This window comes from Shewanella sp. SG44-2 (genome assembly GCF_014164215.1).
Lineage (GTDB): Bacteria > Pseudomonadota > Gammaproteobacteria > Enterobacterales > Shewanellaceae > Shewanella > Shewanella frigidimarina.
Genome location: NZ_JACJEU010000026.1, coordinates 1 through 57,671, shown reverse-complemented (window position 1 = coordinate 57,671; position 57,671 = coordinate 1). Strand labels below are relative to the sequence as shown.

57 protein-coding genes (1 of these 57 running past the window's edge) are annotated in these 57,671 nt (G+C 41.1%); 31 read left to right on the top strand and 26 right to left on the bottom strand.

What is annotated here, in order from left to right:
• Positions 1-765 carry the 3' portion of a hypothetical protein gene (locus H5181_RS16395; protein WP_182751537.1) on the top strand. The gene continues 255 nt to the left of window position 1, outside the view, so only the last 765 of its 1,020 coding nucleotides appear in the window; its start codon lies off the left edge, out of view; it ends in the stop codon at positions 763-765.
• Between the two features lie 94 nt (positions 766-859).
• Here the strand turns inward: H5181_RS16395 and H5181_RS16390 are convergent, their stop codons facing one another.
• From H5181_RS16390 to ubiD, 3 genes are all read right to left on the bottom strand, one after another.
• On the bottom strand, positions 860-1,438 hold the full coding sequence (locus H5181_RS16390; protein ID WP_123883984.1) for a nucleoside triphosphate pyrophosphohydrolase family protein: 579 nt from the start codon (positions 1,436-1,438) through the stop codon (positions 860-862).
• 128 nt (positions 1,439-1,566) lie between these two features.
• Positions 1,567-2,265 (bottom strand): NAD(P)H-flavin reductase, encoded by a 699-nt coding sequence (gene fre / locus H5181_RS16385; protein ID WP_011638827.1) that lies wholly within the window; start codon positions 2,263-2,265, stop codon positions 1,567-1,569.
• An 81-nt stretch (positions 2,266-2,346) separates the two neighbouring features.
• Complete coding sequence (gene ubiD, locus H5181_RS16380) at positions 2,347-3,828, bottom strand: 4-hydroxy-3-polyprenylbenzoate decarboxylase (protein ID WP_011638826.1); 1,482 nt, start codon at positions 3,826-3,828, stop codon at positions 2,347-2,349.
• Positions 3,829-4,324: 496 nt separating this feature from the next.
• On the opposite strand from ubiD, the gene H5181_RS16375 reads away from it, so the two are divergent.
• The gene (locus H5181_RS16375; protein WP_182751536.1) at positions 4,325-4,879 is read left to right on the top strand and encodes a hypothetical protein; all 555 of its coding nucleotides are present in this window, start codon (positions 4,325-4,327) and stop codon (positions 4,877-4,879) included.
• Here H5181_RS16375 and H5181_RS16370 read toward each other — a convergent pair.
• The 3 genes from H5181_RS16370 to H5181_RS16360 all read right to left on the bottom strand — a co-directional run bounded on the left by H5181_RS16370 (position 4,849) and on the right by H5181_RS16360 (position 8,055).
• Positions 4,849-6,177 (bottom strand): diguanylate cyclase domain-containing protein, encoded by a 1,329-nt coding sequence (locus tag H5181_RS16370; RefSeq protein ID WP_182751535.1) that lies wholly within the window; start codon positions 6,175-6,177, stop codon positions 4,849-4,851. The two genes, H5181_RS16375 and H5181_RS16370, sit on opposite strands and share 31 nt — an antisense overlap.
• A 3-nt stretch (positions 6,178-6,180) precedes the next feature.
• A complete protein-coding gene (locus H5181_RS16365) occupies positions 6,181-7,158 on the bottom strand; it encodes an ABC transporter substrate-binding protein (RefSeq protein ID WP_165871048.1) in 978 nt (325 codons plus the stop codon).
• Positions 7,159-7,404: 246 nt separating this feature from the next.
• Entirely contained in the window at positions 7,405-8,055 is a 651-nt protein-coding gene (locus H5181_RS16360) for a hypothetical protein (protein WP_182751534.1), read from the bottom strand.
• Between the two features lie 419 nt (positions 8,056-8,474).
• On the opposite strand from H5181_RS16360, the gene H5181_RS20600 reads away from it, so the two are divergent.
• Positions 8,475-9,242 (top strand): response regulator, encoded by a 768-nt coding sequence (locus tag H5181_RS20600; protein ID WP_220491816.1) that lies wholly within the window; start codon positions 8,475-8,477, stop codon positions 9,240-9,242.
• A 3-nt stretch (positions 9,243-9,245) separates the two neighbouring features.
• Positions 9,246-10,943 (top strand): bifunctional diguanylate cyclase/phosphodiesterase, encoded by a 1,698-nt coding sequence (locus tag H5181_RS16355; RefSeq protein WP_220491819.1) that lies wholly within the window; start codon positions 9,246-9,248, stop codon positions 10,941-10,943.
• 738 nt (positions 10,944-11,681) lie between these two features.
• On the opposite strand, the gene H5181_RS16350 is transcribed toward H5181_RS16355, so the two are convergent.
• From H5181_RS16350 to H5181_RS16285, 14 genes are all read right to left on the bottom strand, one after another.
• Complete coding sequence (locus tag H5181_RS16350) at positions 11,682-11,933, bottom strand: transposase (RefSeq protein ID WP_011638820.1); 252 nt, start codon at positions 11,931-11,933, stop codon at positions 11,682-11,684.
• 19 nt (positions 11,934-11,952) lie between these two features.
• Positions 11,953-12,105: a hypothetical protein gene (locus H5181_RS16345; RefSeq protein WP_165871047.1), complete on the bottom strand. Its 153-nt coding sequence runs from the start codon at positions 12,103-12,105 to the stop codon at positions 11,953-11,955.
• A 518-nt stretch (positions 12,106-12,623) separates the two neighbouring features.
• Positions 12,624-13,988 (bottom strand): magnesium transporter, encoded by a 1,365-nt coding sequence (gene mgtE, locus H5181_RS16340; protein WP_011638819.1) that lies wholly within the window; start codon positions 13,986-13,988, stop codon positions 12,624-12,626.
• Between the two features lie 494 nt (positions 13,989-14,482).
• Complete coding sequence (locus tag H5181_RS16335; protein ID WP_011638818.1) at positions 14,483-14,758, bottom strand: HPr family phosphocarrier protein; 276 nt, start codon at positions 14,756-14,758, stop codon at positions 14,483-14,485.
• Between the two features lie 20 nt (positions 14,759-14,778).
• Positions 14,779-15,642, bottom strand: a complete 864-nt coding sequence (gene rapZ, locus H5181_RS16330; RefSeq protein WP_011638817.1) for an RNase adapter RapZ — start codon at positions 15,640-15,642, stop codon at positions 14,779-14,781.
• Positions 15,639-16,082, bottom strand: a complete 444-nt coding sequence (gene ptsN / locus H5181_RS16325; protein WP_011638816.1) for a PTS IIA-like nitrogen regulatory protein PtsN — start codon at positions 16,080-16,082, stop codon at positions 15,639-15,641. The genes rapZ and ptsN overlap by 4 nt, the downstream gene beginning before the upstream one ends.
• A gap of 2 nt (positions 16,083-16,084) precedes the next feature.
• The gene (gene hpf / locus H5181_RS16320) at positions 16,085-16,372 is read right to left on the bottom strand and encodes a ribosome hibernation promoting factor (protein WP_011638815.1); all 288 of its coding nucleotides are present in this window, start codon (positions 16,370-16,372) and stop codon (positions 16,085-16,087) included.
• Between the two features lie 25 nt (positions 16,373-16,397).
• On the bottom strand, positions 16,398-17,882 hold the full coding sequence (locus H5181_RS16315) for an RNA polymerase factor sigma-54 (RefSeq protein ID WP_011638814.1): 1,485 nt from the start codon (positions 17,880-17,882) through the stop codon (positions 16,398-16,400).
• 142 nt (positions 17,883-18,024) lie between these two features.
• Positions 18,025-18,756, bottom strand: a complete 732-nt coding sequence (gene lptB, locus H5181_RS16310; protein ID WP_011638813.1) for an LPS export ABC transporter ATP-binding protein — start codon at positions 18,754-18,756, stop codon at positions 18,025-18,027.
• The gene (gene lptA / locus H5181_RS16305; protein ID WP_102037540.1) at positions 18,753-19,334 is read right to left on the bottom strand and encodes a lipopolysaccharide transport periplasmic protein LptA; all 582 of its coding nucleotides are present in this window, start codon (positions 19,332-19,334) and stop codon (positions 18,753-18,755) included. Before lptA ends, lptB begins: the two co-directional genes overlap by 4 nt.
• Positions 19,321-19,881: an LPS export ABC transporter periplasmic protein LptC gene (gene lptC, locus H5181_RS16300; protein ID WP_011638811.1), complete on the bottom strand. Its 561-nt coding sequence runs from the start codon at positions 19,879-19,881 to the stop codon at positions 19,321-19,323. Before lptC ends, lptA begins: the two co-directional genes overlap by 14 nt.
• Complete coding sequence (gene kdsC / locus H5181_RS16295; RefSeq protein ID WP_182751533.1) at positions 19,878-20,444, bottom strand: 3-deoxy-manno-octulosonate-8-phosphatase KdsC; 567 nt, start codon at positions 20,442-20,444, stop codon at positions 19,878-19,880. Before kdsC ends, lptC begins: the two co-directional genes overlap by 4 nt.
• A gap of 2 nt (positions 20,445-20,446) precedes the next feature.
• Positions 20,447-21,424 carry a KpsF/GutQ family sugar-phosphate isomerase gene (locus H5181_RS16290; protein ID WP_182751532.1) on the bottom strand — a complete coding sequence of 326 codons (978 nt, stop codon included), beginning with the start codon at positions 21,422-21,424 and terminating at the stop codon, positions 20,447-20,449.
• 44 nt (positions 21,425-21,468) lie between these two features.
• On the bottom strand, positions 21,469-22,431 hold the full coding sequence (locus H5181_RS16285; RefSeq protein ID WP_182751531.1) for a calcium/sodium antiporter: 963 nt from the start codon (positions 22,429-22,431) through the stop codon (positions 21,469-21,471).
• A gap of 187 nt (positions 22,432-22,618) precedes the next feature.
• Between H5181_RS16285 and H5181_RS16280 the strand changes: the two genes are divergently transcribed.
• The 10 genes from H5181_RS16280 (at position 22,619) to H5181_RS16235 (ending at position 31,317) form a co-directional block, all read left to right on the top strand.
• Positions 22,619-23,443: an ATP-binding cassette domain-containing protein gene (locus H5181_RS16280; protein ID WP_011638807.1), complete on the top strand. Its 825-nt coding sequence runs from the start codon at positions 22,619-22,621 to the stop codon at positions 23,441-23,443.
• A complete protein-coding gene (gene mlaE, locus H5181_RS16275; protein WP_011638806.1) occupies positions 23,430-24,215 on the top strand; it encodes a lipid asymmetry maintenance ABC transporter permease subunit MlaE in 786 nt (261 codons plus the stop codon). Before H5181_RS16280 ends, mlaE begins: the two co-directional genes overlap by 14 nt.
• Before the next feature lie 41 nt (positions 24,216-24,256).
• Positions 24,257-24,730: an outer membrane lipid asymmetry maintenance protein MlaD gene (gene mlaD / locus H5181_RS16270; protein WP_011638805.1), complete on the top strand. Its 474-nt coding sequence runs from the start codon at positions 24,257-24,259 to the stop codon at positions 24,728-24,730.
• A gap of 10 nt (positions 24,731-24,740) precedes the next feature.
• The gene (locus H5181_RS16265; protein WP_220491815.1) at positions 24,741-25,409 is read left to right on the top strand and encodes a phospholipid-binding protein MlaC; all 669 of its coding nucleotides are present in this window, start codon (positions 24,741-24,743) and stop codon (positions 25,407-25,409) included.
• Positions 25,406-25,729 carry a lipid asymmetry maintenance protein MlaB gene (locus H5181_RS16260; protein WP_011638803.1) on the top strand — a complete coding sequence of 108 codons (324 nt, stop codon included), beginning with the start codon at positions 25,406-25,408 and terminating at the stop codon, positions 25,727-25,729. The genes H5181_RS16265 and H5181_RS16260 overlap by 4 nt, the downstream gene beginning before the upstream one ends.
• Positions 25,730-25,733: 4 nt before the next feature.
• Positions 25,734-25,985: a BolA family protein gene (locus tag H5181_RS16255; protein ID WP_011638802.1), complete on the top strand. Its 252-nt coding sequence runs from the start codon at positions 25,734-25,736 to the stop codon at positions 25,983-25,985.
• Positions 25,986-26,000: 15 nt separating this feature from the next.
• A complete protein-coding gene (murA, locus tag H5181_RS16250) occupies positions 26,001-27,260 on the top strand; it encodes a UDP-N-acetylglucosamine 1-carboxyvinyltransferase (protein WP_182751530.1) in 1,260 nt (419 codons plus the stop codon).
• Between the two features lie 218 nt (positions 27,261-27,478).
• Complete coding sequence (locus tag H5181_RS16245) at positions 27,479-28,810, top strand: HAMP domain-containing sensor histidine kinase (RefSeq protein ID WP_310734288.1); 1,332 nt, start codon at positions 27,479-27,481, stop codon at positions 28,808-28,810.
• Positions 28,804-29,436 (top strand): response regulator, encoded by a 633-nt coding sequence (locus H5181_RS16240; protein WP_182751528.1) that lies wholly within the window; start codon positions 28,804-28,806, stop codon positions 29,434-29,436. Before H5181_RS16245 ends, H5181_RS16240 begins: the two co-directional genes overlap by 7 nt.
• 192 nt (positions 29,437-29,628) lie before the next feature.
• Positions 29,629-31,317 (top strand): Ig-like domain-containing protein, encoded by a 1,689-nt coding sequence (locus tag H5181_RS16235; RefSeq protein WP_182751527.1) that lies wholly within the window; start codon positions 29,629-29,631, stop codon positions 31,315-31,317.
• Between the two features lie 1,180 nt (positions 31,318-32,497).
• On the opposite strand, the gene degS is transcribed toward H5181_RS16235, so the two are convergent.
• Both degS and degQ read right to left on the bottom strand, forming a co-directional pair.
• Complete coding sequence (gene degS, locus H5181_RS16230) at positions 32,498-33,577, bottom strand: outer membrane-stress sensor serine endopeptidase DegS (RefSeq protein ID WP_182751526.1); 1,080 nt, start codon at positions 33,575-33,577, stop codon at positions 32,498-32,500.
• 155 nt (positions 33,578-33,732) lie between these two features.
• On the bottom strand, positions 33,733-35,082 hold the full coding sequence (degQ, locus tag H5181_RS16225) for a Do family serine endopeptidase DegQ (RefSeq protein ID WP_182751525.1): 1,350 nt from the start codon (positions 35,080-35,082) through the stop codon (positions 33,733-33,735).
• Positions 35,083-35,404: 322 nt separating this feature from the next.
• On the opposite strand from degQ, the gene zapE reads away from it, so the two are divergent.
• The 8 genes from zapE to rlmB all read left to right on the top strand — a co-directional run bounded on the left by zapE (position 35,405) and on the right by rlmB (position 43,594).
• On the top strand, positions 35,405-36,517 hold the full coding sequence (gene zapE / locus H5181_RS16220) for a cell division protein ZapE (RefSeq protein WP_011638798.1): 1,113 nt from the start codon (positions 35,405-35,407) through the stop codon (positions 36,515-36,517).
• 263 nt (positions 36,518-36,780) lie between these two features.
• A complete protein-coding gene (gene rplM, locus H5181_RS16215; protein ID WP_011638797.1) occupies positions 36,781-37,209 on the top strand; it encodes a 50S ribosomal protein L13 in 429 nt (142 codons plus the stop codon).
• A 17-nt stretch (positions 37,210-37,226) separates the two neighbouring features.
• Positions 37,227-37,619 (top strand): 30S ribosomal protein S9, encoded by a 393-nt coding sequence (gene rpsI, locus H5181_RS16210; RefSeq protein WP_011494965.1) that lies wholly within the window; start codon positions 37,227-37,229, stop codon positions 37,617-37,619.
• 379 nt (positions 37,620-37,998) lie between these two features.
• The gene (locus H5181_RS16205) at positions 37,999-38,187 is read left to right on the top strand and encodes a DUF2065 domain-containing protein (protein ID WP_011638796.1); all 189 of its coding nucleotides are present in this window, start codon (positions 37,999-38,001) and stop codon (positions 38,185-38,187) included.
• A 69-nt stretch (positions 38,188-38,256) separates the two neighbouring features.
• Positions 38,257-39,552 (top strand): adenylosuccinate synthase, encoded by a 1,296-nt coding sequence (locus H5181_RS16200; RefSeq protein ID WP_011638795.1) that lies wholly within the window; start codon positions 38,257-38,259, stop codon positions 39,550-39,552.
• Between the two features lie 122 nt (positions 39,553-39,674).
• A complete protein-coding gene (locus H5181_RS16195) occupies positions 39,675-40,292 on the top strand; it encodes an SEL1-like repeat protein (RefSeq protein WP_041413726.1) in 618 nt (205 codons plus the stop codon).
• A gap of 37 nt (positions 40,293-40,329) precedes the next feature.
• A complete protein-coding gene (gene rnr, locus H5181_RS16190; protein WP_182751524.1) occupies positions 40,330-42,849 on the top strand; it encodes a ribonuclease R in 2,520 nt (839 codons plus the stop codon).
• Positions 42,850-42,853: 4 nt separating this feature from the next.
• Positions 42,854-43,594 (top strand): 23S rRNA (guanosine(2251)-2'-O)-methyltransferase RlmB, encoded by a 741-nt coding sequence (rlmB, locus tag H5181_RS16185; protein WP_011638792.1) that lies wholly within the window; start codon positions 42,854-42,856, stop codon positions 43,592-43,594.
• A gap of 203 nt (positions 43,595-43,797) precedes the next feature.
• Here rlmB and H5181_RS16180 read toward each other — a convergent pair whose 3' ends face one another.
• Positions 43,798-45,222 (bottom strand): MFS transporter, encoded by a 1,425-nt coding sequence (locus H5181_RS16180; protein ID WP_182751523.1) that lies wholly within the window; start codon positions 45,220-45,222, stop codon positions 43,798-43,800.
• 81 nt (positions 45,223-45,303) lie between these two features.
• On the bottom strand, positions 45,304-46,056 hold the full coding sequence (locus tag H5181_RS16175) for a DUF481 domain-containing protein (protein WP_011638790.1): 753 nt from the start codon (positions 46,054-46,056) through the stop codon (positions 45,304-45,306).
• 216 nt (positions 46,057-46,272) lie between these two features.
• On the opposite strand from H5181_RS16175, the gene rpsF reads away from it, so the two are divergent.
• The 4 genes from rpsF to rplI are packed head-to-tail and all read left to right on the top strand — an operon-like array spanning position 46,273 to position 47,712.
• Positions 46,273-46,665, top strand: coding sequence for a 30S ribosomal protein S6 (gene rpsF, locus H5181_RS16170; RefSeq protein WP_011638789.1), 393 nt, complete (start codon positions 46,273-46,275; stop codon positions 46,663-46,665).
• Positions 46,666-46,686: 21 nt separating this feature from the next.
• Positions 46,687-46,974, top strand: a complete 288-nt coding sequence (gene priB, locus H5181_RS16165; protein WP_011638788.1) for a primosomal replication protein N — start codon at positions 46,687-46,689, stop codon at positions 46,972-46,974.
• 12 nt (positions 46,975-46,986) lie between these two features.
• Complete coding sequence (gene rpsR / locus H5181_RS16160; protein ID WP_011638787.1) at positions 46,987-47,214, top strand: 30S ribosomal protein S18; 228 nt, start codon at positions 46,987-46,989, stop codon at positions 47,212-47,214.
• A gap of 45 nt (positions 47,215-47,259) precedes the next feature.
• On the top strand, positions 47,260-47,712 hold the full coding sequence (gene rplI / locus H5181_RS16155) for a 50S ribosomal protein L9 (RefSeq protein WP_011638786.1): 453 nt from the start codon (positions 47,260-47,262) through the stop codon (positions 47,710-47,712).
• A 185-nt stretch (positions 47,713-47,897) separates the two neighbouring features.
• Here rplI and H5181_RS16150 read toward each other — a convergent pair whose 3' ends face one another.
• Positions 47,898-50,627 carry a S46 family peptidase gene (locus tag H5181_RS16150; RefSeq protein ID WP_182751522.1) on the bottom strand — a complete coding sequence of 910 codons (2,730 nt, stop codon included), beginning with the start codon at positions 50,625-50,627 and terminating at the stop codon, positions 47,898-47,900.
• A gap of 130 nt (positions 50,628-50,757) precedes the next feature.
• Here H5181_RS16150 and dnaB point away from each other — a divergent pair, with 130 nt between their 5' ends.
• Positions 50,758-52,164, top strand: a complete 1,407-nt coding sequence (gene dnaB, locus H5181_RS16145; protein WP_011638784.1) for a replicative DNA helicase — start codon at positions 50,758-50,760, stop codon at positions 52,162-52,164.
• Between the two features lie 146 nt (positions 52,165-52,310).
• Entirely contained in the window at positions 52,311-53,429 is a 1,119-nt protein-coding gene (gene alr / locus H5181_RS16140) for an alanine racemase (protein WP_182751521.1), read from the top strand.
• A 166-nt stretch (positions 53,430-53,595) separates the two neighbouring features.
• Here alr and H5181_RS16135 read toward each other — a convergent pair whose 3' ends face one another.
• A complete protein-coding gene (locus tag H5181_RS16135; RefSeq protein WP_011638782.1) occupies positions 53,596-54,063 on the bottom strand; it encodes a chemotaxis protein CheX in 468 nt (155 codons plus the stop codon).
• A gap of 697 nt (positions 54,064-54,760) precedes the next feature.
• Between H5181_RS16135 and H5181_RS16130 the strand changes: the two genes are divergently transcribed.
• From H5181_RS16130 to dusA, 3 genes are all read left to right on the top strand, one after another.
• A complete protein-coding gene (locus tag H5181_RS16130; protein WP_011638781.1) occupies positions 54,761-55,156 on the top strand; it encodes a cupin domain-containing protein in 396 nt (131 codons plus the stop codon).
• A 248-nt stretch (positions 55,157-55,404) separates the two neighbouring features.
• The gene (locus H5181_RS16125; protein WP_182751520.1) at positions 55,405-55,914 is read left to right on the top strand and encodes a hypothetical protein; all 510 of its coding nucleotides are present in this window, start codon (positions 55,405-55,407) and stop codon (positions 55,912-55,914) included.
• A 468-nt stretch (positions 55,915-56,382) separates the two neighbouring features.
• Positions 56,383-57,432 (top strand): tRNA dihydrouridine(20/20a) synthase DusA, encoded by a 1,050-nt coding sequence (gene dusA, locus H5181_RS16120; protein WP_182751519.1) that lies wholly within the window; start codon positions 56,383-56,385, stop codon positions 57,430-57,432.
• Positions 57,433-57,671: the final 239 nt, after the last annotated feature.

The following is a 57,671-nucleotide window of genomic DNA, read 5'->3' as shown; positions in this document are numbered from 1 at the left end:
GCCGAAGTCGCGCACTATTTTGAGTTTATTGCTTGGTTACGCTATCCGATTATTGCAGTGTTGCTGGTCATTGAATTGTATTTGGTGGTGAGTGTTGTTCGTGGCTTGATTAAGGTGCGAAAGCTTAAGGGCGATCCTAGAGTCGGGGCGGTAGAAACGTATCGAGATGGCGATGAAAAAAGCTTAACTATCGCACTTATCATGGCCAGTGAGGCGACTAACTGGTTTTATTCAATTCCTTGGTTTTCACGTCATCATCCGGCGGCCATCGCCAATATTAACCTCATTAGTGCAACGCGCTGGCATGTGTGGCTTATGCTAATGGGTTGCATCGCTGCATCTTGTGGCAGTTATTTATTACTGGTTTCATGGAGCGAGTGGGTGGCGATAATTGTCTCGAGCATTATTGCCTATACCTTAATGTCTATCGTGGCTAACCATCGGCTATCACGTTATTATTCTTTGTATTTAATCAGAGATAACTTAGTAATTAATAATTCATTATGGGGATTTATGGTAGTGAACATTGCCGATATTGCCAGTGTCGCTGATCAACAATCAACTGAATTAAATAAAGATGAGCCAGAAACCATTATTATTGGCCGTGGGCAGAGTAATGTCACTATTACCTTAAACCGTCCGGTCATTTATCATGGTGGTATGGGTCAATTGCCCGAACCGATGAAGACGGTGCATTTGAGTGTAGATGATCCGCAGCGATTAATTCAGGCGCTGAACAAAAGCAAAGTTTCGGTGGCTGCATAACTGAAAAATCCCATAAAAAAATGCGCTGATAAAAGCGCATTTTTTATGGGTAAATCAATACTACCAAGTGAAAATTCAGTAGCTGATTTACCGATTAATCTCGCACTAATGTGGTTAAGTCTGCAGGGCGATAATAAACTGATTTTAATACTTTGCCTTGGCGTACTACTTTTCCTGCCATATCGACATCTTTAGCGCACTTAGCAATAATAAACTCGCCTTTAGTGCTACCGACAATCTCAACACCTTGTTTGGCGTAAAAGGCGATGGTTTCATCCAATTCTTGCTGGTTACGGCACACTTTGCTCATGTTGCTTGAGTGCACTTCATCCCAGCATTGGATAAAGTCTATGTCGCGGTTTTTAGCCACGTTAAGCAACAAATCGATAAGATAGCTTATCTCTAGACGATCGCTTACCTGAGACGCACCTATGTGCACTAAACGGCCCATTAAAACGTAAACTGAGTCAACAATCGCATCAGCTTGTTCCATGCGAGAGTCAGCTTCTGCAAGCTCGGTCATTTCTTCAATAATTAATGAGGTGTGTAAGGTATCAGCTTTGTCGTCTAGGCTAGCATTGTCGTTAACCGGTAAATCAAAAGTACTGCGGAACTCAAAAATATCACGATATAAATGGTCATAGATAGGCTGGGTGAGTTGACTGAGTTTCATTGGAGTACCTTACGTAATAAATGTGCGCTAATTTTAAAGAAATGAGCCATGGAATACAAAGGCAATCAGTAGATCTACCTATAAAAAAAACCGGCAAAATAGCCGGTTTTAATCATTTTTGGAAAAGCTTATTTGATAAATGCGAAGGCATCACCATATAAATGGGCTTCTTCAATACCTAGCTCGCGAAACAACTCGCGTGCAGCTCCTACCATATCAAAGCGACCCGCAATATAGATGTCGTAACCGTTTAAGCTAACAAAGTCCTGCTTTATTTGTTCGAGCAGATTAGCTTTTTTACCTTCCCAATTACCGTCAGCAAGTTCTACTACTGGAATAAACTCTAACCACGAATGATCAGCATGCCATTGACGAGCGATGTCTTGATAGTACATGGCTTCTTCGTTACGGCAACCCCAATACAATTTAGTATTAATGGTTTCGCCGTTAGCAATCTGTGCTTCAACGATACTTTTTATGTATGAGAAACCCGTGCCGCCCGCAATTAAAATACGTGGTCTGTGGCTATCGCTGCGTAAAAATGCGTCGCCAGCGGGTGCTTCAATATCAATATGTGTCGCTGTTTGTAGGCGTTCAACAACTTGCATTGGATAACTTTCGCTAACCGCGGCACCAATATGCAATTCAATTAACGCTGCATTAGGCGCGGAAGCGATAGAAAAAGGACGTTTGTCTTTTTCACCCATGACCACAGTTAGGTATTGACCAGCCTTAAAATCAAAGGCTGCTTCGGGTTTAAGGAACACTTGGTATACAGCGTCATTAAACGGGGTGACTTTTTCAATCTGACAACGAATGGTTTTCATCTAACGTCCTTTAAACCCTTTTATAATTTTTTTATCAACGAGTTAATTATAGCTATTTACGTCCTGTTCGGATCACTGTAGTTACAATGTTGGCATATCCTGTATGCCGAGATCATCCCAAATTTGGTCAATTCTCTGTTTTGTCTTTTCATCCATCACGATAGGGGTTCCCCATTCTCGCGTGGTTTCACCAGGCCATTTGTTAGTGGCATCTAAACCCATCTTAGATCCTAAACCGGCAACGGGTGAGGCAAAATCAAGATAATCAATCGGAGTATTATCTACCATCATGGTATCGCGAATAGGATCCATTCGTGTAGTAATAGCCCAAATAACATCTTGCCAATCACGGCAATTGACATCGTCATCAACGACAACGATAAATTTGGTATACATAAACTGGCGCAAGAACGACCACGCCCCCATCATGACACGCTTAGCATGGCCGGGATATTGCTTACGGATTGAAATCACAGCCATGCGGTATGAACAACCTTCAGGCGGCAGGTAAAAATCAATAATTTCTGGATACTGCTTACGTAAAATAGGTACAAATACTTCGTTCAATGCCACGCCTAACATGGCCGGTTCATCAGGTGGACGCCCGGTATAGGTACTATGGTAAATGGCATCTTTACGGTGAGTAATGTGAGTCACGGTAAATACTGGGAATGAGTCGGTTTCGTTATAGTAGCCAGTATGATCGCCGTATGGACCTTCTACTGCTGTCTCTTCAGGGTCAATATAACCTTCAAGAATAATCTCGCTGGTGGCTGGCACTTCAAGATCGCAGCTAATGGCTTTACAGACTTCAGTTCGTTCGCCGCGCAGTAAACCTGCAAAGGCATATTCACTCATGGAGTCTGGCACAGGAGTGACAGCACCTAAAATGGTCACTGGATCGCTACCTAATGCCACTACGACAGGATAACGCTCTCCAGGATGGAGCTGTTTAAAGTCTTTAAAATCTAAAGCGCCGCCACGATGATCAAGCCAGCGCATAATCAGCTTGTTTTTACTTAATAACTGTTGACGATAAATACCTAAATTTTGTCTTTTCTGACGCGGCCCTTTGGTGATAGTGAGTCCCCAAGTCACTAATGGGGCGACATCTCCAGGCCAGCAATGTTGGATTGGCAACGAGGTTAAGTCGACTTCATCACCAGTTTTTACCACTTGCTGACAAGGCGGATTACGCACTGTTTTAGGCGGCATATTTAATGCTTGCTTATACATGGGGATTTTGGCGATGGCATCTTTAAAGCCTGTAGGTGGCTCGGGTTCTTTTAAAAATGCTAATAACTCACCGACTTCTCGCAAAGCCAAAGGATCGTCTTTACCCAATGCCATAGCAACACGTTTAGGCGTACCAAATAAGTTAACCAGTACTGGCATTGTATGATTGGTCGGATTTTCAAATAACAGTGCGGGGCCTCCAGATCGTAAAACACGATCGGCGATCTCTGTCATTTCTAAATGAGGGTCAACAGGGTAGCTAATGCGCTTTAACTCGCCATTTTTTTCCAAATGATCGATGAAGCTGCGTAAATCTTTAAAACTCATGTTTACCGCCTGTAAATCAAATCCAAACCAATATGGCGCGCACTATATCATTTTTCTAATATAGGGTTAATACCAATCCATATAAATTGGTATTGGTTAGCGGCTTTCAATACTGGTTAGGTTGCATAATAGTTCTTTGCATTTGAGAGTAACTATCTGAATGTCATTTAATAATTTCATCAGGTAGCTACCTACCTAAGGCTATTGTGTCACGCCATTAACTGCCACTGATTATTAACGAATGATTTTGAAAGGCTGTAAGCGTTAATACCAATATAATAATTACATCAATTCAGGAGGCATCAATTGAGAGTTTATCGAGTGAAGGAAATTCTCTAAGTTGTTTGATTATTGGAGTGAATGATGGTTATAGGTGTGAATATATAGGTGTGAATAATAATTGAGTGGGCCTATCATTTCAGAGTCATAACGGATATCGACTTTAACTAGACTTAGCGTAAACTTGTGGATGTCGATAATGTGCTGGAGATGATGTATGCCGATTAATAGATTCCCTGTGTTGCTATGCTCTTTTGGGAGTGGCGTTTGTTTATTATGCAGCTTGACGGTTTCTGTGCAGGCGAAAGTGCCATTGGATATTGCTCTAGGCAATAGAGTGTCGCATTCGGTAGGTTATCAACATGAAGGTCGACGTCATTCTTCGCATTACCGTGACCCATGGCGCTGGGGATTGGGTTGGAATAGCATATGGGGACCGAATATCGGGCTTAGTCGATATAATGGTTATGGCAGTCGATATGACAATCGCTGGGGTATAGATGAGTATCGTCGCAGTAACGATAATTTTTATCCTTATCGAACAGTTAATGTTGCACCAATCCAAAGCTATCAAGTCGTTGAACCTATAGTGATATCTGCGCCGCAGCGAACTACCACCCAAGTTCAATATGCTTCTGGGTTAAGTCGTTTACCTGAAAATGCCAAAGTGATTCAGCGCGCAAACGGTACCGTTTATGAATGGCAAGGAGTTGAATATTATTTTGACTGGAACACTCAAACCTATGAGGTTGCCAAAGTAGAGACTCCATAGCTGCCTGCATAGAAACAATACTCAATGCTATGGTCTGCTTTAGCCTGGTACATAGCTGTATCGGCTGCAGTGATGAGTTCTCGGCTATTTAAACCATGTTCTGGCAGTACACTAATTCCGATACTGGCGCCAACTTCTAAAGTATGCTTCCCAATAATGATCGGTTGCTTAATATTGGTTAATAGCTGGTTTATTTTATGTTCTATATCGATTGGCTCTGGGAGCATATCAAGCCAAACGATAAATTCATCGCCGCCGAGTCTGCCCACTATATCGGTAGCGCGTAGACTGTTAACCAAACGTTTTGCAATGGTCATGATCACTTCATCACCAATGCTATGGCCAAGAGTGTCGTTAATATTTTTAAATTTATTAAGGTCAATAAATAATAGTGCTGCTTGATTCTCTCCACGTAAATCCCTTGCTATAGCAGTATCAATTTGTTTTATAAATGCGCGACGGTTATAAATACCGGTTAATTCATCATGTTCAGCTAAGAAAATGAGTTGGTCTTGTTGTTCAATTAATTTACGGGTTTGGCTGTCTACTTCTTGCTTTAATTCATCCTTTTTAACGGTAATTTGAGCAAGTGATAGTTTCATTCTATTGAAGTTTTGGGCGAGCGCAGATAACTCATCGGTATCACTGAAATTAATTTGACTCTTTAGGTCTCCAGCAGCAAGCGCTTCCATGCCTTGGTTGAGTGAAGCTAACCCTTTCTTAAAACGAATGAGCGTCATAAAAGACCATGCGGTAACCATAATCGCTAATATTAATAGCACCACTCCCACAAGGAATAATAACGTTTGTTGTTTTTGTTTCGCTTGTTTAATCGATAATTGATGAAGATTAAACATTTCTTCGGTCATTTCTTCAATAACCATGCTGTATTTTGCTTTAAATAATCGTTCAGCAGTGAGGGTTGATGACACATCTACTTGTTTACTATGGAAGCTATTTTGAGTATTAATAAGTGCTCTAATATTGGTATTCAGTCTATTCAGGTTTCCAATAATGAGTTTTTGTTGTGTACCCCATTGAATGTCTTCTGAAAGGTTTTTAGCCAGCTCAGCTTGGCGTATATTTAACTCAGATAACCCCTGGTCATCTGTATACTCTTGGTAAAGCCACAGTTGACTACGTAAACTATCAATGTTGATTTGTAACTTCATTGAGTAATTGAGTTGGCGGTATATTTGTTGTTGATAATAGTGAACTTGTATCAATGACAAGCCGACAATTAATGTAAGCAGTGAACACAGTATAGCGGTGAGTTTTAGGCGCTTAGATAACATCATAAATTACCACCCAGCCTCTAAACTGATAAACTTTTCAAACAATTTTCGATCAAAAATCTGCCTGAAATCAACACTATTCTCTTCAGAGACTAATTTATTATCAATTGCCCATTGGCTTTGAGTTTGGATGTTAGAAAAGAGTGCATTACTGAGTGATAAACGAAAACTATAGTCATTCCAAGAATAACTAAGTTGGGACGGATCGATATCCAACACACGGCTAATTTTTGTCTGAGCAAGCTCTGGATGTGTATGAATATAATCTGTTGCGTCATTAATTGATTTGAGTAGCGCTAACTTTTCTGTAGTTGATAGCCTTGTCTCTTTAAGCTCGATTAAGTTGAACGATAAGTGGTATAGACCGCGACTGCTGATGACGTTGGTATTTGAGTGGACTTTTTGCGTTAACAAATAACTTAAGGGTTCCCAAGCTGAAATAATATCAACCTCATTATTTAATAACGCCGGAATAAGCTGCTCAGCAGGTAAATATATTCGCTCGATTGGTTGCTGAGTTTTGTTATACATGATCAATAAACTATCGAAGAAAAACTCGCTGGCACTGCCTTTTACAATGCCTATGCGTGCGTGGGCTAGATTATCCAGTTGTTGATACTTTTGTGGTGTTAAGCTAAGTAGTTTTAGATCATTATCTGATTCGACAAAACTGGCTAGTACGGAAAAGTTTGTCTGTTTAAAGCTATTAAACATGACCACAGTTTCTGATGCAGTGGCGAGGTCAACTTGTTTATTCTTAAGGGCGTCAAAGCATTTCACTCCGCTGTCGAATCTCACTAGCTCAACATTAAGCCCATTTGCTCTAAAGTAACCTTGTTGTTGTGCAATAAAAAAAGGTGCTGAAAGTGGTGTGCCAGATACCGCAATTTTAATGGGGTCTTTTAGGGCTGAAGCAGTAAGTGATTTGCTTGTGCCAAGGTCACAACTGGCAATGCCGATTAGCATGAAAGCCAAGATAAACATGTTCAACACTTTGATCATAAAGATACTTCAATAAGGAGTTAATAAGGTTAAGTGTAGCGAATGTATTTTTTTTTGATGTGAAATTTTAGCGAGTAAAAGAATTTTTTAATAATATCAATCAATAGCGTTAGTACTAAGGTATGAGTGATGACGTTAATTTATGTATAATGATCAATAAAAAAATCAAGCTTATATTTTGTTTGTTCTTTAATTTCAATATCTTATATTTTCTTTGATCAGTCTGTGTCACTTTCGAATATCCAATATGCGTGGATATATCTCTGTTAATATATTTTCTGCTTGTTGAAACCTTAATTGGTTAATCGATTGTGTTAATAATTCAATATGTTGTGGCGCTATGAGGTTAAGTGTTTTTGCTATTTGAGCAAATGTATTAATGGCATTCATATTATAGTGACTAACTTCTTCCATTAGCGTGTCATATATCATAATAAATTCGTTATTCACTGCTAATATCGGCATGTCCTTTTGGCTGTTTGATGCTTGTAAGTCCTTTTCTAGCAAGGGAATCAGCATTATCGCCAGCTCTTTATTCGTGCTTAATGTCGCCAATAATATCCCATGAAATTGGCTAAATTCTGTAGGAGAGTAGTGTGCTAGTTTAATTTCATGGTTTCGTGCGTAGCAGGCTAATTCGGTGAAACCTAAAGTAGCAGCAGAACTTTTTAGTGTATGCAACATAGGTGCAAAGTCCGCAGGAATGCTTGGCGAAGCCATGGTTTGCTGGATGTACAAGGTTAAGTCATTAATAAACAGCTGAACAGACTTGAAATAGGTGGACTTATTACCACTAAAACGATTAACAACCTGGTGATATTCAAGCTGATGCTCTGCACAAAATAGTGTGATATGTCGTTCAGTCTTACTCATTTTCATTGCAAACTCATCTAATTAGTCTACCTATTTTACCTATGAGTGTTTCAGCTGCCTCTCAATAACGATAACCCTTTTGTCTATCTGAATATTGTCGCGCTTGTGTGTAGGCAGATATTAAGATGCACGTTGGATACATGCAGTCCAAATATATTCCTTTACGCAACAGTGTACCATTTTTGTGTTTATGTCGTTTTTGCGTATTCATATCTTTTATGATCAAGTACATTTGGTATCGACTGAGTTAGCATAATGTACTTATTATGTAGTTTTTGTTTTCATTAGATTAAGGTAGTGGGTTACGTTGCTGCCTATTATTGATAGACGTAAAAAAATTAAGCTATTATAAATGTATGTTGGTTGCAGATAACCTTAAGATTAAATGGATGTTATCTAGCTGAAAATAAGGGAGTTATTTTTATATGTTGTTATCGGGTTTAACCAATACTGTTTATAAAATTCTGATTATTGACGATAATATTCAAAATATATTCATGCTGGAAGATATTTTGTCGCCTCTTGGCAATATCTTTTTTTCAGAGTCTGGCACTAATGCACTCGCGTTAGTGGATAAAATTAAGCCTGATGTCATTTTACTCGATATTGAGATGCCTGACATGGATGGATGGGAAGTGTGTCGTGCACTCAAAGCTAATCCATTATCTAGCGATATTCCAATTATTTTTATTACCGGCCACACAGAGCCTGAATTTGAAAGGTTAGCGCTAGAAAGTGGTGGAGTCGATTTTATTACTAAACCTTTTAACGCTTCTATATGTTGCTTAAGGGTTCATACACAACTTAAATTTAGACAACAAAACCAACTAATTATTAAAGCTAAAGAAGAGTTACAACAATTAGTTAATCAAGTCCCTATGCTTATTACTTATTGGGATGATTTAGGTCAGAATTTATTTAGTAATGACAACACTGGTTTATGGTTTGATAGCTTGGTCGGTGATATTAAAAACAAGCATATTTCGACTATTTTTCCTGAAGCGCTCAGCAATGCAATTTTAAATCATCACCGTCATATTACCTCAGATGCATTAAAGTACATTGTCACCGTCCCTAACCGTGACGGTATGAGCTTTTATGAAGTCTTTCAGTCCAAAATGAAATCAAGTGCTGGAGTCGATGGCTACTTGGTTACTGTTGTTGACGTCTCTGAAGTAAAGCATGCAAAGTAGGCGCTGTACTCTGAAAAGGAGCGTCTTCGAGTAACACTCAATTCTATTGGTGATGCTGTTATTGCGACTGACACAAGAGGGCTTATTACTTTTATGAACCCAATTGCGGAGCGCATGACAGGTTGGCGGTTAAAAGATGCATTACATCAAAAAATTGAAGATGTTATGCATTTGAAAGATTCTGATACTCAGCAGCCATTATTGAACCCGTTATATTTAGCTCTTCGCGAGCAGCGCATTGTGGCAATGGCGCTAAACAGCCTACTTACTTCACGTGGAGGGCATGTTTTTTATGTGGAGGATTCAGCCGCTCCAATCCGTAATGAAAATGGTGAAATGATTGGCGCCATTATGGTGTTTCATGATGTGAGTGAAGCGATGGCGATGGCGATGAAAATGAGCCATTTAGCCAACCATGATCAGTTAACTGATTTACCTAATCGGATATTACTTCAAGATAGGTTAAGCGTCGCGTGTTCTACAGCAAGATCTTATGGCACCAAAGCTGCTGCACTATTAATTGATATTGATCATTTTAAATACCTTAATGATTCCTTAGGCCACCAATATGGTGATGAGCTCATTTGTATGATGGCAAGACGAATCCGCTCGTTAATACCTGCATCGTATACATTGGCGAGATTAGGTGGTGACGAATTTGTGATTTTAATGAGCGAGACTCGCTCTGTTGAGGCTTCTTCGCAATTAGCATCTACATTAGTTGAAGCGATGCATGAACCTTTTGTTCTTGATAATCAGAAGTTTAATGTGTCGATAAGTATTGGTGTTAGTGTGTTCCCAAATGATGCTGTAGATGCCGAGGAATTAATGAGACACGCGGACGTGGCAATGTACCGTGCCAAACAGGAAGGCCGAAATCGCTTCTGCTTTTTCTCGCATGATTTAGAAAGTTCGCTTATGGAGCGCCATCATTTAGAGACTCGCTTAAGAAAAGCATTAATTAATGATGAACTTTTTGTGCATTATCAACCTAAAATTGATTTACAGACAAACATTATTATTGGTGCTGAGGCTCTCGTTAGACTGGCCAATGATGAGGGTGAGCTTATCTCTCCCGCAGAGTTTATTCCATTAGCGGAAGAGTCCGGTTTAATTATTATGCTAGGTAAACAAGTGCTTAATAAGGCTTGCGCTGAAGCTAAACGTTGGTTAGAAATGGGCCATACGATTCCTATCTCGGTGAATGTGGCCGCGGCACAGTTTGCTGATCCCGACTTAGCCGGTATGATCAAGAAAGCACTATTGGACCATAATTTACCGGCGCATTTACTTGAATTGGAAATTACCGAAACTGCATTGATGATTGATGCAGCGGACATGCAAAACAAGTTGAGTGAGTTAATATCATTAGGGATTAAGATTGCTATTGACGATTTTGGTACTGGTTATTCCAGCTTGGCCTATTTGAAAAAGTTTAATGTTGATGTAATGAAAATTGATATGTCGTTTGTGAAAGACATGCTCAACAATAAGCACGATTATGAAATTGTGAAGACGATTATTTCATTGGGCAAATCGATGGGGTTAGTGCTAATTGCCGAAGGTGTTGAAACTAAAGAGCAAAGCCACGCATTAGTTGAATTGGGATGTTTTATGGGCCAAGGTTATTTGTTTAGTCGCCCACTCAGCACCGTTGATTTTGAAGCCTTTATATCACAAAATAATGTGCTAGAAGTGTAACTTACATTAATGAAAAAGCGGTGATTGGCTTAATTTGAGCCGCTTTTGAGTTAATAGAAATGAAAAAGCCCCATTGCATCCTTTGCGTTGGGGCTTTTGTTTGCATTGTCTGTGGTTATATTTATGCCACTGGGGTATCCAACACTCCAATGCTATCAACCTATACCAATTGATGCTCCAGAGTGTTGTCAAGCTCGTGATTATTATTGTTTTGAGCTTGTCAGCCAGAGGCCGGAATAAAAATGACGTTATTAGATTATAGAGTCTGGGGACCCAATAACGCCTGAACTGTTATGTTAGCAGTCGTCCTTAACGGCTAACGGTAGAGCGATAAAGCGGCAAGGATGCAAGATATTTTGCGCTTATTTTTATTAGAATGTTTGTTGCTGTGTGTTATCAACTTGCTGGGGGACGAGTTGTTGACACGGTCAAACATCCTTGCCAAAACGTTTTTGATACTTAGTTCCACTAATGGTGACAGTAGCGCCGTCAATGGCGAAAGCTAAAATACCTAATAAAAATGACGTTATTGGATTAATAGAGTCTGGGGACCCAATAACGCCTGAACTGTTGTGTTAGCAGTCGCCCTTAACGGCTAACGGTAGAGCGATAAAGCGGCAAGGATGCAAGATATTTTGCGCTTATTTTTATTAGAATGTTTGTTGCTGTGTTATCAACTTGCTGGGGGACGAGTTGTTAATACGATCAAACATCCTTGCCAAAAACGGTTTTATGTTACTAACTTGCCATAGCTTGTAATTGTTGACTTAACTGGGCAATCTTTTGTTGTAAATAGGCTATTTCTGATACGATCGCGCCTTTGTTTTCTGTTTGGCGACTATCATTACTTCTGACCCATTGATAAACAGTTTTAGCCGACACACCATATTGTTTTGCTACGTCGGATAATAATCGATTATGGTTTTTGACTTCATTAATCACTTGTCTCTGTAAGTCGACTGGATATTGTCTCGCATTTGACATATTCATCAAATAATTTCCTTCTGATTTATCTATGTTTACCTGAGCGAGTTTCAACTTCATCCCACTGACTGCAACCGAGATGTGCTAAGAAAAAAATGTTTTGACGGCATTGTGCAATGACATTATTTACCATGACATTTATCGATATAATGCTACGTTTTACGGTTATTTTATTCATCGCTATCTCCTATAGTTACAATGGATTGCTTAAAAAATAAACTACTACTTAATGGGTATATATTCTTATATGGAAAGCTTGTGCCAACTTTGATAAATATTTTTAGTTGTTATTTATCATATGGTTATGTGTTTTGTGTGGTTTTGTTATTTTTAAGCTTTCAGCCAAATTGGTGCAATTGCACTAATTTGGTGAGCGTGCTCTGCCGACAACCCATTACGGTTGTCATTGTCGTCGCGCAGTATGGACGACAAATATGGCAAAAAAAGGTCACCTTAATGACAAGATGAATTCAAGGTTATCGTTGAGTGAGTTGTTGCCAGTTGATGATTGGAGAAACGTTAACAAAGTGGGGCTGAGAATATGGCCGTAAAGATTATCAGAGAGCTAAGCACTCGGTGAATGAGTTTATGTGTGAAAAAAGCCTTATGCGTATAGAAGCGTCGTCGACGTCCGTAAAATTGCGCTAGGCTGCGCAATTAACGGATGACATGATACATAAGAGTTAAATCAATGAACTAGTTCATTAAAAATAGTGTGGCTAGGCCTAAAAATGCAAATAAGCCAACGACATCGGTTACTGTGGTTAACACCATGCCACCTGCGAGCGCTGGGTCTATATTTAATTTTTTTAACATTATTGGGATGGTGGCGCCAGCAAAGCCTGCTACCGTCATGTTAATCAGCATGGCACTGCCAATTAGCCCTCCTAATGCGATGTCATCTTTCCAAAGCCATACCGCAAAAAATACCAAAATAGACCACATTATGCCGTTCAATAATCCGATGCCTAGTTCCTTGCCGATTAACCAACGCGAGTTACTTTGGCCAATATGCCCAAGTGCAATACCACGGATCACTAGTGCTAAAGTTTGATTGCCTGCAACTCCACCCATACTTGGTACTATGGTCATTAAAATCGCGATGGTGGCAAATTGCTCCAAAGTGCCTTCAAACATATTACTCACAGATGAGGCTAGTAATGCAGCAAATAAATTGATGGTCAGCCATAGAGAGCGTCTTAGAGTACTTTTGAGCACTGGCCCAAAGGTATCTTCATCATCATCCATACCAGCCATTCCCATCATTGAATGTTCGGCATCTTCGCGGATCACATCAATAACGTCATCGATAGTAATTCGGCCAAGTAATTTTGCTTGGCTGTCGACGACAGGGGCAGATATCCAATCCATTCGTTCAAATTTTTGAGCCACATCTTTGTCAGACATCTCTACAGGAATACTTTCTAATTCTGTGTCCATAATACTGCGGACTGTTACGCTTGGATCGCATGTGAGTAAATCGGCTAATCTTACCCCGCCTAAAACATGATCTTGGCGGTCAACGACATATAACGTATCCGTTGTATCGGGTAAATGTCCCCGTTGTCGTAAATAGCGTAATACCACTTCGATATTGACATCTGGCCGTAGGGTGACGGTATCGGTATTCATGATACTGCCGGCAGTATCATCCGGGTAACGCAATGCTTGCTCTACTCTATCTCTGTCTTGGCTTCGCATTGATTTGAGTACTTTCTTGTAAACATCATCGGGTAAACTACGAAGAATATAGGCGAGATCATCTGTATCCATGCCTATTGTGGCCTGGGCAAGCTTCTCTGGGGTCATGCTGCTAATTAGGGAGTCTTTAAGTTCTTCGCCTAATTCATCAAGAATTTCACCAGCATATTGTTGATCAATAAGTTGCCATAACACCTGACGATTTTTGGGCGGTGATGATTCGAGAATAAGGGCGACATCGTTAGGTGACATGGTATGTAGCATGTTACGGGCGTGAACAAACAGGCCGCTGTCTAGCGCTTGAACCAGTTGATTGAGACGTTGTTCTGTTATCTCATTGTCTAGGTACTCTTTACCCATATATCTACTTCCTATTCGTCATACTTATATTATTCAGTATGTAATTATTCTGGGTTTCTCAGGTTGTACAGTTCAAGGCGTATAAATGCAGAAATAGCTGTCTTTACGTAAGACGATGAAATGCAGAAAGAGAATACTTAAATACTTCTGCGGTGAAATTCTGCAGCAGCCAATGCTGCTTTACATACTATAGACGTACCACTTCACGGAAGCAGAATTACACTGGATCCGTTGCTAGAAGCGGCTCTGTCTTTATCATGTTAAACACTAAACTCCCGCAGAATGGAATGATACTAATGAGATTGGCATCAACTGCATGAGATAAACCTAAGGGCTAATATTTTTGAGGGACTGATGTCTATTGGTGATCATCAATGTCGTGACAGTTTGGTTAGTAGAGACCGCATGCAATAAGGATAACGGTTATTTAAAACATGAGTAACTGCAGCTATTCACAAATTACAGGCTATTTATAAATTTAATTCGATTAAAAATTAACAAGATTCATCAAATTTAGCATTAATGAGATCACACACTGCGTTTAATGCCACTTCAGCATCAGGGCCTTGAGCAGTAACAGTAATCATTTTACCAATACCACTTTCAAGCATTAATAACCCCAGCACACTTGCAGCGCTGGCATTTTTTTCACCTTGAGTTAAGGTGATGTTAGCATCAAAATCCGCAGCTAATACTGCGAGTTTTGTTGCTGCGCGGGCATGTAATCCCAATTTATTTGAAATGGTCACTTGGCGTTCAAGTTTGATCATTGACGCGATCCTATGCTCACTTAGTTATTAGTATCACTGATATTTAACTCTCTGTGGCGAGCATTAACCGTGTGTTTACTACCTTGTCTAAACCGTTTAGCTAATTGATCTGCAATATATACCGAACGGTGCTGACCACCAGTACAACCAATCGCGATGGTAAGGTAACTGCGATTATTACGTTCTAGATGTGGCATCCAAGTTTCAAATAGATTTTCAATTTGCCAAATAAACTTATTCACTAATGGCTGACGCCCTAAAAACTCTTGTACGGGTTCGTCTAAGCCCGTAAATGGACGCAGCTCAATTTCCCAGTGGGGGTTAGGTAAAAAGCGTACATCAAACATAAAGTCAGCTTCTGTCGGCATTCCGTGTTTAAAACCAAAAGATTCAAAGTTAATCACTAACTCTTTATCAACACTGCCTAATAATATTTGCCTAACTTGGTCGCTTAATTCGTAGATATTTAGTGCAGAAGTGTCGATGTAGTGATCAACAATTTTTGCGATCGGCTCGAGTAAACGGCCTTCTAATTTGATCGCTTCTTGCAGTGAAATATGATTTTTAGATAATGGGTGCAATCGACGTGTTTCGCTGTAACGTTTAAGCAATACTTTGTCATTGGAATTTAAAAAGAAGCTGATAATTTCAGTGTCATTCTCAAGTAGTGCCAATTGGTCTTGAAGCACTTTACCTTGTTCTGCAATGTTACGAACATCAACACTAATCGCAACCAAATCATTGCTGCCCTTAAGCTGGGCTAATAATGTGCCAATAAGTGGTAAAGGCAAATTATCAACACAATAATATCCTAGGTCTTCTAATACTCTCAGGGCAACGGATTTTCCTGAGCCTGAACGTCCCGATACTATGACAAGTTTCATGCAGTAATAACCTGATAAAGTTCTGTTGCGTCGTGAGTTTTGCGAAGCTGTTTCAATATTTGCTTATCGCTTAACTTTTGGGCCATGCTTGATAACGTGCCTAAATGTTGTTGGCACTGGTCGGCAGGTACTAACAAAGCAAATAAAAGATCCACGGGCTGCTTATCTATTGCATCAAAGGCAATGGCTTCTTCACATTTAATAAATATCGCGATAGGGTGATCGATGGTCGTTAATCGACCATGAGGTATCGCAATGCCATTTCCTATACCTGTGCTACCCATTTTCTCTCTCGCTAACAGGCTTTCAAAAACCTCTTGCGAAGACAGGGTTGGGTACTGGGCAGCGACTAAATTGCTGATGAGTTCCAGTACTTTTTTCTTACTGCCCGGTGTGGCACAGGTAGTGCATTCCGGCTGCAGAATGGTACAAAGTTCCATCGTTAGTGTTTTGTATTCTTCTCTTTGTGTTTAATTACCTGACGGTCGAGTTTATCGATCAGGGCGTCTATTGCAGCATACATATCAGTATTTTCTGACATTGCAAAAATCTCTGCGCCATTAACGTTGATTTTAGCTTCTGCTTTTTGTTGTAATTTTTCTACATTGAGCACAACGTGTACATTATGGATCTGATCGAAGTGCCGTTCAAGCTTTGAAAATTTACCTTGGACGTATTCACGTAAAGATTCTGTGATTTCGACATGATGTCCAGTCAGACTTATTTGCATAAAAAATCCTCCATTGCCTAGTAGGTTATAAACTCTTACGTTGGTTTGAGGGCGGGATCATCATTGCTTCACGGTATTTTGCAATCGTACGACGCGCAACGTTTATGCCCTGTTCTGCCAGAAGCTGAGCCATTTTACTGTCGCTCAGTGGTTTTTTCTGGTTTTCTGCGGCAACCAGCTTTTTGATAAAAGCACGAATGGCTGTAGATGAGCATTCCCCGCCATCGTCAGTACTGACATGGCTAGAGAAGAAGTATTTTAGTTCAAACAACCCTCGTGGGGTGTGCATATATTTTTGTGTGGTGACTCGTGAAATGGTCGATTCGTGCATCTCTACTGCTTCCGCAATATCATTGAGCACCATAGGCTTCATGGCTTCTTCGCCATATTCAAAAAAGCCTTGCTGAAATTGTACAATGCAATTTGCCACTTTAAGTAAAGTATCGTTGCGACTTTCAATACTTTTAATAAACCATTTAGCCTCTTGCAGATGGCCTCGAATAAATTGACTATCCGACGGGTTTTTACTGCCTCTAGCCATGGCCGCGTATTGCTGATTAACACCAATTTTAGGCATGTTGTCTGGGTTTAACTCTACAACCCAGCGGCCATTTTTCTTTAATACAGTGACATCGGGAATAACGTATTCATCATCCATTGGGGTAATTAATAAACCAGGACGAGGATTGAGTGTCTGAATTAGAGTGATTGCGTCACGTAATTCATTTTCTTTTAGTTTTGTTTTACGCATCAATAATCTGAAATCACGGCCAGCAATTAAATCTAAATAGCCTTTAATTAACAAACGAGCATTATCGATATGTGGTGTGTCGTTAGAGAATTGTGCTAATTGAATAAATAGACATTCACTTAAATCACGTGCAGCAACACCAACAGGGTCAAAGTGTTGAACGCGTTTTAATACCGCTTCAACTTCATCAAGTTCCACATTTTCATCACCCATGGCTTCAAGAATATCTTCGGTACTTTGGGTTAAATAACCGCGTTCATCTATGGCATCAATAATGGCGGTGGCAATGGCGAGATCAGTGTCTGAAAATGGGGTAAGATTTTTTTGCCATTCTAAATGTTCGTACAAACCTTCGGTCGTTTCACCTTGAAAGGGCATGTCGTCATCGCGCATGCTCGCACTGCCTGAACCTGACATTGGTGAGGCTGTGTACACTTCGTCCCATGTGGTATCCATGGCTAAATCATCCATGGTTTCTTTGGTCATGGATTCTGCAATGTCGACAGTGGAAGTGTCTTTTTCGACATTAACAATGCTGTTGTCACTAAAGTCGGTATCCGCTTGGTCGCGATTTTCCTTTAAGGAGTCTTTTGCTTCAGAAAACTCATCTTCTATTTCAAGTAATGGATTTGAATCTAATGCTTGTTGGATTTCCTGCTGTAGCTCCAATGACGATAATTGCAGTAAGCGAATGGCTTGCTGCAATTGTGGGGTCATGGTTAAGTGTTGACCCATTTTAAGTTGGAGTGACGCTTTCATTTACCGCTTATCCCTAGATGATTTTCAATAAAAATGACAATCTCGAAACTGTAATGGATTGCCATATACATCAATGACATTTAACGTTGTTTAGGTATCGTTCAATGAAATGAGTTAGCTAGACTAAAGGCCAGTAAAGTAACTATAGCTTGAATTGTTCACCTAAGTACACAGCACGAACTTGTTGATTACTTAATATCTCATCAGGTGTGCCTTCGGCGATTAAATTACCCTGGCTAACGATATAGGCCCGCTCACAAACGTCTAGCGTTTCACGTACGTTATGGTCGGTAATTAATACCCCTAAACCGCGATTTTTAAGTTGTTGGATGATTTTTTTAATGTCGATGACCGAAATAGGATCAACACCAGCAAAAGGCTCATCAAGCAAAATAAATTTTGGATTAGCAGCTAAAGCGCGCGCAATTTCAACTCGACGACGTTCGCCACCCGATAACGACATGCCTTGGCTGTCGCGTATGTGAGTAATGTGGAATTCTTCGAGTAGATGCTCAAGTTGCTCAATACGTTGGTCTGTACTGAGCTCTTTGCGAGTTTGCAGTACGGCCATTATGTTGTCGTAAACGGTAAGCTTGCGGAAAATACTGGCTTCTTGTGGTAAGTAACCTATACCTTTGCGGGCGCGCAAATGCATTGGATCGGCAGTAAGGTCGTCATCGTCAATTAATATCCGACCTTTATCGCTTTTTACTAAGCCGACAACCATATAAAAGGTGGTTGTTTTACCTGCACCATTAGGGCCTAAAAGACCGACAATTTGGCCGGTTTTAACCGTTAAGCTCACATCTTTAACAACCTGACGAGCTTTATAGCTTTTTGCTAGATTTTCAGCGGTTAAGGTAATTTGGGTCATGGTTTGATCTGCTTGTTAACAGGGATTTCAGGGAGCTTTTGCTTTGGCGCCGACTCGTCTTGGAAATTCTCTGGTTGAATGATGGTGATTACCCGATCTTGTCCTGTACCAGTACTTTCGGCAATCAGCTCTTGAGCACTGATGTTGTACTTGATTTTATTACCGGTAACCTGGCTACCAGATTGATCCAATTTGGCGTTGCCTGTCAATGTGAGTGTAGTGGTGGCAAGGTCATAGCTAATTTCGTCAGCACTTGCGGTACCAATTTTACCGTCATCTAATTCTTGTGAAAATGTAGCAGGGGTGCCAGTAGCAATTAATCTCTTGCTGGTGCTGTTTTCAGGGGTAAACGCCCGTAACTGATCTGCATTGATATTAATCGTGCCTTGGACAATTGTCACCGGACCATTAAAAACAATTTGATTGTTTTTAATGTCGGCAGACTGACTGGCGGAAGCGATTTTCAATTCTTGTTTCAGATCACCTTGTTTCGCTGTGGCTGGCAAACTCAATATGCAAAGTATGCTACTTAGTAACACAACATTGGCGCGAGTGTGGAGACGATTAATGTGGCTCATATGTTCCTTCTACCTGGCTAAGTAGCGATAATTTTTGCGAATTCAAGTCGGCATGCAAGCCTAAACCTTGAATAATAAACCCTTTACCTTTGATGTACACCATCTCTTGTGAGGTGCCTATCATAGTGGTTAAATCCACCGTAATGGCTTGGGTACTCAGTGACTGTAGAGGTTCTTCTATATCAATGGCATCAATAATAACATTATTTTCTAATGTGACTTTGCTGGTATTTTTATTCAATTGCCCACGGTCTGCACTTAATTGCCATTGTGCTTTACCATTTTCAGGGAAAATGAGGTAGATAGGTTTGGTAAAGTGAGTGATGTCGCTTGAAGCGTAATGCTCCATGTGCTCCGCGCTGACTCGACTTTCGACAAAACCTAGTTGATTGAATTCTGTCGTGCGTAGGTTATCTGCAACAAAATCTGGGCGCTCAATACCGCGTATTTGCACCGCATCCATTTCACTGCGTTTTATTTGTGCTTGCCAGTACAATATAAAAGCAAGCCCAAAAAAAGCAATAATACCTAGCGAAACTCTACTCATATACTCATACCATGAGCACTGGCAAACTTATCTTGGCTTAAGAGTAATAAATCGGTGAGTTCACGCAGTGCGCCATGGCCACCGTTAAGAGTGGTTGTCATATGGCACTGTTGTTTGACAAACGGATGACCATCACCGACACAAACGGCTAGCCCTACGGCTTTCATTACGGGTAGGTCTACCATGTCATCGCCAATGTAAGCCACTTCATCTGCAGTCACATTATAAAGAGACAATAATTGCTCAAAAGGCTCAAATTTATTATCAATACCTTGATAAATATGTGTGACACCTAATGCTGTCATGCGGTTCTCAACAATCTTAGATTTACGTCCTGTTATCACGGCAACATGAACACCACTGGTAAGCAAAGAACGAACACCATAACCGTCACGAGTGTGGAACGCTTTGAGTTCTTCACCTGCATTACTGAGGTAAATACGTCCATCTGAAAATACCCCATCGACATCACAGATTAACAGTTTGATTTTTTGAGCTCGCTGCCATATGTCATTACTGACAGGGCCGTAAAATCCTTGGTGAAACGAAGTTGATTCTGACATGATTAAATGACTCCAGCTTTAACCATATCGAGCATGTTTAATGCTCCGATCGGTTGATGTTTTTCATTAACGACTATCAGTCCGTTGATGCTCTTTTCATCCATGATTTGCAGTGCTTGTGCTGCTAAAATACCAGCAGGGCAGGTAACACAGTTTTTAGTCATTACGTGAGCAATAGAAGTGGTTCGAAGGTTCACGTCTGCATCAATAACCCGGCGTAAATCGCCATCGGTAAAAATGCCTACGAGTTTACTGGCATGGTCGACTACAGCCGTCATGCCAAGGCCTTTTTTAGATATTTCATAAAGTGCGTCAGTAATACAAATATCATCATTGACGATCGGTAAATCATCGCCTTGATGCATGACATCATCGACTTTTAGTAATAATTTTCTTCCAAGAGAGCCACCTGGGTGTGATAAGGCAAAGTCATCACGAGTAAAACCTTTTGCTTGTAATAAAGCAATGGCTAATGCATCGCCCATAGCCAAAGTAGCTGTGGTGCTGGAGGTGGGGGCTAATCCTAATGGACATGCTTCTTCTTGCACTTGAATGCATAAATGGATTTTGGATAAACGTGCCATATTAGAGTCTGGTTTGCCAGTTACAGCAATCACAGGTACACCCATGCGTTGGATAACAGGCATTAACGTTAGTATTTCGCTTGACTCACCAGAGTTGGAAATGGCGAGTACAATGTCATTTTTGGCTAATGCGCCCAAATCGCCATGACTGGCTTCTCCTGGATGAACAAAAAATGCCGGTGTGCCAGTACTGGCAAAGGTCGCGGATATTTTGTTACCAATATGGCCAGATTTGCCCATTCCCATGACAATCACTTTACCTTTGCACTGCATGATCAATTGACATGCTTGGTCAAATTCAACCGAGTCTACATATTGATATAAATTATCTAAGGCAGCTTTTTCTATATCAATGACTTTACGGCCCCATTGACGAAATTGAGTGTGATTTACCATACGACTCTCTCTGTTAGCTTAATACTTTACCTTTATGCTCCAATCTAATGCGACTGAAATACAACAATTTGGTACGCAATAAAGGTGATTAATAATAGTGCGCCATGCCAGCGAGTAAGTTGTTGCTTAGCGCCACTGGATAATACTAAAACGGCTAATGCTGCACTGGTGCCTAATACCATATAGAAATCTCTTCCACTGGCTGAAGCATCTATTTCACCAGGAGAAATCAATCCTGGTAGTGCCAGTACCGCAAGAATGTTAAATAAGTTAGACCCAACAATATTACCAATGACGAGGTCGTGTTCTTTTTTTATGACTCCAGCAATACAGGCTGCTAATTCAGGTAAGCTGGTTCCTACTGCGATAATGGTTAAGCCAATCACAAGATCTGACAACCCATAAAACTTTGCAATACCCACCGCGCCATCAACCATCCAACTTGCTGATAGGGGGAGCAATATAATACCGACAACTAGCCAAATGATAGCATGAAAGGTTGGCACATTTTTAGGGATCTCAGATTCAAGTTCATCATCTAAGCTGTCTGGGGTTTTATCATGAGTAGCTTGCCAAATAAAATATCCCATCAACAGCAAAAGTAATGCGATGAGCATGATACCTTCTGCTTGTGTCAACACATTATCATGCAAGGTGTAACCAGCAAATACCGTCGCAGCTAACATGATAGGTATTTCGCGTTTTAAGGTCTTCGAATCTAAGCTAATGGCACCTAGTAAGGCTGTTAATCCTAAAATTAAGGTAATGTTAACAATGTTTGAGCCCAATACGTTTCCAATAGCGGTATCACGCATGCCATCCATTGATGCGGTGGCGGCAACAAACATTTCAGGTGCAGAGCTGCCCATCGCAACGATGGTGAGTCCAATTAACATTGGAGGTAACCCTAAGTTACGGGCAAATGCAGCCGCTCCGTAAACAAATCTATCCGCACTCCAAACTAAAACAGCAAGGCCAACAACTAACATTAGGATATTAACTAGCATGTGATTCCGATAGTAGTAATTTATTAACGTGCATTTTCGCTGGATTTTTATCAAATTGAAAGCATTGCACAGTAATTGTCCACGTAATGATGGGTGATGATATGGATATAGTTGTCGCTTAATCGACAATTACAGTACAATTTGCCTTCAACTTAAAGCAAGGAAGGCTGTTATCTCCTCAACGCCAATGTCTGATATGAGCAAATCAAGTAATAAACCTTTGGTAGAAGTTAACCATTTAGCGTTTAGCCATGGTTCACGCGTGATTTATGAAGATATTTCTTTATCGATCCCAAAAGGTAAAGTAACAGCAATCATGGGGCCCAGTGGTATCGGTAAAACCACCTTGTTGAAATTGATTGGCGGACAGTTAACCCCCAGCAGTGGGCAAGTCCTATTTGATGGCCATGATATACACAAGCTTAAACGCAAAGATCTATTTGAATTGCGTAAGCGCATGAGTATGCTATTTCAAAGTGGTGCAATGTTTACCGACCTTAATGTTTTCGATAATGTTGCGTTTGCATTAAGAGAACATTCTGGATTGCCTGAAGATATTATTCGCACCATTGTATTGATGAAGCTTCAAGCTGTCGGACTTCGTGGCGCTGCATATATGATGCCTAACGAGTTATCTGGTGGTATGCAACGTCGCGCTGCATTGGCACGAGCGATTGCACTAGAACCAGAGATGGTACTGTACGATGAGCCCTTTGCCGGACAAGATCCTATTTCAATGGGCATGCTCGTAAAACTTATTCGTGAGTTGTCGGATTCATTAAAACTCACTTCAGTAGTGGTTTCTCACGATGTAGATGAAGTATTAGGTATTGCAGATTATGTCTACGTAATAGCAGACAAAAAAGTCATTGCACATGGTACTCCAGAGCAATTACGTCAATCTGACAATCCACAATTGGTTCAGTTTATTCAAGGTGCACCAGATGGCCCTGTGCCATTTCATTATCCTGCTGAGGATTATCAAGAGGAGCTACTTCGTGGGTGCAATTGATTATATTGCCGACATTGGCAAATATGCACTGAAAATAGTGTTGGGTTATGGTCGAGCTGGCATTATGTTATGGCGCGCGATCGTACATGTTCCTCGCATTAAAAAAGGCACTCCATTACTGATTAAACAGGTTTATGTGCTGGGTGTCCGTTCGATGGTCATCATTTTAGTGTCGGGTTTGTTTATCGGTATGGTATTGGCTCTACAGGGATATAATATTCTGGTTGAGTTTGGTACTGAAGAAAGTTTAGGGCCTATGGTGGCGTTAAGCTTGTTACGTGAACTTGGGCCAGTTGTTGCAGCGTTATTATTTGCTGGGCGAGCAGGCTCAGCGTTAACCGCCGAAATTGGTTTAATGAAATCGACCGAACAATTGTCGAGTTTAGAAATGATGGCAATAGACCCGCTAAGGCAAATCATTGCGCCGCGCTTTTGGGCGGGTGTGATTAGTATGCCATTACTGGCGTTGATGTTTAGCTTAGTGGGTATTTTGGGTGGACATTTAGTCGGTGTTGAATGGAAAGGCATCGATAGCGGTGCATTTTGGTCTATTCTTCGTGCGTCAGTTGAATGGCGAGAAGATATAGTTAACTGTTTGATCAAAAGTGTTATTTTTGGTGTGGTGGTGACATGGATTGCCTTGTATCGAGGTTACGAAGTCCAACCCAACCCTGAAGGCATCAGTCGCGCAACAACTTCAACGGTTGTACAGGCTAGTTTAGCGGTTTTAGCACTGGACTTTTTGCTTACGGCAATCATGTTCGGAAATTAAGATTTTTTCATTGTTTAGATTAATTTAAGTGGTTTAAGAGTATGTTGACACGGAAAATAGAGTTAATGGTAGGCGTGTTTTTGTTGTCAGGTTTATTGGCATTTTGTGTATTGGTATTCAATGTTGCAAATGTCGAATTAAAATCTAGCGCCCAGACTTATGAGTTGGTAGCCGAGTTTAACAATGTCGGCGGTTTAAAGGTGCGTTCACCAGTAAAAGTGGGCGGTGTTGTTGTCGGACGTGTGACTGATATTACCCTTGATACTCATAAACTAGTGCCTATTGTGACGTTAACAATGGATAAGCGCTTTGATCAATTTCCTGAAACCAGTAGTTTGGCCATTTTGACTTCAGGCTTGCTTGGCGAGCAGTTTATTGGTTTAACACCTGGTTTTATGGACGATGACATTTCGATGCTTGCCAATGGTGATAAAGTGCATGACACGCGTGGCGCATTGATTTTAGAAGATTTAATTGGTCAGCTGTTATACAGCATGTCATCTAAAGATAAATAGGAACGCTATTATGAAAACGTTTTTTAGTTGTGTTATAGCTTTATGCCTAGTTGGCAGCGCCGTTATCAGTCAAGGTGCTTCGGCTGCTAATGATGAGGTGAACACGAGTGATCCTTATGAGATGATCAAACAAGTCGCCAATATGACCTTTGATCGGTTTAAATCAGATAAAGAATTAATTAATGCCGATTTAGGTCACTTAAAAGTGATTGTACGTGAAGAGCTTATGCCTTACGTCGATTATAAATATGCTGCATATAAAGTTATGGGCCAGTATTTAAGTGATACAACCGTTGATCAACGTAATCGTTTTGTTGAGGCTTTTGAAGGCTATTTAGTTGCCACTTATGCTCAAGCATTAACAGAATATACCGATCAAAAAGTCGCATTTGATCCACCGAGTGATTTTAGCGATGAAAAAATAGTTGAAGTGAACGTGCAGATTATCGAAAAAGGTCGTCCACCGATTAAAATTCAATTTAAAGCGCGTCGTTTGAAAGACAACACTTGGAAAGCATTTGATTTAGTGGCGGAAGGCGTGAGCTTACTCGCCTCTAAACAGTCTGAAATTTCTAATTTAATCCGTCAGCAAGGTATTGAAGCGGTGATTACAATGTTGAATGATAAAACTCAACAGACTATTGATCGCCAACCAGCAAAAGAAGCTGCAGCTGCGTGATTACTTTCAATCAACAAGATCAACGTTGCATTGTCAGCGGTCGATTAACACAAGATGAAGTAAAACAATTGTGGCCTAAACGCCATGAATTGTTTACTGCATCGACTCAAGTGGTAGACTTATCAGCATTGGAATACGTCGACAGTGCAGGTGTTGCATTGTTATTAGCGTTTATCAAACTACATGCTTCAAGTAGCCAAGAAACAAGTGTGTCACGTCAATTGGTTAATCCAAGTGAGCAGCTCAAGAAAATGATTGAGCTTTATGATTTAGACGCTTTTTTTCAGCCAAATATAGTTTCAAATAGTAAAGGTAATTGATTTCATGGAATGCAAGGTTATTGAACAGATTTTAACAGAGGCGTTGTCGCTCACTGAAGCACATGTGACCTCTGATGGCAGCCATTATAAAGTAGTTGCCGTGGGTGAATGCTTTGAAGGCATGAGCCGTGTCAAACAACAGCAAGCGATTTATACCCCTTTAGCTGAGCAAATTGCCAGTGGTGAATTGCATGCGTTAACGATTAAAACTTTTACGCCTACCCAGTGGAAGCGTGAAAAACTTTTCAATATGTAACAACTGAGACTCACAGTGGATAAATTAACTATTAAAGCCAGCAACCCTTTAGCTGGCGAAGTCGTGATCTCTGGTGCAAAAAACGCAGCATTGCCAATTTTAATGGCTGGTGTATTAGCTGAAACAGATTTTATTGTCTCAAATGTGCCTAGCTTACGTGACGTGATCACTAGCTGTGAACTCCTTCGCTGTTTAGGCGCAGAGGTTGAAGACTTGGGCGGTAGCCGCATTCGTATTTCAACCACTAATTTAAATGAATACTGCGCCCCTTATGACTTAGTCAAAACAATGCGTGCTTCTATTCTTATTTTAGGTCCATTGCTTGCCCGTTATGGAACTGCAGATGTTTCTTTGCCTGGCGGCTGTGCTATTGGCGCACGTCCGGTGAATCTGCATTTACATGGTTTAGAGTTAATGGGAGCTAAGATTGAAGTCAAAGAAGGCTACATTAAAGCGCGCGTAGATGGTCGTTTAAAAGGCGCCCATATCTTTATGGACATGGTCAGTGTCGGCGCAACTGAAAACTTGCTTATGGCCGCTGCGTTAGCGGATGGCACCACAGTGATTGAAAATGCTGCCCGTGAGCCTGAAGTCACTGATTTAGCACATTGCTTAATTGCTATGGGTGCAAAAATTACTGGTGTAGGCACTGCGACCTTAAAGATTGAAGGGGTTGAGCGTTTATCGGGTTGCGAATATCGGGTTATGCCTGATCGCATCGAGACCGGTTCCTTCCTGGTTGCCGCAGCTGTAACACGTGGCAAAATTCGCTGTGTATCTGCAGACCCTAGTGCATTAGAAGCGGTATTATCAAAGCTTGAAGATGCGGGGGCTGAGATCACTACCGGCGAAGATTGGATTGAGCTTGATATGAAAGGTCAACGTCCAAAATCAGTTAATATTAAAACGGCACCATATCCTGCATTTCCAACCGATATGCAAGCGCAATTCTGTGTGTTGAATGCTCTAGCTGAAGGTACTGGCCGTGTTACTGAGACGATTTTCGAGAATCGTTTCATGCACGTTCCTGAACTCATTCGTATGGGTGCGGACATTGAACAGGAAGGCAATACTTGTATTATTCATGGTATTGATCGTTTAAATGGCGCGCAAGTGATGGCGACAGATTTACGTGCATCTGCCAGCTTAGTCATTGCAGGCTTAATGGCTGAGGGAACGACAACTGTGGATCGTATCTACCATTTAGACCGCGGTTATGAGCACATTGAAGCTAAGTTCCAAGGCTTGGGTGCTGAAGTCGTTCGAGTGAAGTAACCACTGTTTAATTCACTAAAACCGCACTATTAAGTGCGGTTTTTTTATATTTGATAGACATAAAAAGGCTTTAATAAACCCTCACAGTACCGTAAGAAAACTGTTGTACAGATCACTCCTTAATTATGCAAAACTGTTAGTCTATTGTGATGGGCACTTTTATCACGTTTAACATTTATTTATTTTACGGCCTCGTTTTTTTTACGATTGGTTGCGTGGTGGTTTTTCGAAATTTTAAGTACAGCCAGCTATCTATTTCTCCGACGTTATGGGCCCTAGCTCTATTTGGTTTTTCTCATGCTTTTCATGAATGGTCTGAGCTATATGTTATCTTATTCAGTGATGAGATCTCGCCGAAATATCATCATCTAGTACAGTGGTTAAGAATGATAAAACTGTCACTTTCATTTGCAGGATTAATTATTTTCTCTTGGCTGCTATTCCGAATTTGTCCTAATCCATTTTCAAAAATAGGCCAAATTATTACCGCCGCAGTCGTGATTATCTATACTTTGGTGATGTTGTTCTTTTTTCAAGGGTGTTCAGTACTGGCAGATACATTTACAGAAGCAGCCCGCTACACTAGGGTTTTACTTGGCTTCGGTAGTGCCACACTTGCTGGGGGCGGTATTGCTATTTATGGCTATCAATTACGCCAAAAAAATCACGAATATGGGCTGTATTTTGTTGCGACTGGTGCCGGGTTATTTATCTACGGTGTATTGGCTGGTTTAGTGCCGACAGAGCTTCATTCATCCGTACCTGTGTTTAGAACCTTAGCTGCTACATTAGTGTTAGTCACTTTATATAAAGCACTCAATATTTTTGACATCGAGAAAGAGATGGCTACAGAGGCTAAGCTTAAGCGGGCTATTGAAGCTGATAAATATAAAGCCATTGGGCATTTAGCAATGGGAGTCGCCCATGAGATTAATAATCCTTTAGCTTCTTCTATTTTGGCATTGGATTTACTAGAGCGAAAACTGCCGGTTAAACTGGATGAATTAATGGATTATATTAGTCGAGCACGTTTAGGGATTAATAGGGCATCTGTTATCAGTAAAGAGCTGCTGGCCTATGCCCGCTCTGATTTGAGTCACGCCCAAAAAGTGTTTTTTTATGATGTCATTGATGGGGCAAAGCAATTACTGAGTCATAAAATTATGCCTTACGTTATCAATGTTAACTGCGATTCATCATTGAGTATTACGGGGCAGAAGGTGAAACTGGAAGAGTTATTAATTAACTTACTTAATAACGCCATGGATGCCAGTGGCAATAGCGGTGATATCGATATTAGCGTTACTGGTGATCAGCATCAGATATTATTTGAAGTCAGAGATTATGGCGAAGGTATGGATGAACAAACCCTTCTCCAGGCTACAGAGTTGTTTTTTTCAACTAAACCAATAGGCAAAGGCACAGGTCTTGGGTTAGCTATTTGTCATCAGATTATCGGTGCTCATAAAGGTAAAATGAAAATTATCAGTGCCAAAGGTATAGGTACGAGAGTATTAATCAGTTTTTCAGTAGGGATATGTGAATGGTAAATGTGCTGATTGCAGAAGACGATTATGAACTCCGTCGAAATATGGTCGATATTCTTCAACTTGAAGGTTATCAAGTCACCGACGTTGATAGTGCCGAAGCTGCTATTGCTGCTTGTGAGCGGCACAACTACGATATTGCCCTATTAGATTTAGTGATGTCAGGTATGACTGGGGTTGAGGCTATTTCCAATTTACGTCAACTTAATCCATTCATGGCAGTGGTCATTTTGACAGCTTATGCTACGGTTGATACAGCAGTGGATGCGATGAAAAAGGGGGCTGATAATGTGATGACTAAGCCTTTTAATAGCTCCGTTTTAATTATCACCATAAAGCGCAGCATTCAAGAAAAGCTATTATTAAAAACAACCAATGATATCGATCCTGATAGTGTCTATGCAGCACTAGCAAACGTCCTCCGTCGCGAAACACTTAAGCAGTTAGGTACACATAAACAGCTAAAGTTTATGGATCTTTGTCGATTAGTTGGGGTTGCAGACCATACCAAATTTAATTTCCATTTACGCCAGCTTAAAAAAGCAGGTTTAGTGATGCAAAATGAGAACAAGATCTATATTTTAACAAATACTGGTAAATTCGTGTTACAAAATCACAACTTGTCATGATGTGGTTAATATTTGTAAATCATAAGCTTATTGTTCATTTGATAATAATAGTTCACAGAACATTAAAGACAGTGAACTATCATAATCTATCTCTTTATAGGTAATCCGCAAATACTGAGTGTATGTCCAAAGAGACATATCAATCACGCCCAACATTGTGCAGTGATTGAAAGCCAATTTGAGGATGAACTGATGAAAACACTAATTCCATACAAAAAATTACTCCTAGCCAGCATGATTACCATGCTTGTGGCTTGTGGTAGTGACAATGATGATGCGGTTATTCCCCCTCCCGCAGAAAATAACCCACCTATTGCCGTTGCTGATTTTGCCAACGTTTTAGCAGCAGAAGTCGTGACAATTGACGTGCTAGCAAATGACACCGATGCCGATAGCAACTCGTTGACAATCGTTTCTGTTGATTCTGTTAGCGCAGTGATTAAAGATGGCAAAGTTGACTTTACTGCTGGCGCTGAAGCTGGTGAAGTGACTTTCAATTACACTATAACCGATGGCACCGATGAAGCATCTGCAGTGGTAACGATAACAGTAGAAGCGCTTCCTGAACCAGAACTACTAAGCTACGTCGGATCCGCTTCTTGTGCTGGTTGTCACAGCGGTGAGCATAAAACATTTGTAAAAACTGGTCACAACTTCAAAATCCAAAAAGTGATTAATGGTGAACAGCCTGCATTCCCTTATACCCCTGAAACAACTATTACTGGAGCCATTGATCTGCTTCAATTTGCCGGCCCAGATGGTGACGGTACTACCAATAATGCGCTAGGTGCACCTGTTAGCTATAGTGATGTTAGTTATGTTGTCGGTGGCTATCACTGGAAGATGCGTTGGCTAGATAAAGATGGTTATATCGTTACTGGTACCAATGTGCAGTACAACATACGTAACAGTGATGGAACTCTTAACGTACCTGCAAACCATCTTAATGATCCAGATGTCATGGGTAACTATAAAACGGGTGACATGAACTACCAATACAAGTGTGGTAATTGCCATACTACCGGTTGGAAGAGCGCCACAGATGTTGCCAGCGGTGATATTCGTAATCCAGATCGTCAAGATGACCTACCAGGTATGGGCGGCACGTTTGCCGAGCAAGGCGTTCAGTGTGAAGCGTGTCATGGCGCCGGTAGTGAGCATGTCAAAGCACCTTCTAAAGACAATATCACTAAGATTGCCGTTGCTCGTATCACGGAAGATTTCCTAGCCGATGATATGGGCTATGGTAAAGCGGTCACGTGTGCCGAGTGTCATACTCGAGACGGTGAAAAAGATTACCCAACGTATATTAGTAAATATAACGAAGCGTTCCCTGACGGAAGTCAAGTAGGCGGGCGTATTATCGCTAGTGGTGATCTTGCACAGCATCATCAAACTGGCGATGAAATACTAGGTGTAGTACCTGAAGATCATGGTACTTATAATGCAGGTGACGAAATTGGTCCAAAGAGCGCTATGGCGTGTACAACTTGTCATGATTCTCACAAATCAACTGTTAATCAAGATAGTGTAGATGGTTTACACACTGGTGCCGTAAAAGAGTGTACAGCTTGTCATACTGGTGCTCTGGCGAAAGAGTTTACCGTTGGATTACATGAGTTTGTGGCAGAGTGTACGGACTGTCATATGCCGAAACTTGCTAAGAGTGCGGTGACTCATTTAGGTAAGGATGGAACGACAGTCTTTGGTGACGTGAAGTCTCATTTGTTTACGATCGATTTAGACCCTGCAGCGAAGCAGTTCACTGCAGATGGCAAGTTCCAGATGCCTTGGTCTACCGCGCAGTACTCTTGCGGTGAGTGTCATGCTGATGTCGCTGATTATGCTGGAAAGTTGCCAGGTGGTAAAATGCACAAATAAAAATTAGCTCTGAATTAAAACCATGCAGTTTTTCTGCATGGTTTTTTTATTGTTAAAAGATGAAGTCGTTAATACTCTAGTTTTATACCAATCTCATTAAATATCTGGTCAGTTCAGAGTTTCTCAGTTTTTTCAATTCAAGGCGCATTGATGTAGAAATGGTTGCTCCATTTTAAATCGATGCAACACAGAAGTGGAATATCTGAGAGACTCCATTCAGGCGGGTTTCAAAGTCCTTTATGCTTCGTGAAATTTTTCAAAATAAGACATTCCCACCATCCATGGCGGTCAGATGCTGGAGGTAGAGTAACGCAGGATCTTATTACCGAGAATCACTATTCACTTCAATCATCTGCCTTGCCTACAGCACTTTGAACTCCCGCAGAAAGATCACATATATAATGGAATTAGTATTAAATGATTTAACGAATTAACCACTTAATGAAAAAAGCCATCAATTTTATTTGATCTATTTATAATGGTTGATTGTTGCGCAACACAATTACATTGATAACTATTCACCAAGGCAAAATAGCTTCAAACCATCATTTAGAGTTATTGCCATATCCGCCAGTGTTCAAGCTAGCGCGATTACCTAATAGATCTAACATTAATGAATGTAGTAACATCAACACTACTTAAACAGTCGAACAAACTACAGCTCAGCGTTAGAAGGAAAACGATTACCCGCGCACTAAAAATATTAAGTAACTATTCACCAAGTTAAAATATTTTCAAACGATCGGTTTTAGTTATTGAACGAACTCGCCAGTATATTTAGATAGTGATATTAACTGATAGTAGTAGCGCTAGCATTAACGAATTTAAACAGCATAAACATCACTGACATTGTTAAACAAAATGCAGCTCAACGATAAGAAGAAAAAAAGCTTACCCGCAAACTAAAAAAGATCAATTGATTTGGTTGTGGTATTGATTCTGAGGAATAAATTAGAACCAAGAGTAACAATAGTCTTATCAGACCTTCAGAAGAGATTAATCAAGATCAATAGTCCTAAGATAAATCAGATCAAAAATACTTAGCTGTTCTATGAGTATGCAAGGACACGGATTTTTGCTTAATTCGATATGACTTATCGACTTGCCAAAAGCAACCTATTTCAATAAGTCACGCCGTTGAATTATAGCTAAAAATAAATTGTCGATATTTTTATTGGCATTATTCAGGGTTAGTGATCTTTTCAGCAATAATCACTGGCAGTGTTTGTTTTTTACCTTCACGAATAATGGTCATGTTAACTTTAGTTCCCGGTGTGGTTTCTGCAATTCTGTCCATTAACATTTCAACACCAGGAACATCTTCGTCATTATATTGAGTAATAACATCTCTAGGTGATAAGCGTGCACGTGCAGCCGGCCCATCAGGATCAATACCGGTAACCAACACACCTTTTAAATCAGGCAAGTTGAGTATCTGCGCCATTACAGGGTTTAACGGCTCACCCGAAATACCTAATGCGCCACGAATAACCCGGCCATGCTTAACCAATTTATCCATAATACTGTGGGCTAATTTAATTGGAATCGCGAAACTAATCCCATTGCCACCATTATCACCGCCCACTTGGAATGCGGCAGTATTAATGCCAATTAATTCACCACTGGTGTCGATTAATGCGCCGCCAGAATTGCCTGCATTAATGGCGGCATCAGTTTGTAGAAAGTCTAAGTAACCTGAACTTAAGCCGTTACGTCCTGTTGCACTGATAATCCCTTGGGTAATGGTTTGGCCAATATTATAAGGATTGCCAATGGCCAATACCACATCACCTACTTGGGCGAGCTTATTAAGATTAATCGGCACGATAGGTAAATTGTCACCTTCAATCTTGAGCACTGCTAAATCAGTTTCGGGATCTGAACCAACCACTTCAGCAGTAAATTTGCGCCCATCTTGCAGTGCAATCACAATCTCATCAGCTTTTTTTATCACATGGTAATTGGTTAACACATAACCTTCTTTACTCATTATGACTCCTGAGCCGAGGCCTTGAAGTGAGCTTGAATTGAGTGGATTATGTTGATCAATGCTAAGGCTATAAATATTCGCAACGGCAGGGGCTGCACGGCGGACCGCTTTAGCAAAAGATAATTCTGAGCCATTATTGCTTACATTCGTTAAGCTATGGTTGAGCGAGGAGTTTTGTGTCAAAGAGGTTATGGCTAAGAAAACAGCTGCCATGATCAGACCAAATACCACAGCTTTAGTTATATAGATGCAAGTGTCTTTTAGGTTCATGGCGTGAATAATTGTTAAAAAAAATGGCTGTTATATTAACATAGCTCAAAAAATTAAGCATCGACCAAACGTTTGCCGATGCTTAATTCCTTAACTGATATCACACTCAATAATCGAATGATTGTCATCGAGTGTGATCTAGTGGGGTGACGATACTAGCGTAAAACAAGATATAGCAAGTTGTTATCACGTAATATTTTTAGCGCGACAGAGCTTTGATTATCTTTCAGCATTTCTTTTAATGCTTTAAGGCTGGTCACTTTGTTGCGGTTAAGCCCCACTATTAAGTCGCCTTTCTGTAAACCACTCATTGCAGCTGGCGAGCCTTGAGCAATCTCAGTTATCTGGATTCCTTTCTTGCTGTCCTCTAGCGTTGCACCTTGTAACATTGGATGCACGTTACCCGCTTCTGCCTCGACTTTATCCGCTTCACCTAAAGTTGCTTTAATGGTCTTTTTATCACCGTCACGAATTATACCAAATTCGACTTCAGCACCAGCGCCCATAGTGGCCACTTTTGCACGTAGTTCTTGGAAGGTTTTAATGCTGCGGCCATTAAGGGTGACAATAATATCACCCGCTTTTAGTCCGGCTTTGTCGGCGGCACTCTTTGGCATGACTTCATTCACAAAGCCACCATGTTGAGTGTCTAAACCGAAAGCTTTGGCTAGTTCATTATCAAGATCTCGTCCTGATACTCCAAGCACGCCGCGTCTTACTTCACCGTGTTCAATAATTTGATCAACAAGGTTATTAACCATATTGGCAGGGATCGCGAAACCAATACCGACGTTACCACCATTAGGGGCGACAATAGCGGTGTTAATTCCGATGAGCTCACCTTTTAAATTAACTAATGCGCCACCTGAGTTACCACTATTTATAGCTGCATCGGTTTGGATAAAGTTTTCTAGCATTTCAATGCCTAAACCACTGCGGCCTAGCGCGCTGACTATCCCTGACGTGACGGTTTGTCCAAGACCAAATGGGTTACCAATGGCCACTGCAAAATCACCGACGCGAATTTCATCAGAATCAGTTTGTTTAATAGCTATTAAGTTTTTTGCTTCAATTTGAAGTAGGGCAATATCAGATTCTTTATCTGCACCGATTAGTTTTGCTTTAACTTCACGGCCATCATGTAAACCAATTTGGATATCGTCTGCACCATTGATTACATGGTTATTGGTAATGATGTAGCCTTTGTCTGCATCAATAATAACGCCTGAACCTAAACCTCTAAAAGGGCGTTCTTGAACTTGTTCTTGTGGTGCATTAGGACCAAAGAAGTAGCGAAACACATCCGGTACTCGTTGTTTTGAAACTTGGGTGCCCGATACTGCTACCGACACAACCGCTGGCGTTGTCCGTTCTAACATTGGCGCTAAGCTAGGAATGGCTTGCCCGTCGACGGCTTGTGGAATTGCAGCGAATGATAGCGCGGGTGTCATGGCTAACGATGCAGTTAATAACGCAGCAGAAAGTAAGCTTAATTTGGTTTTCATCTATGGATAGCTCCTGTATGCATTCAAGTTTGATAACATAAAATATGTGGCTTGATGGCATGATTTCAAAGTTAAATATCGTTAATCATTTTTGTTAGTGTGTTGCCGTGAGTTTGTTTGGTGATGTCCTAAAATGGTGGGCATGTCAGCGCAATGATAAGCAAACAATAAGCAAATTTACGTTAATCAATCAGAGTAGTGGTCATCGTGTTAGTTCCATTTTTATTAACAAAGGTTAATTTGATCCGTTGAAGCCATTACTCGTATTGATTGTTTAATGTTATTATTCGCAGCAATTATTTGATGTAAGAGAGTCGTAATCGTGTCGCAGTTAACCCCTTGGCAGCATTATCAGCAAGACCTTACCCGAGATGATTTTTCACATGATGCCGCACAAGAACAAGCGGTTAAGTCACTACAACGAGTCTATGATGAATTAATTGTCGCGGCTAAACCTGCATCTAGCGTGAGTAAATTATTTAGCGCAATAGGAATCAAGTCGACACCTACACCAGTAAAAGGTTTGTATTTATGGGGTGGCGTTGGCCGAGGTAAAACCTATCTGATGGACACCTTTTTTGATGCATTGCCAACAGATCGAAAATTACGTGCTCATTTCCACCGCTTTATGCACCAAATTCATAATGACTTAGGTGAACTCAAAGGTGTGCAAGATCCTCTGCTTACTATTGCAAAAAAGATGGCTTCGCAATATCAAATTATCTGTTTCGATGAGTTTTTTGTGTCGGATATCACCGATGCCATGCTGCTAGGAACGTTATTTCAAGCATTATTTAAAGAAGGGGTTGCCCTCGTCGCTACCTCAAATATCATTCCTGATGAATTATACAAAAATGGCTTACAACGGGTGCGCTTTTTACCTGCCATAGCCTTGATTAACCAACACTGTGAAATCTTAAATGTTGATTCTGGAATTGATTACCGTCTGCGTACTTTAGAGCAGGCAGAGATTTATCATTATCCACTCGATGAACAAGCTGACATCAATTTATTACATTACTTTGACCAGTTGGCGCCGGAATCTGAAAAACTTACTGCTCCTATAGACGTTGATGGACGTGCAATTCGAATTCGTCAGCAGTCGCAAGGGGTGCTGTTAATCAACTTCCGCGATTTATGTGATGGGCCTCGCTCACAGCGTGACTATATGGAAATGGCTTGCCTCTATCATACTGTGCTGGTGAGTGGTTTAGAGCAAATGGGCTCACAGCAAACGGGTGATGATATTGCCAGACGCTTCTTGGCTATGGTTGATGAATTCTACGAAAGAAATGTCAAATTGATTATTTCAGCCCAAGTCGAATTGGAACATATTTATACCGATGGCCAGTTAAATTTTGAATTCAGACGCTGTCGTTCAAGGCTGATTGAAATGCAATCAAGAGAGTATCTGGCGCTGGAACATTTGCCTTAAACTTGTAAACGATACTTTTTGAAAAGTCGGGCATTTTTTGATCATCGCTCATTAAGTGATTTATTTGAAATATTATCAAAAAGCAGGTGATCTTTGCTGTGGCTTTGCGTATAATCTGCGACCTGCCCGCGTTAATCCGCCAATTTGGGCGGAAGTTGTAAGCCAATATTCATGTTCGAAGGGGCAAGAATCGGTAATTTTGTGTTGATTGCAACCTGCAGTCGGCATGTGAGACAGAAAATTAACTTTGGGTTTTTGTAATAATGAAGACTTTTACTGCTACACCAGAAACTGTAACTCGTGACTGGTTTGTTGTTGACGCTGAAGGCAAAACTTTAGGCCGTATCGCAACTGAAATCGCAACTCGCTTACGTGGCAAGCATAAGCCAGAATACACTCCACACGTTGACACTGGTGATTATATCATCGTTATCAATGCTGAAAAAGTGACTGTAACTGGTAATAAAGCTGCTGGTAAGATCTACTACTCTCATTCAGGCTTCATTGGTGGCATTAAGCAAATCAGCTTTGAGAAGCTTCAAGCTCATAAGCCTGAAATGATCATCGAGAAAGCAGTTAAGGGTATGTTACCAAAAGGTCCTTTGGGCCGTGCCATGTTCCGTAAGCTTAAAGTTTACGCTGGCACAGAACATAACCACGCTGCACAACAACCACAAGTTCTTGATATCTAAACGGGAGGAGTAAGCAAATGTCTGCAACTCAGTACTACGGCACTGGCCGTCGCAAAACATCTACAGCTCGCGTTTTCGCTAAAGCAGGTAGTGGCAATATCGTTGTAAACCAACGTCCTTTGGATGTATATTTTGGTCGTGAAACTGCTCGTATGGTTGTTCGTCAACCATTAGAATTAGTTGAAATGACTGATAAATTAGACATCTATGTAACTGTAAAGGGCGGTGGTACTACTGGCCAAGCTGGTGCAATTCGTCACGGTATTACCCGTGCATTATTGCAACTAGATGAAGCTTTACGTCCTACTCTACGTAGCGCTGGTTTTGTTACCCGTGATGCACGTAAAGTTGAACGTAAGAAAGTTGGTCTACGTAAAGCACGTCGTAAGCCACAGTTCTCTAAGCGTTAATTCGTTTTTTGGATTCAAAAAACCCAGCATTTGCTGGGTTTTTTATTGCCTAAAATTTATCGTGTAAAATGTGCTTTGTGTGTTAATGAGGTTGTATAGCATCAATGTGAATAGGCCAGAAACATCGGCTGAAAGGTACATAACCTGAACTTGAGATGCAAGCAGCCCTTTGTCTTGCTAACTGCGTTATTCTTTACACAAGCAGGCTTGTAATAGGTCAGCTATTGGTGCGTCAATTCGTCTTGTTAGTAAGATAAATAACAAGTTTGATAGTGGTTAATGACTAAACTTTGATCTTTATAATTATATTCTCATCTCTTAACACTAGTTGAGGTTACATAATTAATGGAATTGGTATCAGTTAAAAAGAGGCTAAAACATGAATTTACCATTGTTAATGACCGCATTTGGCTTAGTTTTAATTATTGAAGGGCTTGGTCCGTTACTTTTTCCTAACAAGTGGCAAAAATATTTATTAGAGCTTTCTACACAAAAGCAAAATGTTCTCAGACGCTTAGGTGGATGTTTAGTTACTGCAGGAATTGTTTTATTGATTATTTTTCAATAAAACACTTGCCTATAACCCCCTAAAATCTGTTAAAATTCTATTTTATACCACAAGACGTTGCAGCTAATAATGGGCAAAAATGTAGTCGTACTCGGCACTCAATGGGGTGACGAAGGCAAAGGTAAGATTGTCGACCTTTTAACAGAACAGGCAAAATACGTAGTTCGTTACCAAGGCGGCCATAATGCCGGTCATACTTTGGTAATTGATGGTGAAAAAACCGTTCTTCATCTTATTCCGTCAGGCATTTTACGTGATAACGTAAAATGTATTATCGGTAATGGTGTGGTTGTTGCTCCTGATGCGTTGATGAAAGAAATCAACATGCTAAAAGGACGCGGCGTACCTGTCGAAGAGCGTTTATTAATTTCTGAAGCATGTCCGCTTATCCTTCCATTCCATTGTGCATTGGATATTGCTCGCGAGAAAGCTCGCGGTAATCAAGCCATTGGTACAACGGGTCGTGGTATTGGTCCTGCATATGAAGACAAAGTATCTCGTCGCGGTTTACGCATCGGTGATTTGTTTAATGCAGAACTTTTTGCGACTAAGTTACAAGAAGTGATGAAGTACCATAACTTCATGCTAACTGAGTATTACAAAGTTGAAGCCGTTGATTACCAGCAAACACTTGATGATGCATTAGCGATTGCTGATTATCTAAAAAGCATGTGTACTGATGTTAGTGAAATGCTTGATGTTGCGCGTAAAGCGGGTGAGCCAATTTTGTTTGAAGGCGCTCAAGGCACATTATTGGATATCGACCACGGTACTTATCCATTTGTGACTTCATCAAACACGACAGCTGGTGGTGTTGCGACTGGTTCAGGTTTTGGCCCTCGTCATTTAGACTATGTTTTAGGCATCATGAAAGCTTATACGACTCGCGTCGGTGCTGGCCCATTCCCAACAGAATTAGCCAATGAAATTGGTGATTATATTGGTGAGAAAGGCCAAGAGTTTGGTGCAACAACTGGTCGTAAGCGTCGTCCAGGCTGGTTGGATGCTGTGGCAATGCGCCGCGCAGTTCAAATCAACAGCGTTAGTGGTTTTTGTTTAACTAAATTAGACGTTTTAGACGGCCTAAAAGAAGTTAAAATTTGTGTTGGCTATCAATATGCTGATGGAACAGTTTCAAAGGTTACGCCTTTGGCTGCAGAAGGATATGATTTAGTTACCCCAATATATGAAACCATGCCTGGTTGGAGTGAAACCACTTTTGGTGCCACAACAATCGAGCAATTGCCTCCAGCGGCAATAAATTATATCAAGCGTCTCGAAGAGTTATTAGAAACGCCTATTGATATTATCTCTACTGGGCCGGACAGAAATGAAACCATGATTCTGGTTAATCCGTTCAAGTAAACTAAACAGGCCGCGATAAGCGGCCTTTTTAATGGGCGCAATTAACGGTAGTAACAGTTTCTATTCAAGAAATACGCTATACTGCCGATGGATAAGTCATGAAAGTGTCATCGAGAATCCTTATGTTGCGTATCTGTTTATTATTGTTGAGTGTGGTTTCGATCAATGTATTTGCGGTGACAGAAGCCGTCGATATCTATAGCGATCAACAATTGATTTCGCTCATCCGCTCAAATCAATATTTACAACGCGTAAAAGCAGACGACTGTCAGCTGGTTCAAGACATTGAAGCCCGTGCAGAAGTATTACAGCAACCCATGTATCAGTTTTTATGGGGCGAAATGCTTAATAACGGTGTTTGTGTCAAGGCTCATCCTTCTCGCGGCATGGCGCTACTGCAAACCTCAGCTGAACAAGGTAGTGCTGAAGCGATGGTAAAATTGGCAGATTATTATTATCGCGGTAAACTAGTGATTAAAGATCCCAATCGTGCAGTGCAATACGTGTTGCCTGCTGCAGCGAACGGTGATTTAACCGCAAGAATGACACTGGTTCGTTTATTTGGTGAAGGCTATGGAAGTCCTGCCGATTATGAACTTGGCTATCATTGGTTATATAACAGTATATTTGATGACGACGCCCAACAGAAAAAGGCCTCGTCTTTATTGCAGATGCTCGCTGCAAAAATGCCCGCCAGTATTGTGGCCAGGGCACAGCAGCCTCAGCTGTACAAACGTTAAAGGCTCCAAAATATGGAGCGAATTATTTGGAAATTGAATGATCAACGATCCTCATTTTGAGAGAGAACAAGACAAGTACGACAATCCTATTCCTAGCCGTGAGTATATTTTAGAATACTTGCGCGCCCAAAAGTCTCCTGTTACCCGCGATAAAATAGCTGAAGCATTATCTATTACAGATGAAGTGCCATTAGAGGCCCTACGTCGTCGTTTACGTGCAATGGAACGTGATGGCCAGCTAGTTTTTACCCGCGGTCAAAGTTATGGCTTACCTGAACGAATGGATTTATTGTCTGGTACCGTTTTAGGCCATCGCGATGGATTCGGCTTTTTTAAGCCAGATGAAGGCGGTGATGACTTATTTATTAATAATCGCGACATGCTGATGTATTTCCATGGCGATAAAGTGCTTGCTCAAAAAGCGGGTACCGATCGTCGTGGTCGTCGCGAAGCACGAATAGTCCGCTTAGTTCATGAGCGAACGGCTGCATTAGTTGGCCGTTATCATGTCGATGGCGGCATGGGTTTTGTGATTGCTGACGACAGACGCATCACCCAAGAAATATTAATCGCCAGCGAAGATACTCTAGGCGCGCGTGCCGGTGATGTTGTTGTGGTTGAGTTAACTCGTCGCCCTGGTCGTTTTGTTAAAGCTGCAGCGAAAGTGACCGAAGTCTTAGGTAAGACAATGGCACCGGGTATGGAAATTGAAATTGCATTACGTAATTATGATTTACCACATACTTGGTCAGCGATTATTGAGAAAAAACTCAAACGTATTCCTGATGAAGTTACCGAAGAAGATAAATTAGGTCGCGTAGATTTACGTCATTTACCGTTAGTCACTATTGATGGCGAAGATGCCCGTGATTTTGATGACGCGGTGTATGCTGAGGCAAAACCAAGTGGTGGCTGGCGTTTATGGGTAGCAATTGCTGATGTGAGTCATTATGTACGCACTGATTCAGCCTTAGATACTGAAGCGCGCTCACGTGGTAACTCGGTATATTTCCCATCGCAAGTTATCCCAATGTTGCCTGAGAAAATATCTAATGGTTTATGTTCATTAAAGCCAAAAGTCGACCGTTTATGTATGGTCGCTGAAATGACCATTTCTGCAGCGGGTAAGTTATCGGGTACTAAGTTCTACCCTGCGGTAATGCACTCTCATGCACGTTTTACCTATACCCAAGTTGCCGACATGCTAGAAGGTGGCGCAATTGCTCCTGAGCATGAAGCACTATTCCCACATTTGTTGTGTTTGCAGTCGTTATATCTGATCTTAGATGAGCGCCGAGCAGAGCGTGGGGCAATTGCTTTTGAAACATTAGAAACCCAGTTCATTTTTAATGAGCAACGTAAAATTGATAAAATTGTCCCAAGAGGCCGCAATCAAGCACATAAAATCATTGAAGAATGTATGATTTTAGCCAATGTGGCGTCGGCGAAATTTGTTAAAAAACACAAAGGTGAAGTGCTATATCGTGTTCACGAAGCACCATCAGAGCAAAAACTGGCTAATTTTAAAGAGTTTCTTGCTGAGCGCGGTTTAAGCATGGATGGCGGATTAGAACCGACTCCGACTGACTATCAAAATCTGATGTTAAAAATTGCTGACCGTCCTGACTTTGAGTTAATTCAGGTGATGTTATTGCGCTCAATGCGCCAGGCCGTTTACAGCCCAGACAACGAAGGTCACTTTGGTTTGGCATTAGAAGCTTATTCGCATTTTACGTCGCCAATTCGTCGTTATCCTGACTTAGTTTTACATCGAGTGATCAAATATTTACTCGCTAAAGAGCTGGGTAATGCCAACGATAAATGGACTCAAGATGGTGGTTATCTCTATCAGATTGAAGAGTTAGATGCATTAGGTGAAGAATGTTCTACCACTGAGCGTCGTGCAGACGAAGCAACCCGTGATGTGAGTGATTGGTTGAAATGTGAATATATGCAAGATCACGTCGGCGACACCTTCGACGCGGTCATTGCCTCAGTCACTAGCTTTGGTTTATTTGTCAGATTAAACGAATTATTTATTGATGGGCTAGTACATATTTCAAGTCTTGCCAGTGACTATTATCAATTCGATCCAATGCGTCAGCGGTTAATTGGTGAAAATTCTCGCCAAGTATATCAAGTCGGCGATCCTGTGACGGTTAAAGTTGCGGCGGTGAATCTTGATGATCGTCAAATTGATTTATTGATGGTAGGTGACAACACTAAAGGTGCGGGTAAAACGGCGCGTAAAGGTAGCAAGCCTACAACCGCACGCCAACGAGTCAATGCTGAAGGTGCTAAGTCAGCACGAGGTAAGTCATCTGCAAAGTCTGATAAACCTAAATCAGATAAGCCTAAGTCAGATAAATCAAAGTCTGACAAACCAAAGTCTGATAAGCCTAAAGCCAGCAAGCGTCGTTCAAGCGGAAAAGCTTCATCTCCAGCGGCAAAACCAGCGGCGGTAAAAAAACCTTCTGCAGTTGCACAAAAATCGGATGCAGCAAAACCAGATTCTAGCGTTAAGAAAAACCCTGCCAAGCGCAGCAAGAGAAAGTAATTAAATGAAAAAACAAGATACCATTTTTGGCATTCACGCCGTTCAAGCTTTGTTAGATAACAGCCCTGAACGTGTCATTGAACTTTGGCTGTTACAAGGCCGTGATGACGAACGCCTAACCCCATTAATTAATCTAGCGTCAACCTTTGGTACAACACTACAACGTGCTGCACGTAAAGTGTTAGATGACAAAGCGGGTAGCTCACAGCACCAAGGTATTGTGGCTCGCGTTAAGGCTGTTAAGCCTTTGACTGAAAAAGATTTAGATGAGTTACTTGATAAAACAGCAGTGCCTTTTTTATTGATTTTAGACGGTGTAACTGATCCACATAACCTTGGTGCATGTTTGCGTAATGCTGATGCGGCTGGGGTGCATGCGGTTATCGTACCAAAAGATAACTCAGTAGGGTTAACTTCAACCGTAAGCAAAGTTGCTTGTGGCGCAGCAGAAACCATACCGTTATTCCAAGTGACTAACCTTGCTCGTACTATGCGTCACTTGCAAGATAAAGGTGTTTGGATTGTAGGTACTGCAGGCGAAGCCGAAGGTAATGTATACCAAGCAGACCTTAAAGGGCCGCTAGCCATTGCTATGGGCGCAGAAGATAAAGGTTTGCGTCGTTTATCGCGCGAAGGTTGTGATTCACTCGTATCAATTCCAATGTCTGGAAGTGTGTCTAGTCTCAACGTGTCTGTTGCCACTGGTGTTTGCTTATTTGAAGCGGTTAGACAGCGTTTAGGTTAATCAGCCATAGATTAGCTTTGCTGCTAGCTGTATAACAAAATAATACGATCAAAAAACGGCGATATTAATCGCCGTTTTTTATTATCTAAAGCTCAAGATATTGAGTGTTTTACAAACTGCTTTAACCTTTTTATTAATTCAAAGCGGCTAATGCGTTCAGTTTAAATAAGTGCACTTTATATATATGTAGCTTAGATAATCAATTAACGTCTACCGATCTCATTATCGACATCTTCGTCATCCAATTCTTCATGCCCCAAACTGTCATCGTTTACTACGCTAGCATAAGCAGTATTATAACCTGCTTGCTCATCGGCATCTTCAAGCTCATCGTCGGTTGGATCTGGCACGCTATCAAATGCATCCTCGGAAGGATTGATCATTTGCTCGTTGACCATTTCAATATCCACACGTGGATCGAATGATGCCGCTAACGGTGAGCTGACTAAATCACCACCGGCCATAATGTAATCTCCAGTGGCAGTTTGCTCGGCTTTTTGGCGCAAATTAATCCACAATAGTCTTACTAATAAGGTAAACGAACACATGGCCATAAACCCATACAGCATTTGGTCACCTAAGACCTGCATTAAACCAGAAGCGACTAAGGGGCCAATACTTGCTCCAATACCGAAGGTCACTAATATGGTAGCCGACAGTCCTACTCGTTCGTGTTGATCTACCCGCGAGTTCGCTAAGGCCGTTGCTAATGGGTATAAGGTGAACGCTAAAATACCAAATAAACTGGTTAATATTAATGAATACACAGAGTGGAATGGAACGACCGTAATAATTAATACGATAACGCCCAATAATGTGCAGTTAATGCGAATTAATAAGCTGCGAGAAATAATGTCAGATAATTTACCCATTGGCCATTGGGCTAACAGCCCAGCAAAAATGGTACAAGACATGTAGAGTGCAACATGTTCAGGGTCAATGCCTTTGGCTGTGGCATAAGATGGCGCTAAACCATAAAAACAACCAACAATCATGCTTCCTAACGCTATTGTCGTTAAGGCTTGAGGTGCGCGTTTCCAATACAGACCCATTTGTAATGGCGCCGGAGTCAACGGTTCTGGGTGGATTCTGCGAGTGATTGAAATAGGCACAATGCATAATGCAAAGCATATGGCGATTAACAGCAGTGGTTCTATGCCTAAATCGGGATATAAGCTAATGGCTCCCTGGCCAGCCATTAACCCTAAGTAAGATACAATCATGTAACTAGCAAACACGGTGCCACGTTGACTATTTTCGGCCTGCTCATTGAGCCAGCTTTCTAACACCATATATTGGCACATCATTCCCATACCAACGGCAAGGCGCAATACTAACCATATGGTTAAGTTGTCGATTAAGGCGTGACCCAGTGCAGATGCTGTGACGATTCCAGCACAAGCAACAAAAGCTCGAATATGGCCCACTTGAGCGATAAGTTTATGGCCAACTTTGGAACCGCACACAAGACCAATATAGTAGGCAGACATCATGCCACCAATCCATATTTGTGGCACTTGCATAGTAGTCAGGCTTAAGCCCAAGTAGGTTGTTAGTAAACCTGCGGCAAGTACCATTAAAAAGGTGGTGCTATATAAGGATGCAAAACTGCGTAGCGGGCTGTCCATAACTGCGCCTTTATTGATTCAGTAGGGCTACGTTAGCCCTACTGATTGATTGTCTTGTTACGCTTCATTTGCGATCAATAATTATTGAAACGTGTACAACAAGTTGAATGTGGTGACGGTGTCGGTGTTTTTACTTTCATCAGGAACCACTTCAGTGTACTTGATGTTCATACCGATTTTAAATGCCCAATCTTGAATAAATGTATTTTTATAACTCATATCAAGGGTTAACGTGTTGTTATCTAAACCTGTTTCAGCTGTTACGTCGGCATTGAAGCTAGTGTACTCTTGCAGTTTTACCGTATATTTAGCCGCTGAACGTAAAATTACATCACGGTTTTCATCAGGGTTTGGCTCTGCAATACTGGCTTGCGGTTGGTCATAACGATAACCTGGGCCAGCTTCAAGGCTCAATTTGGTTTTATAGTTTTTAATTAGGTCAAAACCATAACCAGTAGAAATAGTCGAAATTCGGGTATAAGAACCAAACTCGTTCCAGGTAAATTCACCACGACCAAACACATAACCACGCTCTAATTTATAGTTAGACTGTAAAAACAATTCGTACTTTTCCGCAGTAGACTCAGTTCCATCAGCAGCATAATAAGCCTTTAATGTCGCTTCTTGTTTGGTACTCGGCGAGTCGTAAGTTAAATAAGTACGGCCGTTGAAGTTTTTAGTTTCGTTGTTACCGCTGTTTAACTGTAAACCGGCTTCAACTTCAGCATTAAAACTACTAGGCGGTTCTTGATAATCCGGTGGTACTAATGCCCATGCCGGAGCAGACAATAAAAAGAGGCAGCATGTTGTGACTATGTTTTTCATGGTTATCATTAGAGTGTTTTATTCTTGACGGCGTAAACGCGGTATTTTGGACTGCCGCCATCATACCTGTATTCAAGATTGCTGAAAAGAGTGAGTTAGTGCTTGAGTTTATTGCGCGCTTTATGTATCATCGCGCGCTCAAATCAGTCACTTTAATTCGTTCCTTGCCTCCACATTGGTCTGACTGAGCCAGAAAAGAGGCTACTTAACCGTAAGGAGCAATAAATGCGTCATTATGAAATCGTATTTATGGTTCACCCAGATCAAAGTGAACAAGTCCCAGGTATGATTGAGCGTTACACCGGTGTTATCACCGCTGCTAATGGTACAGTCCACCGTTTAGAAGATTGGGGCCGTCGTCAATTGGCTTACCCGATCCAAGACCTACATAAAGCTCACTATGTTCTTTTGAACGTAGAAGCATCTGCAGAGTCTATCGAAGAACTAGAAACAGCTTTCCGTTTCAACGACGCTGTTCTGCGTAACATGGTAATGCGCACTAAAGCTGCCGTTACTGAAGCTTCTCCTATGGCAAAAGCAAGAGACGAGCGTGATTCACGTCGTTCACCTTCTGATGACCGTAATGTAGAAGAAAGCGCTGAAGAAAACGCTGAATAATTTTTTGTGAATAATCACTTAATGTTGTCTGGAACGATAACTCGTTCAAGGCGATTAGATAGTCCTAGCGGTATAGCCCATGTGGTTATAACGGTAGAACATAAATCACAACGACAAGAAGTAGAAATGTTGAGAAACGTCTACTGTTTGATTCAAGTGGTATTAAGTGGTCCGCGCTTTGATAGCGTTGCAAATAAATTACAAGCAGGTGTGCAAGTTGATGTTGAAGGGTTTCTTTCACTACAACAAGGGCGAAATGGACAAAACCGTTTAGTCTTGCATGCTGAAAATGTCGAATTGAAAACTTAGGAGACTGTCAAAATGGCACGTTATTTCCGTCGTCGCAAGTTCTGCCGCTTCACCTCTGAAGGTGTTGTCGAGATTGATTACAAAGATATCGTTACTTTAAAGAACTACATCACTGAAAGCGGCAAGATTGTTCCTAGCCGTATCACTGGTACCAGTGCTAGATATCAACGCCAACTAGCTCGCGCTATCAAGCGTGCTCGTTATCTTTCTCTACTGCCATATACTGATTTACATCAGTAATATTGCAGTATTAATTATTCCTAACAGAATATTGAGGATTTGATAATGAACGTTATTTTGCTAGATAAAGTTGCAAACTTAGGTAGCTTAGGCGACCAAGTTTCTGTTAAAGCTGGTTATGCTCGTAACTTCCTTTTACCTTATGGTAAAGCAGTTGTAGCAAACGCAGCAAACACTGAAGTATTTGAAGCTCGTCGTGCTGAATTAGAAGCTAAATTAGCTGCTGAATTAGCTACTGCGACAGCTCGTGCTGATAAATTAACTGCATTAGAAGCTGTTGTTATTGCTTCTAAAGCAGGTGATGAAGGTAAATTATTCGGATCAATTGGCAACCGTGATATCGCTGATGCAGTTACTGCAGCTGGCGTAGCACTTGCTAAATCTGAAGTTCGTTTACCTTTAGGTGCTTTACGCACTACTGGTAGCTTCGAAATTGAAGTTCAAGTACACGCTGAAGTTAAAGCTGTAGTTAAGATTGCTATTGTAGCAGAAGCTTAATTACTGTTTAGCTCCATAAAAACACCGCCTCAGGGCGGTGTTTTTTTTATGTCTGCAATTTAATCCCTATCTTTATTGACACGATCTGTTTTAAGCCGTGCAGCTAATCGTTTGGGATCTTTCAATGCCAGAGAATATTCCAGTGAACCTCTATTTGATGGTCACTGGAATATTGTTTACCAGAGTTAGTTTGGCTCTTTTTCAGCCGCTGCTTTAGGGGTTACCACTACAGCCGCTTTGGCAGGTGCATCTGCTGTAACTTCGGACGCTGCTTTAGGTATTACTACAACAGCTGCTTTGGTCGGTACTTTCATTGCAACTTCTGCCGTTGCTTCAGGTGCGACAACCGTTATTGGTTCCGTCGTCGCTTTGACAGGAACTTCAGTCGCAACCTCAATTACAACATCGGGCGCTACTTCAATTACCACTTTGGCTGGTGTCTCAGTTGCCACTTCTGGGGCGACAACCGTTATTGCTTCCGTCGTCGCTTTGACAGGAGCTTCAATTGCAACCTCAATTGCAACATCGGGCGCTACTTCAATTACCGCTTTGGCTGGTGTCTCAGTTGCAACTTCAGGTGCGACTACTGTTACTGCCTTAGTCGTTGCTTTGGTAGGCATTTCAGTTACAGCTTCAGTTACAGCTTCAGTTACAGCTTCAGTGGCAACTTCAGGCAATATTTCAGTTGTCGCTATTGCAGTAACTTCAGTTGCTTCTCCTTCAGTCTTGGTCACTAAGGTTAACTCTTTTATCAAATTATCAGCGTGATCAACTTTATCCATCATCCACAAAATGTAGCGAATATCGACATGTACGGCACGGGTAATCGTCGGGTTAAAAAACCAATCTTTAGTGATCGCTTCGTAAGTTGAGTCGAAGTTAAGACCAACTAACTCACCTTTACCATTTAATACCGGTGAACCTGAGTTACCACCAGTAGTGTCAGCACTTGATAAAAAGTTAACCGGTACAGAGTTAAAATCGGCAGGCTTGTCTAAACAAGACATAAATTGACAACTGCTTTGCTGCTTATATACCGATGTGACGCGATGTTTACCTAAGTCATCAGCTTTAATCGCCGTCAATAGTTTCGCGGGAGCATTGTAAGGTGCTTCGCCAGTATTTTTGGCTAGGATGCCTGCTAAGCGAGTAAATGGTTGCTTGTATAATGCATCTTTAGATTGATAGCCATCAACCATGCCGTAAGTAATACGTAATGTGCGGTTAGCATCAGGGTATACAGGCCAGTTATTTGATTTGTAATAATCAATAATCGCCTTCATGTATTCAGGACGAACAGATGACAATTTACCTGCAAGTAGCTTTTCGCTCTTTTCCAATGCCATGTTAGTGTCATGAATAGCCACCGCTAAACGAATAAACGGGTCATCACTAACTTCAAAGTCTTCAGCTCTTTTACTCATCCACGCCAGACGTTTAGCTTGGTCGGTGAGTTCTGTTAATGCATACAAACCTTCCACTTTTGATTCTAGCTGTTCAAAATTGTCTGAGCTGCTTAAGGCATTATCAAACACTTCCGTTTTTAACGGTTGTCTTACATAGGCTTGTAAATCTTGTAGCCATAAAATTTTATCGACTACGGGATCGAAACTGCTATCGATACGTTTAAGTGCCGCTTTAAACATTTTCATATCGCGAAGCTGAAACCCTGACTCACGTTGATCATTAGGTTTCTTTCTTTCTTTAGCTAAACGGTACAGTTTGCTGGCAGCCTGAAGCATTTCGCTTGATTGGGCATTTTTAAAAAAATAATTGGTTTGCATCTGCTGATGTTTTTCAGCAAGAAGTGCTTCAAGATCATTAATCAGATTTTGGTTCGCGCCAGGATCTTTTTTAAGCCAAGCGAGAAAGTCATTTTCGCGTTGCTGTTTAATACCGACAATATCAGTAGCGTTAAAGCCATCTAATAAGCCATTCAGTTTTTTCATCCGGTTAGCCATGGAAGCCATCGTGCCGGCATATTTAAGTGCGATATCTTTATCTACATCGCCCATCAAGGTAATAGTATCAATTTGCAACTGGTAGCGTTTTGCGTAGGTTGGATATATCCAATCACTGGCAAACTGTAACTCGCTGGTTAAGTTGTAACGGCTGGTAGATCCAGGGTAACCAGCCACAAAAATACCATCGCCAGCTTTTACACCGTCTGCGTTTACTTTTAAGTAGCTTTTAGGCTGGTATGGCACATTGCCTTTTTTAAACGTTGCAGGCTTACCGTCTTTACCCACATAGGCGCGTAAAAAGGTAAAATCGCCTGAATGACGAGGGTATTCATAATTGTCGATATCGCCGCCAAAGCCGCCAACACTTTTGGGTGGTGCATACACTAAGCGTACATCTCGAATGATTAACTGTTTAGTTAAATAATATTCTAAGCCGTGGTGAAAACTGTTAACCGAGCAACGGTAGTTGTCATCAGTTTCGCAAACTTTAATTAATGCTTTTTTATTTGCTTGGATATCTTCAAAGCGTACCAAAGGTTCGGTGCTTAAGTTAGCCATGACGCTATCGGTCACGTTGGTAACTTCTTGGGTAATGTATAAGCGTTCGTTTGGCCCTGCAGAAGGTTCTTCCGCTTGGGTGTTTGCTAAAAAGCCATCAGCGAGGTAATTATGTTCTTTTTTGCTGTTATATTGTATGCCGCGATAAGCACAATGATGGTTTGTGACAACTAGGCCTTGGGGGGATACAAAACTGGCGGTACAATACCCCAAACTGACGACAGCATTCATTGGGTACTGTCCTAAATCGGCCAGTTGTGATGCGGGAATATCAATACCACGTTGCAGGAGTTTGTCGGCAATGGATGGCATTTGATACGGCTGCCATTGGCCTTCATCGGCAAAGGCTAAACCAGATGTCAGCACAAGTGCTGCAACGAATGCGATACGCATGTATTTTCCTTAAATAATTATTTTATGTCCGTTAAACGGAGCTGTTATTCTAGTTGGTAATGACGGCAAATTAAGCTAGACCACGGTGTTATACCATATTTTATAAAGTCGTTGGAAATTGGGAGTGTTAATGTCACAGCAAGGTGCTTTTAAAGCAAGAAACAGGCAAAAAGATGTAGAAGTTAATGCATTAAAGTTGCCGCCACATTCGATTGAAGCAGAACAATCCGTTTTAGGTGGATTGATGCTAGATGCTGAAGCGTGGGATCGTGTTTCTGAAGCGGTTGTGCCAGAAGATTTTTATTCTCGTTCTCATCGAATGATTTTCACGGCTATGCAACGTTTAATGGAATCGGGCCAACCGCTGGATTTAATTACCGTATCCGAACAGCTCGAAATTGAAGATCAATTAGACGATGCAGGCGGCTTTGCTTACTTAGGCGAAATTGCCAAAAATACTCCTAGTGCCGGTAATATTTTATCTTACGCAGACATTGTGCGAGAACGTGCCGTAGTACGTGACATGATTGCCGTTGCCCACGAAATTGCTGATGCGGGTTATAACCCAGAAGGCCGTGATTCAAGTGCATTATTAGATTTGGCTGAAACCAAAGTCTTTAAAATCGCAGAAATGCGTACCAATGCTAATGAAGGCCCGGAAAACATTAAAAGCATTCTTGAAAAAACCGTTGATAGGATTGAGCAACTTTATAACAATCCTCATAACGGTGTTACAGGTGTTTCAAGTGGTTTTAATGATTTAGATAAAATGACCGCAGGCTTTCAGTCTGGCGACTTAATTATTGTTGCCGCGCGTCCTTCTATGGGGAAAACCACCTTCGCGATGAACTTGTGTGAACAAGCCGCCATGAATGAAGACAAACCAGTGCTTATTTTCAGTCTCGAGATGCCGTCAGAACAGATTATGATGCGTATGTTGGCCTCACTTGGCCGAGTAGACCAAACCAAAATCCGTACTGGTCAGCTAGACGATGAAGATTGGGCGCGCGTGTCTTCAACCATGGGTATTATGCTTGAACAAGGTAAAATGTACATCGATGATGGCTCAGGGTTAACCCCAACCGAAGTGCGTAGTCGTGCCAGACGTATTGCGCGTGAGCATGGCGGGTTATCAATGATCATGATCGATTATCTGCAATTAATGCAAGTGCCGTCGTTAAAAGATAATCGTACCTTAGAAATTTCAGAAATCTCTCGTTCATTAAAAGCCTTAGCCAAAGAATTAGAAGTACCTGTTATTGCACTGTCACAGCTTAACCGCTCGCTAGAGCAACGAGCCGATAAACGCCCAATTAACTCTGACTTGCGTGAATCGGGTGCGATTGAGCAGGATGCCGATTTGATTATGTTCATTTATCGCGACGAAGTGTATAACGACAGCTCTGAAGATAAAGGCACCGCAGAAATTATTATTGGTAAACAGCGTAACGGACCTATTGGACGTATTCGCTTGGTATTCCAAGGCCAATTCTCTCGCTTTGATAATTATGCTGGGCCGCAATTTGAAGAAGATTAATCATTGATTAGATTGTATTTGTGTTTTTAGTATCGTTATTTATGATATTAGCTTATCTCTGTTAGTGAGGTCGCATTTATGGCACTAAACCTCCTAACAGACAGTAAGACGCGCCATGTTTTTTATTGTTTAATTAAGGCAATCTATTGAAACCTTTTCCTCGTGCAGAAATCAGTCGTTACGCATTGCAAAGTAACTTGGCACAACTGCGCCTTATTGCGCCCAATAGTAAAATTATGGCAGTGGTTAAAGCCAATGGTTATGGCCATGGATTATTAAATGTTGCTGAATGTGTTGGCTTATTAAATTATGTAGAAAGCGTCTGCAAGTATCATGGCGGCGCAGATGGTTTTGGATTAGCAAGGCTTGAAGAAGCGTTGCAACTCAGAGAAGGCGGTGTAAAAGGTAAGCTTTTATTATTAGAAGGTTTCTTCCGTCAGTCTGATTTACCCACACTGGTTAGCCACAATATTGATACTGTGGTTCATCATGAATCGCAATTGCAAATGCTTGAAACTATCGCGCTAGATAAGCCTGTCACCGTATGGATAAAAATTGATACTGGTATGCATCGTATTGGCTTTAGTCTTGAACAATTCAACAGTATTTATCAGCGCTTGCTGGCTTGTCCGCAAGTGGCTAAACCGATTCATTTAATGACCCACTTTGCATGCGCCGACGAACCCGATAATCCTCTCACTCAAACGCAAATGAATGCCTTTGAGCAACAGGTTAGCGGCTTAGAAGGCGATCGCACCTTAGCAAATTCTGCAGGTACCTTATTTTGGCCAACAAGCCAAGCCGACTGGGTAAGACCCGGCATTGCGCTTTATGGTGTATCTCCGGTTGTGGGTGATCGAGGCGTTAATCATCGATTAATTCCAGCGATGGAGTTAGTCTCCAATTTAATCGCGGTGCGCGAGCATAAAGCCGGTGATAGTGTCGGTTATGGTGCATCTTGGACCGCTAAAAAAGACACTCGTTTAGGGGTTGTTGCCATTGGTTATGGTGATGGTTACCCACGTAATGCGCCAGAAGGCACACCGGTGTGGATTAACGGCCGCAGAGTACCGATAGTCGGTCGAGTGTCTATGGACATGTTAACCGTAGATTTAGGTGCTGATGCACAAGATAACGTCGGCGATAGCGTTCAACTGTGGGGTAAAGCACTTGCAGTAGAAGAAGTGGCCGAGTACATTGGTACCATAGCTTATGAGTTAGTCACTAAGCTTACGCCGCGCGTGGTAGTTGAATTGCTCGATTGAGCATGAGATTGATATAAACAATGCCCAATACGTAGATAACGTGTTGGGCATTGTTGTTTTAGATGCTTTTTTTAGGAGCTGTAGTTTTGAGGCTCTGTTGTTTTTAAGAATTGGGTGCCAGTGTTAGATTCAGTTTTTCACTTTGGTGTTAACTTCTAATGTTCGATTAAGAGTCTTCAAAACAAATTTCAATAAAAGCGTTACCGAATTCGTGGCTAAAAGGCATCATGATTTTTTTACCACGCGCTTTATGAGAAATAGTATGGTTTTTACCAGATACAACAGCCGGTGTCGCCATATCAAAGTCGTAACCTTTTTCACTGAGTAAGTTTTTAGCGCCGCCAGTCACCATATTCGTAATTTCACCGACTAAATCAGTCACCTCATCATTAATAAACTCAGGCTTTTCACCAAGCATTTTATTCATGATTTCAAGAATAAGCGGTTGCTCGAAGGTAATCGACAGTGAGCCACGAGTTTTAGGCCCGACCATACCAATCAAGCCTGATACGTCACCTTTTGCAAGGTCATGGTTTTTTAATTGTGGTTTACCTGGCTTAAGATCCATGGTTGCCATGGTTGAGATAACATTGATTAAAGACACAAGAAATGGGTTGATGAATTCAACGTTCATAGGCAAAGCAATCCTTCTACATTTAAAAGAGTGGCATAGTATAGAGAGAGGGCATAAAGAGTGCGTAACGTTACACGGCCCTGTCATTATAGTAGCTGACTAACACAAATACTGACTATATCAGCAAAGTGAAATACAGGTTTAAGCTTAGAGCACAAAAAAGAAATTGATAGTGACATTAATGGTAAAAATATTTCTATACCGTTATTTAGTGTAACAAAAGTCTAGAATGAGCAGTTAATTTACTATGGTCGGTTTAAAGCTACAAGGGCTGAGCTGAGCATCAATTGTTTAAGCCGCCGACTAAAGTTGTTTCTAGCTTGGAGCTAATATTGATTTCCCATGCACTTAAAGTAATTAGCGCGACAATGAAGACTGCACGTTTTGAATATCAAACGATGATAAATTCTGTTAATACCACATCAAAGCGAGGCTCACTAGTTGATAAGCACAGCAACTGATACGCTCGAGTGCATCTTTTTCATCATGCTGATGTTTGATAGTTCATTATGTTAAGTTGTTGACTGTAATTGTAGTGTCTCAGCTTGGGATTTCTATTGGCTAATCATGTTTTTAAGGCTGTGTTGGCTTCTTGAAAAGTTAAGATGATTTAATCGTCTTACATCAATAAGATAGCAAATGTAGGATAAATCAATAACGCAATCACTAAACGTTATGTAGAACAAGGATCAAACAAGTGTCGAAATCTGTAGCAATCACAATAAACGATCAATTTTCACGAGTTGAGTTTCTGAAAGATAGAACGCCAGAAACCACTAATGAACAAGCGAAAAATGCTTTTGCGCTATTATCTGAATATCGAGACGGTGGAATATACATCGCTCATTATTCTGGTTTTAGTGAGTGGGAAAAGCATCCAAAAGGTGACGAGTTTGTTCAGGTTTTAGGGGGAGAAACTACATTGGTTCTTTTAGTTGAAAACGTAGAGCAACGTAACCTTTTATCAACGGGGAAAATGCTGGTTATCCCCAAAGATGTTTGGCATCGTTTTGAATCACCAGAAGGTGTTAAAGTCATGACAATAACGCCGCAACCAACAGAACATAGTATCGAGCAGCCAAACGGTATATAACAAATGAAAATAGGCTGCGTGAAGCCGTATTAAGTACCCAGTATCGCGAGTTGTCCGATTTGGTGAAGCAAAAATGCTGTCGTGCAAAGTGCCGTTGTGAAAAGTGGTAAGAAGATAAACCTTCGTTGACTCTGCTTTTTGCTCCTTAAACTATTGTTGTTTAGATTTCATGAATTTTAATATTAATTTTATTTTGATGAAAAAACCTACCGTTGTACAATAAAAATAACTAAAATAAGAGGTGTTCTATGGATGGAAAATCATTAATCGTTATTTTAATAATGGTGTCAGCTTCAGCTTCTGCAGAAGTCTATAAGTGTGCGGATGGTAAGTATCAAGCAGACCCGTGCGACGACCAAAGTGAACCGTTAGATTTAAGTAATGTAGGTAGTGTGGTTGCACCATCAAGAGGTTACCCTGAAAACCTAACGAACGAGACAATAGATGCAAGGCAGCAGGATAGTGCTGTTAATTCGCGTGATAAAAAAGCTGAAATCGCTCAATACTTACGTAAACAAAAAATTGAACGTGAAATTAGAAATCTCGAAAAAGAACGGAAAAAAGCGTTCAAAGATCGTGATGACAAAATTGAACAATTGCGTACAACTGGTAAGCGAGCTAACAATAATTTAGCGGGTGCAACTTGGCAGCAAAGTCTAGCGCAAGAAATGACTGCAGTTATGCAACAGGGCAGTACAGAAGTCGAATCAATTGATCGTCAAATATCTGCGCTTAGGTCTGAATTAAAACAACTGTAAACCAAATAAACTAATCAATAACCGTGGCTGCCAATAGCGAGTCTTTCTTTACGCGAATTAAGTAATGCTACTTACGTGTATTATCAGCTTTATCATGTTTATGAATGCTATAAGACGCCATAATTTTGGTTCCCCACTTCCATTTGCCCAATGCATTATGGCTCCCTATGGGGGTCCCCCTAGTAACTAAAAACGTTTTAAAATGTGTGAAAAAACTCAAAAAGTGAGAGGCGTTAATTCAGTGAATACAACGTCAAAGCTAGCCATACCAGCAAATACACTCTATCGCACCGTGATCTTTCCCTAAATCAGTAGACACTTGCTTCTCGATGATGGGTTAATGATATAATTAGCCATTACTTAGGGCAGCCCAGTTTTTTTAGCCTAATTTATGACTTCCTTACTGGCTCCTTGTGCAACAACGATTACCCAAAATGCAGCTAAAAAGGTGCATCAATACCGCAAATTATGAGTGTGAAAAATTCAGTGAATACAACGCCAAAGCTAGTGATACCAACAGATACGCTTGATCGCACCTTTTCCATTGCGCCGATGCTGGATTGGACAGATCGCCACTATCGTTACTTTGCACGCCTTATGTCGAGTAAAGCCTTGTTGTATACCGAAATGATCACCACGGGTGCGATATTGCAAGGTAAGGGCGACTATTTAGCTTATAACGAGCAAGAGCATCCTGTGGCCTTGCAGTTGGGTGGCTCTAATGCTGTTGATTTAGCGGCGTGTGCCAAATTGGCTGCTGAGCGCGGTTATGATGAAGTGAACCTCAATGTAGGGTGTCCGTCTGATAGAGTGCAGAATGGTCGCTTTGGTGCATGTTTAATGGCTGAACCTGCGTTAGTTGCGCAATGTGTTGATGCGATGAAACAGGTAACGGATATTCCGATCACGGTAAAAACCCGTATTGGGATTGACGAGCAAGACAGTTATCAATTTTTAACGGATTTTATTGAAACCGTGAGCGCCCAGGGCTGTAGTGCATTTACGATTCATGCGCGTAAAGCGTGGTTACAAGGGTTAAGTCCGAAAGAAAATCGTGAAATCCCGCCGTTAGATTATGATCGGGTTTACCAGTTAAAGCGTGATTATCAGCACTTGAACATTAGCATTAACGGTGGCATTAAAACCCTTGAAGAATCTAAGCTGCATTTAGCCCTGTTAGATGGCGTGATGGTGGGGCGTGAAGCTTATCAAAACCCTTATATATTGGCGCAAGTGGATCAGCAGTTGTGTGGACTCGATACAGCGGTTATTACTCGTCAGCAAGTCATTGAGCAAATGTTGCCGTATATTGAATCTCATTTAGCCCAAGGTGGTCGTTTAAACCACATTACCCGCCATATGATTGGTTTATTCCAAGGATTGCCGGGTTCGCGTGGCTGGCGTCGTCATTTGAGTGAGAATGCTCATAAGCCTAATGCTGATATTGGGGTGGTGCTTAAAGCTGCTGAGTTTGTCGATGCAGCAGCATTGGCCAGTGACGAATCTACTTTAATATAATTCTTTCTATTAATAGGTTATATGCAGAGGTTATATCAGGTAGTTATGCCGCGAGGTATTTCAATAGGATACGTTGTGAAATAAACGCTCAGACGGTCATGTTGAAACCGCTGTTAGCCTATAAAAAGCGCCTTTTATTAGGCGTTTTTTGATTTTGACTCCCTTGTAAAATCAGCTCAAGAATCCATAAAGCCTGCTAGACGCTAGACGCTAGACGCTAGACGCTAGACTGTAGTGGC

Excerpts from the sequence above, each read along its gene's own strand:
- H5181_RS16390 (WP_123883984.1), bottom strand. The coding sequence starts at position 1,438 with ATGAAACTCAGTCAACTCACCCAGCCTATCTATGACCATTTATATCGT.
- fre (WP_011638827.1), bottom strand. The coding sequence starts at position 2,265 with ATGAAAACCATTCGTTGTCAGATTGAAAAAGTCACCCCGTTTAATGAC.
- ubiD (WP_011638826.1), bottom strand. The coding sequence starts at position 3,828 with ATGAGTTTTAAAGATTTACGCAGCTTCATCGATCATTTGGAAAAAAAT.
- H5181_RS16375 (WP_182751536.1), top strand. The coding sequence starts at position 4,325 with ATGCCGATTAATAGATTCCCTGTGTTGCTATGCTCTTTTGGGAGTGGC.
- H5181_RS16370 (WP_182751535.1), bottom strand. The coding sequence starts at position 6,177 with ATGATGTTATCTAAGCGCCTAAAACTCACCGCTATACTGTGTTCACTG.
- H5181_RS16365 (WP_165871048.1), bottom strand. The coding sequence starts at position 7,158 with ATGTTTATCTTGGCTTTCATGCTAATCGGCATTGCCAGTTGTGACCTT.
- H5181_RS16360 (WP_182751534.1), bottom strand. The coding sequence starts at position 8,055 with ATGAAAATGAGTAAGACTGAACGACATATCACACTATTTTGTGCAGAG.
- H5181_RS20600 (WP_220491816.1), top strand. The coding sequence starts at position 8,475 with ATGTTGTTATCGGGTTTAACCAATACTGTTTATAAAATTCTGATTATT.
- H5181_RS16350 (WP_011638820.1), bottom strand. The coding sequence starts at position 11,933 with ATGAATATGTCAAATGCGAGACAATATCCAGTCGACTTACAGAGACAA.
- H5181_RS16345 (WP_165871047.1), bottom strand. The coding sequence starts at position 12,105 with ATGAATAAAATAACCGTAAAACGTAGCATTATATCGATAAATGTCATG.
- mgtE (WP_011638819.1), bottom strand. The coding sequence starts at position 13,988 with ATGGGTAAAGAGTACCTAGACAATGAGATAACAGAACAACGTCTCAAT.
- H5181_RS16335 (WP_011638818.1), bottom strand. The coding sequence starts at position 14,758 with ATGATCAAACTTGAACGCCAAGTGACCATTTCAAATAAATTGGGATTA.
- rapZ (WP_011638817.1), bottom strand. The coding sequence starts at position 15,642 with ATGAAACTTGTCATAGTATCGGGACGTTCAGGCTCAGGAAAATCCGTT.
- ptsN (WP_011638816.1), bottom strand. The coding sequence starts at position 16,082 with ATGGAACTTTGTACCATTCTGCAGCCGGAATGCACTACCTGTGCCACA.
- hpf (WP_011638815.1), bottom strand. The coding sequence starts at position 16,372 with ATGCAAATAAGTCTGACTGGACATCATGTCGAAATCACAGAATCTTTA.
- H5181_RS16315 (WP_011638814.1), bottom strand. The coding sequence starts at position 17,882 with ATGAAAGCGTCACTCCAACTTAAAATGGGTCAACACTTAACCATGACC.
- lptB (WP_011638813.1), bottom strand. The coding sequence starts at position 18,756 with ATGACCCAAATTACCTTAACCGCTGAAAATCTAGCAAAAAGCTATAAA.
- lptA (WP_102037540.1), bottom strand. The coding sequence starts at position 19,334 with ATGAGCCACATTAATCGTCTCCACACTCGCGCCAATGTTGTGTTACTA.
- lptC (WP_011638811.1), bottom strand. The coding sequence starts at position 19,881 with ATGAGTAGAGTTTCGCTAGGTATTATTGCTTTTTTTGGGCTTGCTTTT.
- kdsC (WP_182751533.1), bottom strand. The coding sequence starts at position 20,444 with ATGTCAGAATCAACTTCGTTTCACCAAGGATTTTACGGCCCTGTCAGT.
- H5181_RS16290 (WP_182751532.1), bottom strand. The coding sequence starts at position 21,424 with ATGGTAAATCACACTCAATTTCGTCAATGGGGCCGTAAAGTCATTGAT.
- H5181_RS16285 (WP_182751531.1), bottom strand. The coding sequence starts at position 22,431 with ATGCTAGTTAATATCCTAATGTTAGTTGTTGGCCTTGCTGTTTTAGTT.
- H5181_RS16280 (WP_011638807.1), top strand. The coding sequence starts at position 22,619 with ATGTCTGATATGAGCAAATCAAGTAATAAACCTTTGGTAGAAGTTAAC.
- mlaD (WP_011638805.1), top strand. The coding sequence starts at position 24,257 with ATGTTGACACGGAAAATAGAGTTAATGGTAGGCGTGTTTTTGTTGTCA.
- H5181_RS16265 (WP_220491815.1), top strand. The coding sequence starts at position 24,741 with ATGAAAACGTTTTTTAGTTGTGTTATAGCTTTATGCCTAGTTGGCAGC.
- H5181_RS16255 (WP_011638802.1), top strand. The coding sequence starts at position 25,734 with ATGGAATGCAAGGTTATTGAACAGATTTTAACAGAGGCGTTGTCGCTC.
- H5181_RS16240 (WP_182751528.1), top strand. The coding sequence starts at position 28,804 with ATGGTAAATGTGCTGATTGCAGAAGACGATTATGAACTCCGTCGAAAT.
- H5181_RS16235 (WP_182751527.1), top strand. The coding sequence starts at position 29,629 with ATGAAAACACTAATTCCATACAAAAAATTACTCCTAGCCAGCATGATT.
- degS (WP_182751526.1), bottom strand. The coding sequence starts at position 33,577 with ATGAACCTAAAAGACACTTGCATCTATATAACTAAAGCTGTGGTATTT.
- degQ (WP_182751525.1), bottom strand. The coding sequence starts at position 35,082 with ATGAAAACCAAATTAAGCTTACTTTCTGCTGCGTTATTAACTGCATCG.
- rplM (WP_011638797.1), top strand. The coding sequence starts at position 36,781 with ATGAAGACTTTTACTGCTACACCAGAAACTGTAACTCGTGACTGGTTT.
- rpsI (WP_011494965.1), top strand. The coding sequence starts at position 37,227 with ATGTCTGCAACTCAGTACTACGGCACTGGCCGTCGCAAAACATCTACA.
- H5181_RS16205 (WP_011638796.1), top strand. The coding sequence starts at position 37,999 with ATGAATTTACCATTGTTAATGACCGCATTTGGCTTAGTTTTAATTATT.
- H5181_RS16200 (WP_011638795.1), top strand. The coding sequence starts at position 38,257 with ATGGGCAAAAATGTAGTCGTACTCGGCACTCAATGGGGTGACGAAGGC.
- H5181_RS16195 (WP_041413726.1), top strand. The coding sequence starts at position 39,675 with ATGTTGCGTATCTGTTTATTATTGTTGAGTGTGGTTTCGATCAATGTA.
- rnr (WP_182751524.1), top strand. The coding sequence starts at position 40,330 with ATGATCAACGATCCTCATTTTGAGAGAGAACAAGACAAGTACGACAAT.
- rlmB (WP_011638792.1), top strand. The coding sequence starts at position 42,854 with ATGAAAAAACAAGATACCATTTTTGGCATTCACGCCGTTCAAGCTTTG.
- H5181_RS16180 (WP_182751523.1), bottom strand. The coding sequence starts at position 45,222 with ATGGACAGCCCGCTACGCAGTTTTGCATCCTTATATAGCACCACCTTT.
- H5181_RS16175 (WP_011638790.1), bottom strand. The coding sequence starts at position 46,056 with ATGATAACCATGAAAAACATAGTCACAACATGCTGCCTCTTTTTATTG.
- rpsF (WP_011638789.1), top strand. The coding sequence starts at position 46,273 with ATGCGTCATTATGAAATCGTATTTATGGTTCACCCAGATCAAAGTGAA.
- priB (WP_011638788.1), top strand. The coding sequence starts at position 46,687 with ATGTTGTCTGGAACGATAACTCGTTCAAGGCGATTAGATAGTCCTAGC.
- rpsR (WP_011638787.1), top strand. The coding sequence starts at position 46,987 with ATGGCACGTTATTTCCGTCGTCGCAAGTTCTGCCGCTTCACCTCTGAA.
- rplI (WP_011638786.1), top strand. The coding sequence starts at position 47,260 with ATGAACGTTATTTTGCTAGATAAAGTTGCAAACTTAGGTAGCTTAGGC.
- H5181_RS16150 (WP_182751522.1), bottom strand. The coding sequence starts at position 50,627 with ATGCGTATCGCATTCGTTGCAGCACTTGTGCTGACATCTGGTTTAGCC.
- dnaB (WP_011638784.1), top strand. The coding sequence starts at position 50,758 with ATGTCACAGCAAGGTGCTTTTAAAGCAAGAAACAGGCAAAAAGATGTA.
- H5181_RS16135 (WP_011638782.1), bottom strand. The coding sequence starts at position 54,063 with ATGAACGTTGAATTCATCAACCCATTTCTTGTGTCTTTAATCAATGTT.
- H5181_RS16125 (WP_182751520.1), top strand. The coding sequence starts at position 55,405 with ATGGATGGAAAATCATTAATCGTTATTTTAATAATGGTGTCAGCTTCA.
- dusA (WP_182751519.1), top strand. The coding sequence starts at position 56,383 with ATGAGTGTGAAAAATTCAGTGAATACAACGCCAAAGCTAGTGATACCA.